We start from the raw sequence: 55,749 nt of genomic DNA, 5'->3' as shown, positions 1-55,749 counted from the left end.
CGGCAGCTCCTCCAACCAGCTGCGGACCGCGACCGTCCCGATCGTGTCCGACTCCAGCTGCAAGAGCTCCTACGGTTCGGACTTCGTCCAGACCGACATGGTTTGCGCCGGATACACCTCCGGCGGCACAGACACCTGCCAGGGCGACAGCGGCGGTCCCCTGCTCATCGGGGGCGTCCTGGCAGGGATCACTTCCTGGGGAGAGGGGTGCGCGGAGGCCGGTTACCCGGGTGTCTACACCCGGCTGACCACCTTCTCGAACCTGGTGACCACGCAGGTCAACTCGTAACCAGAAGACCTCCTGAGCATCCCTCAGGTGAGTGACCGGGGGGCGTTGCGGGCTACCACGAGCAGCCCGCAGCGCCCCCTATCCATGCCCGGGGGCCTGCGGTCACCTGTCGGCGGTGAGCGTCCCGGCGGCGCCCCAGCTGTCCGCGGGGACCTCGTGAATCCACACCTGCACGGTCTCGGCGGGGATCCGGTACGCGTCCACGAACGCGTCGGTGACCCGCCTGACGAGGTCCCGCTTGAGTTCGGTGTCGCGGGGTCCCTGCTGGATGGTGACGATCGGCATCGCTGAACTCCTCCGAGTGCGCTTCCTGTTCGGTGGGACCAGTCCACCGCCTGCCGCACGGCCGACCAAGGGGCAGTTCCCGACCGCAGCGATCAGCATCCGTGATCACCGCAGGTCACGAACGTCCCGGCGGCTTCCGAGGAGGCCGTCAGCGTTCGTCGTCGCCGCAGGCGAGCAGCAGCGTCTCCACGTGCGGTGACGGGGCCGTGGTGCGGACGGCGAGACCGGTGGGAAGGGCGAGGCCCGGGGCGCGGAACGGCACGAACGCCACCCGGGGGGTGCGCAGCACGCGCGCGTGGGACGCGTAGACGACCGTCCAGAGCGGGCGGACACCGATGCCCGCGAGGGTGTCCTGGAGGGAGCCGGCCGCAGGGCCGGGCAGCGGCTCGAAGCCGGCCTCGCGGCAGGCGCCGACGACCAGGTCCACCAGGGCCGGGTTGGTACGGCGCTCGGCGAGCGCGAGCGGCAGCCCGGCGAGGTCGTCGACGCCGATCTCCGGGCGTCCGGCGAGCGGGTGCGTGGCGGGGAGGGCGGCCACCAGGGGATCGGGCCACAGCGGATGGACCCGCGTGCCGGGCACCGGCTGCCCGGCCCTGACGAACGCCGCGTCCAGCCGGCCGTCCGCGACCCTCGCCAGCCGTTCGGCGGCCGGCAGCGCGTGCAGCTCGACGAGTACGTCGGGTGCCCGGCGCGCGAACGCGGCCAGCACCCGGTCCAGATGCTCGCCGAGCCCGGTACTGGTGCCGATCCTGAGCCCGGCCCGCGGGGCGGCCACGGCGGCCCGGGCCTTCTCGGCGGCCGCCAGTACCGCCCGTGCCTCGGGCAGCAGCCGCTCCCCCGCCGCCGTCAGCCGGACCCGGCGCGGCGAGCGGTCGAACAGCTCGGCGCCCAGTTCCCGTTCGAGGCGCTGTATCTGCATGCTCACCGCGGACTGCACGATGTGCAGCCGGTCGGCGGCTCTCCCGAAGTGCAGTTCCTCGGCGACGGCGACGAAGTAGGTGAGCTGCCGCAGTTCCATGCCCCCGACTCTAGAGGCACGTTCGTACGACCGGCCCGAACCGGATGTCGTACGACGTCCCGGGGTGCATGACGGCCAGCATCCGCTCCCCCTCCTCCGTGACCTCGGCCCGCTCGGCCCGGCTCAGCCGCCCGAAGGTCTCGATGACCAGGGCGGTGTCCTCCTCCAGCCGCCACACGCCCGCCAGTGAACCGTCGACGAGCAGGGTGCGGTGGGCCTGGTTGCCCCGCCAGGCCCGGCCCCGGTACTCGGGCGGGACGACGCGGGTGCGGTCGGCGTGGGACAGGAGGAGGTTGTCGAACTCGGGGAGGAACCGGGGCGGGGCGGGGGTCTCGGGGTCGGGGCGGGGCGCGTCGGGCAGGTCGAAGAGCTCGGTTCCGCTCTCGTCCCGGAACGTGCGCAGGCGGGGCCGGAGCCGTTCGAAGGCGGCGCGGAGCCGGGTCAGGCCGGCCCAGGTCTGCATGTCCCGTACGGAGGCGGGGCCGAAGGCGGCGAGGTAGCGCAGCACCGTGGCGTCCGGGGTGGGCGCGGGTTCGGCGGGACGGCCCAGCCAGTGCTCGGCGGTGGTGAGGGCGACCTGTCCGCTGCGGCCCCACAGCCCGCGCGGGGTGACCTGGACGAGCGGCAGTCTGCACCGGGCGGCGACGGCCAGGGACTGCGGATCGGCGTCCGGCCACTCGGCGCCCAGGGCCTGTCGCAGCTCGGCCATGGTGCGGGGTCCGGCCTCGACCAGTTCCCGGACGAGCACGGCGAGCCGGTCCAGGTCCACGCCGGCCAGCCCCTTCCGGAAGGCGGTCAGCTCGCGGTCCCGGGCGGGCTGGACGAGCGGGCGCAGGGTGAGGGCGTCGTCGGCGGTATGGGTGTGGATGGTCGAGCGCATGGTGACGATCCGGACCGTCTCGCGGCCGGCCATGGGCTGTGCGAGCTGTTCGGGGGTGAAGCCTTCGAGGCGGGCGGCGAGCGCGTAGTACGGCGGCTTGACGTTCTGCGCCTGGAGTCCGACGAGGTGCGCCACGGCCTCCTGCGCCGACCGGGGCGAGCGGCGCAGCAGGAGCTGACGGTCGAGGGTGGCCCGGTTGAGGGCGCGGGTGCCGAGGACCGGGGCGGACGGCGTCTTCGTCATACGGGCACGCTAACGCCGGACTAGGACAGATCCTGTCCGCTTCCGCACGGGATTCCTGCCTCTTCCCTCACGGGATTCCTGCCTCGCTCCCCTCCGCCGGACGCGTATGCCCCGTATATCCTGCACCGGGACCCAGGGACCACGCGTGATCCCCGGACCACGCGGACCTCGCTGGTCCCGAAGGTCCCGCTGGTTCCGTGGGTCCCGCAGGTTTCGGACTCCACCGACGCAGACTCACTCCACGGAGAGGCGGCCGTCATGTCGGAGCGACGCCCCAGCCCGGTCTCGAAGAACGCGAGGAACGGCGGGAACGGCCGGAGCACCAGGAGATCCGTCTGGCGGCGCGCGGGGCCGCCGGACCCTGACACCGCCGAGCTTCCGCACCCGGGGTCCGGGACGGCTGCGGCGCCCGGCGAGCAGCCGAGCATCGTGGAGGCGGCGCTGTACCGGGACGGTGTGCGCGTGTCGACGCCGGCGACCCTCGCGGAGACCTACCGCGAACTGCGCGACCAGCCTTCGGGCATGGCGTGGATCGGCCTGGCCCGCCCGACCTCCGACGAACTCCACTCGCTGGCAGCCGAGTTCGGCCTGCACCCGCTCGCGGTGGAGGACGCGATGGAGGCCCACCAGCGGCCGAAGCTGGAACGGTACGGCGACACCCTGTTCGTCGTCCTGCGGGCGGCCCGCTACCTGGACGCGCCCGAGGAGGTCGACTTCGCCGAGCTGCACGTCTTCGTCGGCCCCGACTTCGTGATCACGGTGCGGCACGGCGCGGCCCCCGACCTCTCGGCGGTCCGCCGCCGCATGGAGGACTCCCCCGACCTCCTCAAACTCGGCCCGGAAGCGGTCCTCTACGCCATACTCGACGCGGTGGTGGACGGTTACGCCCCGGTCGTCTCCGGGGTCCAGAACGACATCGACGAGATCGAGACCGAGGTCTTCCGCGGCGACCCCGAGGTCTCCCGCCGTATCTACGAACTCTCCCGCGAGACCGTCGAGTTCCAGCGCGCCACCCGTCCCCTGGTCGGCATGCTGCACGGCCTGATGGCGGGCTTCGCGAAGTACGAGACCGACGAGGAACTACAGCGCTACCTCCGTGACGTGGCCGACCACGTCACCCACATCAGCGAACGCGTGGACGGCTTCCGCCAGGCCCTCACAGAGATCCTGACGGTCAACGCGACCCTGGTCACCCAGGAACAGAACGCGGAAATGCGGGCCTTGGCGGAGGCAGGCTTCGAACAGAACGAGGAGATCAAGAAGATCTCCTCCTGGGCCGCCATCCTCTTCGCCCCGACGCTCGTCGGCACCATCTACGGCATGAACTTCAGGGAGATGCCGGAGTTGCACTGGGTACTGGGGTACCCCTTCGCCATCTTCCTGATGGCGGTCGTGTGCACCAGTCTGTACTTCATTTTCAAACGGAAAGACTGGCTCTGAGCAACTGACCACCATCACTCCGGCCGCCCCTCCCCGTGCGTCGGGCCCTGGAATATCAGGAGCGCGGGATAGACCTGCCGCTGACGGGGCAGCCCCCGCCGGGCGAGGTCCTGGCCACTCCCTGGCCCATGGGATGGCGCCGCCATCGACACCACCGGCCCGCCGGTGACGAAGGCCGTTGACCGAGTACAGGGCTCGGTGACCGAACAACGCGACGCACACCGCGCGGGCCGGCTGCCCCTAGCCATGGCTGGCCGGACAAGCCGGTCCTCCCCCTGGTCGTGGTCGCCGCGCCTCATCCACTTGACCTGTAGCACGCCAAGGAGGGGCGCAGCGGTGCCGCGCCCCTTCTCGCCTGCCTCAGGCATGAAGTGGGCGTAATAGTCCGGCATGAGGGCGAATGCCCCGACCGGAGTGTCGACCTTCCAGTTCGCGTTCATCAGCCCGTCGGCGAGGTAGCGGCGTTCCCGCACCTCTCCAATCCCTAGAGCCTCGGCCAGCTCGGTGAGCACGTTGCCTGCGATATCAGTCCGGTCGGCAGCGGTCACGTCAGTCGCCCCGGGACGACGATCGTGAGCGCTAGCCGCGACCCCGGCGTTGGGGAACCAAGACCCCTTTGCCGCCGGAGCCTCCCCGCATCGCGCCCGCAGGCAGCCTCATCCCGTCCAAGAGGCATCAACTCTCGACCAGCTCTTTGCCATGACGGTGACGAGAGCTACCGTTCTTATATGACCGATATATACCCAGAAGTCCGATTGGAGCTCAGTGGCCGCATCACGTTCCAGCAGGACATAAGTGTGGCCCAAGGAGCCCAGGTGATCAGCATCCTGCAGGGTCCACCGGAGCTGACACAAGCAGCTTCCAGCCCCGAGCGCCCTGCTCTCCTCCCGGCAGGGGCCCCAGAGGCGAAAGAGGCCCCCATCGAAGTCCCGGTGCGGGACGAGTCTCACCCACGGCAGTCCGTCGAGGGCCCCCGCCAAGCACTGGAGCTCTCGGGCGCGAGAACCAACCCGGAGAAGATGACCGCCTTCGCCTCGTACCTGCTGCAAGAGGAAGAGCACGACACCTTTACTCAGAGCGATGTACGCAGGCTCTTTCAGCGGGCGCGTGAGCGCATCCCGACACACTTCACCCGAGACTTCGACAGAGCCGTTCAGGTCGGCTGGATTCATGAGGGTGAGGCCAAGGGCGAGTTCTACCTGTCACAGGCGGCCCAGAACGTGATCGAGAATGGCTTCGACAGCCTTCGCGTCAGGCGTGGCAGCAAGGCGGCCAGTGCGGGTTCGGCATCACGAGGGGCTGCGGTGAGGAGAAAGTCGCGCGTTGTCCCCGTACCGGATGCCTTCGCCGACATCGACCACATACCCACAACGCTCGATGAGGTCATTCCCTACCATCGAGTCAAGCTGAAGCGGGACAAGCTCCTGTGGGCCGTCAAGCTGGCCAAGGTCCTCGGTGTCGAAGCTCTCCAGAACACGGAGGCCGCTTGGCTCACCGACAAGCTCGGAGATGCCATACCTACCCGGGACATGAATGGTCACTTCACCGGTCTGCGCCGGCAGGGATTCGCCAACCGCTCGATGGGCGACAACGCCATGCGGATCACGGAAACGGGCGAGGAGTACCTTGGCTCGCTTTCGGCGTAAGCGGACGGTGCGGCACAGCCGTCACGACGCGGATCGCGCACCCAAGGCACATGTCCTGTGAGCTGATGGTTCCGGACGTCTGAGGACCGCCCGGAACCACCCGGCAGTGCCAGGCCTCCCGAGCCAGGCCGCGTACCGGGGACAGCCACCGCCCCGTTTCGGCGTTCCGTTTCGGAACAGAAACGGCCCCGGCTCCTGACGGTGCTCAGCAAGCGCGCCGTCGTCACCGGCCAGGTGGCACGCAGTGCGTCGGTGGCCTCGGCTAACCTGGCCGGGATCCGGCGCTTCGCAGCCGCCGCAGTGACCAGAGGCAGGACCTTACGAATCTCTGGCGGCTGGCTACGCTGCGAAGCGCACGTCATCGCCCGGTGTTTGAACGCCTCTCGTCGGCACCGCGCGGCGTACCTGATCCGGCTCGCCTTCTGCACGGAGCCCGCTTCACGGACACGTCGGGTGGCGTCGACCCGCGGCCCACTGTTCCAGGCCGGCCTGGATCGGGGCTCAGGACCGTGCAGCCGTACGTCACGATCAGGACCCGCCGTCCGGGAATCGGCCGGTAGACCCACACCCCGCCGTCGAACAGCGGGCCGGCCTTCACCTCCCAGCCGGTCTCCTCCTGGATCTCGCGCTCCACCGCCGACTCCGGGGTAGAGAGTGATCGCCGCACAGCTTCGCGAGACCGGCCTCGTCACCCTCGACGGCCTCGCCTCCCGACAGACGCTCCTGGCCTTCACCTCCCGGCTGATGACGATCGCCCCGCACCCCCGCAGTGCCCCGGACGGCCTGGCCCTGGTCCACAACACCGGCAGCCAGGCCCACCGGGCCGGTTTCGCCGGCCTGGGCAGCGACGACCTGGAGCCCCACACCGACGGGCGGCGAGACGCTGCTCGCCGACGGACGCGAGGACGCACCCGCCTCATGACTCCGCGGCCGAGACCGGCCGCCTGATCACCAAACCAGCGATCAGGAGCCTCCCCGCCCCATGAACAGCACCACCCCGCACCACCACGAACTCAACCTCTACCGCCAATACTTCGAACTGGCCGCAGCGGGCACCAAGACCGTCGAAGTTCGGGTCAAATACCCCCGCCTCGCCGACCTCGCCGCTGGCGACACCATCCGCTTCCGGATCAAAGGCACCGACGAGATCTGCGAGGCCAGAGTCGAGCGGGTCGCCGAATACCCCGACTTCAACGCCCTCCTCGACGGTGAGGGCCCCGCCAACATCAATCCCACCGCCGCGCGCGACGAGCAACTCTCCAACATCCGCGCGATCTACCCACCCGAAACCCAGCGCTCGGCGCCCTCGCCATCCAGATCGGGCGCCTGAGCCGACGCCAAGAATGGCAGGTGCGCAGGTGCGCGGTCTTCAGCGTCACCAAGCGTGTGGACCGATTCTGGGGAACGTCACGATCGCCGCGGGCTGAAGGCGCGGGAGGCCAAGAGCGACCGACCAGTGCCCATCCCGCCTGTCCTGGTGACCATCCTCCGGGCGCACCTGGAGGCGTTCGGCACGGCCAAGGAGGGGCGCGTGTTCGGGAACGAGCGTGGGGCGTGGTGGGCTCATCCACCTATTGGCGGGTGTGGGAGGAAGCGCGCGAGTACGCGTTCCCACCTGAGCGCGTCGCCTCGCCCTTGGCTGGGCGCCCGTACGACCTGCGGCATGCCTGCATCACGCGATGGCTGAACGCTGGAGTACCGATCGCCGAGGTAGCCCGGCGAGTTGGCAACCCTCCGGAGGTCATTCACCGGCGGTATCACGGCTGCATTGACGGCCACGAAGAAGCGGCCAACGCGAAGATCGCGAAAGCCCTGGAAGAAGAGGGAGACGTGATGTAGGGGCACTTCACAGTCCGCCGGTGTTCCCTGGATCGGGCAGTGCTGGGAGCATGAACATGACTGTGCGTCCGATAGCTGAGGGGGAGCTGGTGGCCCAGTCCGAGATCTCTGTGGCCTGGATCGGCCTCGGTGGCATGGTCGTAGGCGCAGTCGCTACTGCTGTGGCAGCTCGAGCCACGTCATTCGGCGGCGTCAGGACGGCCGCCATCGACGCGCTAACGCCGCTGCAGACCGAGCTTCACGCCTTCGCCTTGCCGTATGTCACGGCAAGGGCCCAGCTGATGCCAGTCCTGGGGGGCCTGCTTCCTTCCGCCCCCTGGGTGAAGATTTCACGGGCGTTACCTAGCTATGCGCCGACCTGGGTTTCTATGGCGCCCAACTCCCTGGAGCTTTACGACAGGCCCGAATTGGTGCGGAGCACTGCCGCCAAGGTTGATGACCTAGTCCGTTCTGACCAGGCTCGCGGTGATTCGATACTCTCTTTGGATACTCGCCGCTTAGCGCGTGTTTTGCACAAGGAGCTGGGTGATGTGGTTGACGACTTCAGCGGTGCGTTGAAGCGTCTCGCGAGGCGGGGGCTAGGCGTCATGTAGGCGACGCGGGGAGCTGTGTCGTTGGGTGTATCGCAGATGGTGCACGAACGGTGAGAGGCAACGAGAGAGGGCGGGAGTCAGTGAGACCGACTCCCGCCCTCTTCTCTCGGCATCCGCCCTGGTCAGCGCTTGATCTCTGCTGTTCCCAGGCGAGTGCCCCCGGCAGGATTCGAACCTGCGCACACGGCTCACCAGTCCGTTCGGCCACGAAGTGGCCGGGCGGTGCATAGCAGCGAGCACCTTCCACGAGTACTTGCTGACGCCGTCGGCCTGTTGAGGGATACTGCGGAACGTTCTGAACTGGCGATCATGCGCTGAACTGGGGGAAAGCTGTGGCGGGCGGGAACGATCCTTACGCACGGGAACTCGCACGGCAGGCCAGAGAACGGGAGAAGGCTCAGAAGGCTGCCGAGGCGGAGGCCAGGAAGAAGGCCCGCGCGGAGAAATTGGCCTACGAGGCGGCCCGCGCACAGGAGGCTGTGGATCGGACGAGCGTGACCGAGGATGACGCCGAACGGCTTTCCCACCTGCTGCGCACGTCCGTTGTGGGTGGGCGCCCGCTGACGTTCGAGCGGTTGAAGCAGGAGTTCGTTCCGTCGCCGTTCCTGCCGCCGAAGGGGCGTACCAAGGCTGCGCCTCTGCCCCGTTGGGAGGAGTACGAGCCGGAGCCGCCACGGGGGCTGCTGGGTGCTCTCGGGTTCGGGCGGCGAGGGTACGACGCGGACGTCGAGGCAGCGCGCAAGAGGTTCGACAGGGCTCTGCGTGACCACGCACGTGACGAGAAGAAGCGCGTGGCGAAGTTACAGGAGGCACGGGCGCAGCATGAGGAGGGAAACCGGAAAGAGGCTGCCCGAGTCGAAGCGTGGAACGCCGCGCTGGAGGAGCGCCGCAGCGCCTACCGGGACCGGGATGTCGAAGCCGTCGAATGGTTCGTCGACCAAGTCCTTGCCGCCTCCGTCTATCCGCACGGTTTCCCGAAGACCCACCAAGTCTCGTTTCAAGCTGACACGGGCGACCTGCTGGTTGAGATCGACCTCCCGCTGGAAGACGTGGTCCCTGTGGCCCGTGCGTACCGATACGTGAAGAGCCGCGACGAGATCACTCCCGTGCCGAGGCCGGACAGAGAACGCAAGGAACTGTACGCGTCGGTCCTGGCTCAAACGGCCTTGCGTACCGTCCACGAACTCTTCGCGTCCGACACAGAAAAAGTGGTCCAGTCCGTCGCCCTGAACGGGCACGTCGCCACTGTCGATCGCGCCACGGGGCGGAACGTCCACCCGTGCTTGATCACGCTCCAGGCTGATCGGGCTGAATTCGGTGAGTTGGTTCTGACGCAGGTGGACCCGCGGGCCTGCCTGAAACGACTGCGGTCGCTGATCTCCCCCAACCCGTACGAACTGGAGCCAGTACGCCCGCTGGTCACGTTCGACCTGTCCAAGTTCCGGATCATGGACAGCCTTGACGTCGTGGCCGGTCTGGACAGCCGACCTGTCCTGATGGACCTGACACCCACGGAATTCGAGCACCTCATCCGGCAGTTGTTCGAAGCCATCGGCCTGGACAGCGTGAACACCCAGCCATCGAAGGACGAAGGCGTGGACGCGGTCGCGATGAACACGGATCCGGTCATGAAAGGGCTGTGCATCATCCAGGCCAAACGCACCAGGAACGTGGTCCCGTTCGAGACCGTCTCCGCTCTCGCCGGCGTCGTGGAACACAAGCGTGCGGCCAAGGGCATCCTGGTGACGACGTCCTGGTTCGGCCGGGCGAGCGAGGCTTTCGCCAACGAGCACGGGAGACTCGAACTCCTCGACGGCGCCGATCTGGTCCACCTCTTCAAGGAGCACATGAATCTTGACGTCATCCCCGGCCCGGTACCTCCGAAGCGGCGCCCGCGTTAGAAGTCGTGGATGCCGATGAAGGCATCGGTATGGCCCAGCCAGGGATATACGGCCCGTGGCAGTGGCTACCTGACCCCGAGCAATCGATGACCCGCATCGCAGTACGTATGGTCATACCCGTCTCTTCCGATCCCCGCACGGTGCCAGACTTGGCCGTGGGGAGAGGGGTATGCCATGGGGTTCGGGTTCCGAGTCGGAGTTCCCGGGATGAGTGTGCGGGTCTCGACACGTGGGGTGCGCACCTCCATCGGTCCGCGGGCGGCGAGGCTCAGCGTAGGGACCGGTGGAGCCAGAATGTCATCGGGGCTCGGACCCTTTTACGCGTCGAGTTCCTTGGGCGGAAACCGGCGGCGAACGACCACCCGACGGTCCTCGCGTCCCCGGACGGTCGTCCCCTCTGCTGCCCAACTGGACCGCGCTCGCCGTCAAGCAGAACGGGCGCAGCAGGATGCCGAGCGCGATGCGGCGATCGCACAACTCCGGTCGCTGCGGGAGCAGATGACCTGCCTGCACCTGCAGTCGTTCCCTGCGGCTCACCCGCCGGCGATCCCGGAGGCACCCCAACTGGGTCTGCCTTGGGCGCTCGCGGAGGCGCAGACTTTCCATCTGCGGGGAGTGAGCCGGCTGGCTCGAGCCGAACGGGCCGCGGCGAAACAGCGCGCGCAACAGGATGCACCCGCTTACCTTGCCGCGGAGTCGGCACGTCTGGCGGCGGTGGGCCGGCAACTGGCCGGCGAGGCGCAGCAGTGGTGGCAGGCCCTGGTCGCCAACGACGAGGCCACGGTCTGCGAAGCGGTGAACACGGCCTTCTCCGACAACCCCGCCGCAGGCTGCGCCGTCGGCGTGGACGGATCGGTGCTGTCGGTGGTGATGCGTCAGCAGGACCTCGACTCCATGCCCACCCAGACCCCGGGTCTGACACCCAGCGGACGCCCCACTCTCAAGAACCTCACCAAGCGCGACCGGCTGCTGTGGTGGCTCACCGCCATGGGCTCCAACGTCGTCGCCACCCTCAAAGAAGGTTTCGCCACCGCCCCCGGCATCACGGCCGTCGACCTCGCCGTTCTGACCCGCCTGCCCGACACCCAGCGCCTCGGATTCGTGGCCTACGGCCGCTGGACACGTCAGGCGATCGAGTCCACACCCTGGCGCACCGCCGAGGACGCCCTGCGCTTCCTCGACATCGGCCAGGACGTCGCCTGCTCGGTCACCACCACAGCGTCCGGCAACCTCTCCAGTGCGATCAAGCGACTGGACACCACACGCGTACCCGGCCTCCAAGATCTGCTGGACCACGCTCAGGACGAGCCCGACGCAGGCGAACCGTCGCTCGCCGACCTCGACATCACTCTCGGCGCCAACACCCACCGCGACGAGAGGAATCCGGCCGTCGATCCGTACCGGATCAAATCCTTCGCCGAATGGCGACAGGAGATCTCCGAGACATTCTCGACACCGCCCCCACCCCCGACAGCCCCGATCACGCTGATCCCCGGCCAGACCCTCGTGCTGCCCGAGGAAGCCTTCCACGGACTCCACATCGCCTTCGCATTCGCGGGAGCGGACGCCGACCTCACCCTCTTCCTCACCGGAGACGACGGCCGCGTCGCCGACGACGGGGACTTCGTCTTCTACAACCAGCCGTCCGCCGCCGACGGCGCCGCACGCCTGCTCGGCAAAGTGCCCGAGGGACCCCACACTGTCGAACGCGCCACCGTCCACCTGTCCGCCCTGCCCGAACAGGTCCAGCGCGTGGCCATCGCCGTCAACATGGACGTCGACACCGGACTGACCTGTGGTTCTCTCACTTCCGCAGCCCTGAACATGACGTGTACGACAGGCGCGTCCTGGGCCTTCCAGCCGCCCGCCGACCCGAACATCCGGGCCATGGTCGTCGCGGAGCTGTACCGCCACATCGTCGGCGGGCGACCCGTCTGGAAACTCCGCGCCACCGGCCAGGGCTGGGCGGACGGCCTTGACGGCCTGGCCCGCGCCTACGGAGTCGACGTGGAATGACAAGCTGAATCCGAGAGAGTTCTGCCGACACCTCGAACGCTTCCGCTACGCGGGCGAGTAGCAGCGGAGCGGGGAGCGCAGGCGGGCCACTGGTGCCAGCCCTAAGGGCCGCCTGGTCTTATCGACCGGCTCCTGATCAAGCTGGTGCACCTGCGGCTGGGGCTGCCGCACGCCGCTCCGGCACAGCTGTACGGCGTGGACCGCTGCACCGTCTCCGCATCGGTCCGAGGCATCCGCCCGCTGCTGGCGGCCCTCCGTAAGCCGGGCACCGAACGGGTGAGGGGCGCGGCACCGCTGCGCCCCTCCTGACCAGCTCACTGGGTCAAGGGCAGGCACTCGGTGAGCAGGGCGACGACATCGCGCCAGGCTCGCTGCGCGTGCCGGGGGTGGTGGCCGACGCCGGGGACCACGGGCTGGTCGACCGGTGGGTGGTGGAAGGCGTGCAAGGCCCCGCCGTAGACCACGAGGCGCCAGTCGACGCCCGCGGCCTGCATCTCGGCGGTGAACGCGTCCCGTTGGGCGGGCGGCATGATCGGGTCCTCCGAACCGACCCCGGCCCACACCGGGCAGCGAATGCGTGCCGCCTCGCCCGGCCGGCCCGTGGTCAGTGCGTTGACCGTCCCGATGGCCTGCAGGTCGACGCCGTCGCGCCCGAGTTCCAGCCCGATGGCACCCCCGGTGCCGTAGCCGACGGCTGCGATCCGGTCGGGGTCGGTGCGCGGTTCGGCGCGCAGCACGTCGAGCGCCGCGTGGCCGATGTCCCGCATCCGGTCGGGGTCGGCGAGCAGCGGCATGCAACGGGCCAGCATCTCCTCCGGGTCGGCCAAGTAGCGCCCGCCGTGGAGGTCGAAGGCCAGCGCCACGTAGCCCAGTTCGGCGAGCGCGTCGGCCCGGCGGCGCTCGACGTCGCTGAGCCCCGGGCCCTCCGGTCCGAGCAGCACCGCGGACCGGCGGCCGACACCGGCCGGGAGCGCGAGGTGCCCGGTCATCGTCAGGCCGTCGGCCGGGTACTGGACCGTGCGCGTGGTGATCGTCGTCATGAGACTGGACGGTAGTGATCGTCGAGCCTGGTCAGGCCGGTGTTCTGCCGCCGGCAGAGCAGCGCGGGTGCCGTACCCCGCCGAGGGCCCTTCACGGAGCCAGTCGGCCGGAGAGCCGGTGTCCGGACTCAGCAGCTGGTGAGCCACTTGTGGGACAGCACCTTGAGGCCGGGGCTGCCGCTGACGCCAGGGCCCTTCACGCCCTGGCCTATGCAGCCGAGGTATCCCGAGTAGCCCGCTCCGGAATAGAGGCCGACTCCCTCGTACGAGGAGGAAGTCCCGTGGTTGTAGACCGACTTGACGTTGCGGTCGTCGGCCCATGAACACGTCACGGACCCGCTGGTCCAGTCGCTGTCGGCATTGCTCCAACTACACCGGTTTCCGGTGTAGTTGATTTGGTCCCAGACGCACAGGCTGCCGGAAGGGCAGTCACTCGCGGCGGCTTCGGCCGAACTCGGTGCCAACAGTCCCAGAGCCGCCACCGTGGCGGCTACGACGGTCACGCTCAGAGTCCTGCGGACGGTGCGAGTTGTGACGTTCATTCATGGTCCTTTCCCGTAAGTGATCCTTCCGGCGGAGAACACGTCTCGGGCCGGCCCTTCGGCGGTTCGTGCACGGATTGTGGAATGCCGACCTTGTCGAAACCTTGTCCGGCCTGTACGCGCCTGCTGTGACTGCGTCGAGACCGGATCAACGTGCGACCCTCTCTGGGAAGAACCCTCGGCTTTGGACGGAGTGTGGTGTGGCTGCCATGAGCGGACTGACGAAACCCCAGGTCGGCGTTCCGGAGGGGGACGCTCCCACCGAGCTGACCATCCGGGACCTGGTCGTCGGGGACGGGGCTGAGGTGAAGCCGGGCATGGTGGTCAGGGTCCACTACGTCGGGGTGACCTTCGAGACCGGGAAGGAGTTCGATTCCTCCTGGGAACGGGGCCAGCCGTACAAGTTCGCCCTGGGCAGTGGCAAGGTCATCAAGGGCTGGGACCGCGGGGTGAGGGGGATGAGGGTCGGCGGTCGACGCGAGATCATCGTTCCCCCGCGTCTCGGCTACGGCAAACAGTCGCCCTCGCCGTTGATCCCGCCGGGCTCGACCCTGGTCTTCGTGGTCGACCTGCTGGACTCGTATTCCAGCACGAGCGGGTGGAGCAACACCTAGCGGCCCGTAGGTCGGTCGGGCCCGGGAGGGGGCGGGCTCGCGTACCGTGGCTTCGCATGACCGACTGCGGGACCGGGATCAGCGCGGAGCTGGTGCACGATCTTCTCCAGGACCAGCATCCGGACCTCGCGGGGCTTCCCGTGCGCGAGGTGGCGGGCGGCTGGGGCAACCAGATGTGGCGGCTCGGGGACGAGCTGGCCGTGCGCATGCCGCGCATGGAAGGTGCCCCGGATCTCCTGCGCAAGGAGTGCCGTTGGCTGCCGGTCCTGGCCCCGCGGCTGCCGCTCCCGGTGCCGACTCCGGTACGGATCGGTGAACCGTCCGCGCGCTTTCCGTGGCCCTGGAGCGTCATGACGTGGGTGCACGGCGAGCCGCTGGACCACACCTCGATCAGCCGGGGCGACCACGCGGCCGACACCCTGGCGGGCTTCCTGCGGGCGCTCCACGTGGCGGCGCCCGCCGAGGCACCGGCCAGTTCGGACCGCGGCGCTCACCCCAGGAAGTGCACCGACGGCTTCGAGTACTTCCTCCAGGCCATCGCCCCCCGCGGCCTGGCCGCCGACGTCCACGCCGTACGGGCCGTCTGGGACGACGCTGTCGCGGCCCCCGAGTGGGCGGGCCCGCCGGTGTGGCTGCACGGTGACCTCCATCCCGCGAATGTCGTCGTCTCGGACGGCACCCTCTCCGGCGTGATCGATTTCGACGCCATGTTCGCCGGCGATCCGGCGTGGGACCTCGCGGCGGCCTGGCTGCTGCTGCCCGCGGGAGCGGGCCCCCGGTTCTTCGAGGCGTACGCGCTCGCGGACGACGCGACGGTCCGGCGTGCCCGAGGGCTGGCTGCTATGAAGAGCCTCTTCCTCATCCTCATGGGCCAGAACGGCGACCGGGGTCTTCCCGGCGGCAAGCCGGCCTGGGGACCCGCGGGCCGGGCAGCGCTCGGTCGGCTCACGTCCGGCTTCGGCCGGTCCTCCTGAGCCCCGCACGGGAGAACCGGTCCTTCTGAGCCCCGCTCGGGAGAATTCGGGAATTACGGGCCGCGCCGCCCGCTCAAGGGAGTCGGGAAGAATCCGGGAGAATAAAAACGACTCCGACACCGGAACACCGGAACGCCCCGCGAGCTGTATAGTTCAGCCGTCAAATGCCGCCGTGGGCCAGCCAGTTCCGTAACTATGGCCATCGCGGGACGGCCTCGTACAACTCCCCCACGCCTTTCTCGGACAGGTGACCGGGATTCCTCCCGGCTCTCCCCCCCATACTCCTCACCGAAAGTCCCCCTCTTTCGTGGCCATCACCGTGCGCGAGGACCGGCCTGTCGGTCGGCATGCCGCCGTTCCGCCCGGCAGCCTCTTTCGGCGAATACACGCTCCGCGCGCCAGTGACGCGCTGGCGTTTTCCATGGCGACGTACGCCATGCCCCTGCTGGTCCTGGCGATCACCGGTTCTTCGTCCTTGACCGGCCTCGCGTTCGCGTTGGAGTGGACTCCGCGGATCGCGGCGTTCGTCGTCGCCGGCAAGGCGGTGGACCGCTGCGGTGCGGCGATCGTCCTCTTCATCGCCTCTCTCGCCCGGGCCACCGTGGTGGCGGTCGCGGCGGTCGCCCTTCTCATGCTGCCGCGGGGTACCGCCGAGACCGCGGTCGTCCTCGTGCTGGCCGCCGTCACCGGGACTCTCTCCCAGTTCAGTTTCGTCGCCAACGAGGCCGTCGGAGCCGTCGTCACCCGGCGGGACGAGGCCCGGTCGCACGGGATACAGGCGGTGCTCGTCGGCATCGACCAGAGCGCCACGGTCCTCGGACCGCTCCTCGCCGGTCTGCTCCTCCTGGCCGGGCCGGGCTGGATGCTCGGGTGCCTGGGCGCGGTGTCGTCGGTCGCCGCGGTGCTCGGCCTGCAGACTCCGCCGACGCCCCTGCGCGCCACCCGTGCCGACACCGCGGGGAAGGACGGCGCACTGCGCCTGGGCCTGCGCACGCTGCTGACGCTTCCCGCTCTGGGCCGGCTGGTGGCCGGGCTGGCCTGCTCCAATCTGGCCCTGGGTCTGCTCCAGTCCGCGAGCCCCGTGATCGTCGTGGACACCTTCGGGCGCTCCTCCGCCGACGTCGGCGCCCTGTGGTCGGCCGCCGCCGTGGCGACCCTGCTGGCGATCACGTGCTGCCGGTTCGCCCTGCGCCGCCTCGACCTCTGGGGGGTGGGCATGGTGTCGGCGACGCTCGCCTCCGCCGCGTGCCTCGCCGTCCCGCACGCTCCGTCGTACCTCTCCTACACCGTCCTGGTGGCGATCTTCATGGCGGGCGACGGTGGCCTCACCGTCGTGCTGCGTACGGTGCGGTCGCTGGTCATCCCCACCACCGCACTCGGTGCCACACTCTCGCTGACGATGCTTCTCCTGCTGCTGCCCTTCCCCATGGCGGGCGTCCTCGTGGCGCTCACCCCGCCGGCGCACCTCGGCAGCGTCATCCTGGCCTGCGCTCTCGTCCAGGCCATTGCCCTGGTCACCGTCTTCGTCAGGCTCCGCGACGAACCGGTGCTGCGCCTGGTCGCCGCCCGCAGGTGAAACCGGTGCGGCGGCCGGGGCACGTGGCTGTCCTTCCGGGCCGGCGGGGGTGCGCGGCCGTCACTCCAGGGCCGCGAAGGCGCTGGTGTCCAGGTGGGCGAGGAGGTCGGCGGGGTCCCGGTACACGGCGTGGGCGCCGGCTTCCGTCAGGTCCGCGCGCGGGATGCCGCCGGACAGGACGGCCAGCGGGGTCACCCCGTCCCGTACCGCCGCCCGCATGTCCCAGACGCTGTCGCCGACGAACAGGGCGCGTTCGCTCGGCACGCCGGCGAGTTCCCTGGCCTGCCGCACCGGGTCGGGAGCGGGTTTGCCTTCGGCGACGTCGTCGGCGCTGGTGACCGAGCGGATGACGTCGTCGGCGTCGATGGCGTTGCGCAGCGCGGCGAGTTCCGCGCCGCTCGCCGACGTCGCCAGGACGATCTCCCAGCCGCGCCCGGCCAGCGTGCGCAGCAGGTCGCCGGCCGCGTCCAGCGCCGGCAGCCGCTCGAAGTACGTGGCGTAGAGGGTGCGGTGGGCCTCGGAGAGCTGGTCGTCCCCGTCGGGGTCGCGGTCGTCGCCGAGCAGGTGGTCCAGCAGGTCGCCGCCGCTGAGACCCACGGCACGGTGGATGTCCCGCATGGGGACGTGGTGGCCGGCCTGCCGGAGCGCCTCCCACCACGTGACCACGTGCAGGTGGTTGGTGTCGACGAGCGTTCCGTCGATGTCGAAGATCGCGGCGCGTTCCGTGGTCATCGCGGGTGTCCTCGCCCTCTCACAGTTCGCGGAGCGCGGGCAGCAGCTTGTGCTCGGCCCATTCCAGGTACGGCTTCTGGTGGTCGCCGCCGATCTGGACGAGCGCGATCTCGGTGAACCCCGCGTCGACGTAGGGGCGTACGGCCTCGACGACCGCCTGCACGTCGTCGCCGCAGGGGATGGACCCGGCCACGTCCTCGGGCCGTACGAACTCGGTGGCGTGCGCGAACGCGGCGGGTCCGGGCAGTTCGGAGTTGACCGGCCAGCCGCTGCCGAACCAGCGGAACTGGTCGTGGGCGCGGGCGACGGCCGCGTCCCGGTCGGTGTCGTAACAGATGGGCAGCTGACCGACCTTGGGCTTGCCCGCGCCGCCGTGGTCTTCGAAGGCCGAGACCAGTTCCGGGCGGGGTTCCGTGGCGATCATCAGGTCGGCGAGATGGCCGGCGACTTCGCAGGAGCGGTCACCCGAGACGGCGATCCCGATGGGCGGAGGTGCGTCGGGCAGGTCCCACAACTTGGCGTTGGCCACGTCGAAGTGGACGCCGTGATAATTGACGTTCTCCCCCGCGAAGAGCGCGCGGATGATCTCCGCGGCCTCCTCCAGCTTCTCCAGCCGGACGTGCGCGGCGGGCCAGCCCTCCCCCGTCACGTGCTCGTTGAGGTTCTCCCCGGAGCCCAGGCCCAGCCGGAACCGGCCCTCGGACAGGATCTGCAGGGTGGCCGCCTTCTGGGCGACGACCGCCGGGTGGTAGCGGGTCGTGGGGCAGGTCACGTACGTCATCAGCGGGATGCGTTCGGTGGCCTGCGCGGCGGCGCCCAGCACGCTCCACGCGTAGGGGGCGTGGCCCTGGGAGTCCAGCCAGGGGAAGTAGTGGTCGGAGGTGACCGAGAAGTCGAAGCCGGCCCGCTCCGCGCCCACCACGTGGTCCACCAGCTCCCGGGGACCGGCCTGCTCGGTCATCATCGTGTATCCGATCTGCACCATGCCGCTCATCTCCTCGTGGTTCGCGTCGTGGTTCGCGCGTACGCGTAAGGTCTCCCGCTCCGTCACTCCTTCGTCCCGAGCCGCAGGTCGACCTCCTTCTCCTGGTCTCCCGAGGCGGTGCCCTGCTCCTGCACGGCGAACGCGGCGCTCAGGGCTTCGTGCAGCTGGTCGACGGCGCGGTATTCGCCCTGGAGGGTGGCGGAGACCGAACCCTCCAGGGTCGCCGGGCCGGGCGGGCTCCACTCCCCGGTCGGCTCGAACTCGGCGCTCCACACGGCCGCGTGCCCGCCCGGCTGCTCCTCGGGCGGGTCGTCGGCGGGACGGTCGGTGGGGAACACGTTCCGCAGCACGCCGAAGACGGTGGCGGCGTCCTCCTTGGACGCTCCGGTGAGGGACACGGTGGCCATCTGAACTCTCTCCTTGGGGGGTGTGGGTCGGGGCGGTCACCGTCGCCCGTCGGCGGACGGGCCGGTCACCGACCCGGTACGCGTACCCGTCCCGGGCACTTTCAGGCGGCCTGACCTCGCAGTCGTCCGTGTGCCTCCAGGAGGCCGGGGGCGGTGTGCCGTGTGCCGTCAGTTCCCGTCCTCGCCGGCCGGGGCCGCGGCGGCGCGTTGCGGCGCGACCGTGTACTTCGGGTCCTCGGCGGAGGCGACCCCGGCCGCGAAGACACCGAAGCGGGTGCAGGCCGAGCCCGCGAGGAGGGCCAGGCCCGCGACGGCGGCCGCCGGGCGGCTGCGGTGCCCGAGCAGCAGGCCGGTGGCGGCGCCTGCCGCGGTGAGCAGGCGGGCGGTGCGCAGCAGCGTTCCGGCGCGGCCCTGCCGGTAGGTCTCCGCGACCATGCCGAGGCGCCGCTCGGCCTTCCGGGTGGCGACCTCGTCGGCGGCGGCGGCGAGCACCGCCGCGCAGCGGGCGGGTGCCGTCTCGGACACCGGGCCGACGAGCAGGGCCATCCCGGAGGCGGCGGCCGTCGCGGAGGCGACGAACAGGTACGGCAGTTCGCGGTGCGCGCCGTGCCAGGCGGGGACGGCGGTGTCCGCGGCCAGCACGGCCGTGTACGAGGCGACGGCCGGCCCGAGCAGCGCCGCCGCGCCGGTCGCCGTGGCCCCGGCCCGGGGCAGCCGCCCGGTCACGGCGGTGACGGCGGCGGCGCCGGCGGCCGGTCCGTAACCGGCGAGGAGCCATGAGCCCACGCTCATGGGCGAGGTGGGCTTGAGCACGCGGAGCATGTTGGGGAACCGGCGCGGCACCCCGAGGTCGTGCACGAGAGCGGCGGCGGACAGCGAGACCGCCGCGAGGGAGGACACCTTCATCGCCGTGGCGGTCGCCGTACGTCCCGTGAGCTGGGCGCCCGCCGCCAGTACGGAACCCGCGCCGGCGAGGCCGCCGAGGAAGAAGTACCCGGCGATGTCCTGGGCGCTCCAGGACGGCGCCTTGATGATCGGACGTCCGTAGTAGGACTCGAACTCGGCTCGCGGAACCATGAGTTGCTCACCGCGACGGTTACGGCGCCGGCGGCCCGTGCGCTGTCCTGAGCGGTCGGTGGAGTGGCTCATCGGGTGGCCTTCCTGCGCAGCAGACCGGGCAGCGCGAACGAGACGGCGAAGGCGCCGGCCAGGGAGAGGGCGGCCGCGCCGGCGTGCTTCCACATCGTGGGGAGGTCGCGGGTGGTGACGACCGGGGCGGGGGGCAGCCCGTAGACCTCGGGTTCGTCGAGGAGCAGGAAGAACGCGCCGTCACCGCCGACGCCGTCGTCGGGGTCGTGGCCGTACAGCCGGGCGCCGTCCACACCCGCCGTGTGCAACTGGTCCACGCGCAGGGCGGCGCGTTCGCGCAGTTCGTCCAGCGGGCCGAACTGGATGGACTCGGTCGGGCACGCCTTGGCGCAGGCGGGCTCCTGGCCGGCGCCGAGCCGGTCGTAGCACATCGTGCACTTGAACGCCCGGCCGTCGTCGGGGCGTTGCTCGATGACCCCGTACGGGCAGGCGGGCACGCAGTAGCCGCAGCCGTTGCAGATGTCCTCCTGGACGACGACCGTGCCGAACTCGGTCCGGAACAGGGAGCCGGTGGGGCAGACGTCGAGGCAGGCCGCGTGGGTGCAGTGCTTGCACACGTCGGACGACATCAGCCAGCGCAGTTCCCCGTTCCCGTCCGGCGGGCCGGAGGCGTCCGGCGCGGCATCCGCCAGGGGGAGTTGGGTGCGTCCGTCCGGCGCCGGGACCTGTTGTTCGATGAAGGCGACGTGCCGCCAGGTGGAGGCGCCGAGGCCCTGCGTGTTGTCGTAGCTCATGCCGGTGAGGGAGAGGCCGTCCTCCGGGATGGCGTTCCACTCCTTGCACGCGACCTCGCAGGCCTTGCAGCCGATGCACACGGAGGTGTCGGTGAAGAAGCCGACGCGGGGCGGGGGTTCGGGATGTCCGGCGTCGCGGGCGGGATCGGGTTCCGGACCGCTGAGCAGGTGACGGCTGGTCATTTCACGGTCTCCGTCCCGGTGTCGGCGGTGATGCCCGCACGCCTGCGGTATTCGGCGACCAGCTTCGGCAGGTCGGCGCCGCGCGGCCGGCGGCCCGGGCGGATGTCGGCGGTCAGCGCCTTGTCCTCCTGGATGTGGGCGTTGGGGTCGAGGGCGATCGCGACGAGTTCGTTGGCCGCGTCGCCGGTGGCCACGCCGTTGGGTCCCCAGTGGAACGGCAGTCCGATCTGGTGGACGGTCCGGCCGTGGACGGTGAGGGGCACGATCCGCGCGGTGACCATGACGCGGGCCTCGACGGCGTTGCGGGCCGTGACGATGGTGGCCCACCCCAGGTGCTCGAGTCCGCGTTCGGCGGCCAGCTGGGGAGAGACCTCGCAGAAGAACTCCGGCTGGAGTTCGGCGAGATAGGGCGACCAGCGGCTCATGCCGCCCGCGGTGAAGTGCTCGGTGAGCCGGTGCGTGGTGATCACGTACGGGAAGACGTCGGCGCCCTTCTCGTCGCCGCTCGGGTGGTAGCGGTTGCCCTCCCGGGGCAGCAGGTGGCGTACCGGCGAGCGGGGTACCGAGGGGTGGAGGACGTTGGTGAAGGGCGAGTCCTGCGGTTCGTAGTGGGTCGGGAGCGGGCCGTCCTCCAGCCCGGCCGGTGCGTACAGCCAGCCCTTGCCGTCGGCCTGCATGATGAACGGGTCGTCGCCGCGCAGCGCGTCGGGGCCGGTCGCGTCCTTGTCGGGGACGAAGTCGGGGGCACGGTCGGGCACGAAGTCCGGGACGTCGTGCCCGGTCCACTTCCCCTCGTCCCCGTCCCACCACACGTACGCCTTGCGTTCGCTCCACGGGGTGCCGTCCGGGGCGGCCGACGCCCGGTTGTAGAGGATGCGGCGGTTGGCGGGCCACGCCCAGGCCCATTCGGCGGCCACCCAGTCCTGTTCGCTTCCGGGCCTGCGGCGGGCGGCCTGGTTGACGCCGTCCGCGTACACCCCGCAGTAGATCCAGCAGCCGCACCGCGTCGAGCCGTCGTCCTTGAGTTCGGTGTACGCCGAGAGGGGAGCTCCGTCCGGGCCGTGGCCGTTGATCTCGGCGAGCACGGCGGCGGCGTCCGGTTCGGCCAGCGGCCCCTCGACGGGGTAGTCCCAGGTCAGGTCCTGTACGGGCCGGTCCATGGGGTCGGTCGAGGCGGCCAGCCGCTCCTTGATGCGGCGGCCCAGGTGGTACATGAACCACAGGTCGCTGCGGGCGTCGCCCGAGGGCTCGACGGCCGCCTCGTGCCACTGGAGCCAGCGGTTGGTGTTGGTGAAGGAGCCGTTCTTCTCGGTGTGCGCGGCGGCCGGGAAGAAGAACACCTCGGTGCCGATCTCCTCGGTGCGCAGTTCCCCGGTCTCGATCTCCGGGCCGTCCTGCCACCAGGTCGCCGACTCGATGAGGGAGAAGTCGCGGACGACGAGCCATTCCAGGTTGGCCATGCCGAGCCGTTGGAGCCGGGTGTTGGCGGAGCCCACCGCGGGGTTCTCGCCCATCAGGAAGTAGCCCTTGCACACCCCGTCCAGCTGGGCCATCACCGTGTCGTAGGTGGAGTGCGAGCCGGTGAGGCGCGGCAGGTGGTCGAAGCAGTAGTCGTTGGCGGCGGTGGCCGCGTCTCCGTAGTACGACTTGAGGAGGCTCACGAAGTAGGCCCGCATGTTCCCCCAGAAGCCCTTCTCGGTGCGGGTGGCCGCGATGAACGCGTCCAGGTCCTCGTGCGCGTGGGCGTGCGGCATCGGGAGGTAGCCGGGCAGCAGGTTGAACAGGGTCGGGATGTCGCTCGAGCCCTGGATGGAGGCGTGGCCGCGCAGTGCCTGGATGCCGCCGCCCGGCCGGCCGATGTTGCCGAGCAGCAGCTGGAGCACGCTCGCGGCGCGGATGTACTGCGCGCCGACCGAGTGCTGGGTCCAGCCGACCGCGTACACGAACGCGCTCGTGCGCTCGCGGCCCGAGTTGGCGGTCAGGGCGTCGCACACCTCGCGGAACGTCGCGCGGGGCACTCCGCAGACCTCCTCGACCAGCTCCGGTGTGTAGCGGGCGTAGTGGCGCCTGAGGATCTGGTAGACGCAGCGCGGGTGCCGCAGCGTCTCGTCGCGGGGCGCCTGGCTGGCGGTCTGCGCGCCGCCCGAGCCGTGCGCCTCGGAGCCGCCGGAGCCCCGCACGCGCTCCTCGTACTGCTCGTCGACCTCACCGGTGGGCTGCTGGACTTCGAAGCCCTCGTACTGCCAGCTCGACGGGTCGTAGTGGTGCTTCTCCTGGTTCAGTCCGGAGAAGACGCCGTCGAGGTCCTCGGTGTCGCGGAAGTCCTCGCTGACCAGGGTGGCGGCGTTGGTGTAGGCGAGGACGTACTCGCGGAAGTCCTTCTCCTCGGTCAGGACGTGGTTGATGATCGCGCCGAGGAACGCGATGTCACTGCCGGCCCGGATCGGTACGTGCAGGTCGGCGAGGGCGCTGGTGCGGGTGAACCGCGGGTCGACGTGGATGATCCGGGCGCCGCGGGCCTTCGCCTCCATCACCCACTGGAAGCCGACGGGGTGGGCCTCGGCGAAGTTGGAGCCCTGGATGACGATGCAGTCGGAGTGCTGGAGGTCCTGCATGAAAGTGGTGGCACCGCCCCGCCCGAAGGAGGTGCCGAGCCCGGCGACCGTGGAGCTGTGACAGACCCGCGCCTGGTTCTCCACCTGGATGACGCCGAGGCCGGTCAGCAGCTTCTTGATGAGGTAGTTCTCCTCGTTGTCGAGGGTCGCGCCGCCGAGACTGGCGATGCCCAGGGTGCGTGCGGTGCGCAGTCCCTCGGACTCCCACTCCCAGGTCCTGCGCCGGGTCTCGATCACCCGGTCGGCCACCATGTCCATGGCGGTCTCCAGATCCAGGGGTTCCCAGTCGGTGGCGTACGGCCGCCGGTACAGCACCTGGTGGCGGCGGGCCGATCCGGTGGTGAGCTGGAGGGTGGCCGAACCCTTGGGGCACAGGCGACCCCGGCTGACGGGCGAGTCGGGATCGCCCTCGATCTGGACGACCTCGTCGTCCTTGACGTAGACCTGCTGTCCGCAGCCCACCGCGCAGTACGGGCACACGGACGGCACCACGCGGTCGGCGGTCTCCGTGCGCGGCCGCAGCCGTTCGGTGCGCGCCGACATGGCGGCCCGGCCGCGGCCGAGCGGGTCCGATGCGGTGAGCTGGCGGAAGGCGGGCCAGTCGCTGATCCACGTACGCACACCCATGGTGTGTCCTTTCGGCGGCCGGAATCGCCCGGCGGCGGCGGTGGGCGTCACTTCCAGCCTGACCCACCGGGGCGGGTACGGCGCGCGGGGCGCCGGCCGGGCGGCGGCTCCTCGTCCCCGGGAACTTTCGGACAGTGGTCGCTCACGTGCTTTCCCTCTCGCGGCAGGGCGGTGCGCGGCCCCGGGTACCCACCGGCACCGCCCCTACGCAGGGCAGCCACGGGCGTTGGGCCCGGTGCCGGCACCGCCCCTGACGACGGGTTCCGGAGTCGTCCCGCCCCAGAGGTGTCACGTCACCGTGGCGGGAACCCGGCTGCCATGGACGCTGAGACAGGGGTACGGCCATGACAGACGCCGACAGTGGAATCCGCAGGTCGTACTGGCTGGAGACGGCGCCGCCGCCCGGGGAGCCCGCCCCGCCGCCGTCCGGTGACCTCTCGGTGGAGGTCGCCGTGGTCGGGGGCGGCATCGCCGGGCTCAGCGCCGCCTGGGAGCTGGTCAGGCAGGGACATGAGGTGGCGGTGCTGGAGGCGGACCGGCTGGCCGCCGGGGTGACCGGGCACACCACGGCCAAGCTGACCGCTCTGCACACCCTGGTCTACGACCATCTGCGCCGGACCCGCGGCCCCGAGGGCGCGCGGCTGTACGCGCTGTCGCAGAGCGAGGCGATCCGGCATGCCGCCGGGATCGTGGCGGAGCTGGGCATCGACTGCGACTGGGAGGAGGCGGCGGCCTGCACGTACGCGCGTGACCCCGGGCGGGTGGCCGAGCTGCGCGCGGAGGCACGGGCGGCGCGGGAGGCCGGGCTGCCCGCCGAGTTCGTGACCGCCACCGAGCTGCCCTTCGAGGTGGCCGGGGCGGTCCGGGTGAGCGGCCAGGCCCAGTTCCATCCGCGCAAGTACCTGCTGGCACTGGCGGACGACCTGCGCCGGCGCGGTGGCGCGGTGTACGAGGGGACCCGGGTCGTGGGTCTCACCGAGGGCGAGCCCTGTGTGCTGGAGACGGACGCCGGGGTGTCGGTGCGGGCCGGGAAGGTCGTGGTCGCCACCCACTACCCCGTCTTCGACCGGGCCCTGCTGTTCACCCGGCTCTCCCCGCGGCGCGAGCTGGTCGTGGCCGGGACCATCGAGGAGGACCGCGCCCCGCGCGACATGTACATCACGCCGGAGCAGGGCACCCGGTCCGTCCGCAGCGCGCCCCTCGGGGACGGCCGACGCCTGCTGATCGTCACCGGTGAGCACTTCACGCTCGGCACCGCCGACGTCGAGAAGCGTTTCGCCCGGCTCTCCGAGTGGGCCGGCGAGCACTTCCCCGGGCTGACGCCCACCCACCGCTGGGCCACCCAGGACAACGACTCCACCGACTCGGTGCCGCTGGTCGGCCCGCTGCACCCGGGCAGCCACCACGTCCACGTGGCCACCGGTTTCGGCGGCTGGGGTCTGAGCGGCGGCATCATGGCGGGCCGGCTGATCAGCGACCTCGTCGGCGGACGCGAGGTCGAGTGGGCCGGTCTGTACGACCCGCGGCGGCTGGGTCCCGTGGCCCGTGAGGGGGTGTCGTTCCTGAAGCACCAGGCCCAGGTCGCCCGGCACTTCGTCGGCGACCGGCTGCCGGCCCTGACCGGGCCACGGCCGGAGGACATCGCACCCGGTGACGGCGCGGTGGTACGGCTCGGCGGGCACCGGTGCGCCGTGCACCGCGACGAGGGCGGCCAGCTGCACGCCGTCTCCGCCACCTGCACCCACCTGGGCTGTCTGGTGGCGTTCAACCGGACCGAACAGGCCTGGGAGTGCCCGTGCCACGGTTCCCGTTTCGCCCCGGACGGCCGGATCCTCCAGGGCCCCGCCGTCCGCCCGCTGGAGCAGCGGGACCTGTGAGACCGCGTACTCCCGCCGCGCTCAGGGCCGCCGCGCGGTGGGGGGCTGCCGGTGGCTACCGGGAGGCGAGTGGCTATTCGGGAGCGGGGTGGCTGCCGGTAGCGGAGGGGCTGTCGGGGAGGATGGCGAAGATCTGGTCGAGGCCGACCATGCGCAGCACGCGGAGCGTACGGGCGGGGACGGCGGCCAGTGCGATGTCGGCCCGGGCGGCGTGGGCGTGGTTGCGCGCGGCGATCAGGGCGGTGATGCCGCTGGAGTCGCAGAACTCCATCGCGGCCAGGTCCAGGACGAGCTGCTGGCCGGGCCGGAGGGTGAGGTCGGCGACCAGGTCGCGCAGGCGGGCGGCGGTGGTGTGGTCGAGTTCGCCGCCGACCCCCACGACGGGCCCGGCCGTGGCGGAGGTGACGGTGATGTTCAGTGGGCTCATTCCGTGTTCTTCGGCGTGGACGCGGCGGTGGGGACGCCTAGGGCGAGCAGGGCGGTGTCGTCGTCGAGCCCGTCGCCGAAGTCGTCCAGCAGGCCGGTCAGGGCCTGGATGACGTCGTGCGCGGGTCGGCCGGCGTGAGCGGCGGCGAAGGCGCGCAGCGCCTCGTCGCCGTACAGGGCGGTGCGGTCCTCACCGGTCCGGGCCTCGGTGACGCCGTCGCTGTACAGCAGGAGGGTGTCGCCGGGCCGCAGGATGGTGGTGGCCGTGGAGAAGTGGGCGGCGGGCAGGATGCCGACGAGGAGGCCGCCGGGGGTGGGCAGGAACTCGGCGGTGCCGTCCGCCCGCAGGACCAGGGCCGGGGGGTGGCCGCCGGAGGCGAGGGTGACGGTGGCGTGTCCCGTCGTGGGATCGGGCTCGGCGACGCCGAACACGGTGGTGCAGTAGCGCGGGTCGCCGCCCGTGTATCGCTCGTGGAGCACCTTGTTGAGGGTGGCCAGGGCGGAGACGGGGTCGGAGTCGTGCAGGGCCGCGGCGCGCAGGGTGTAGCGGGTCAGCGAGGTGACGGCGGCGGCCTCCGGGCCCTTGCCGCACACGTCGCCGAGGAAGAAGGCGAAGCGTTTGCCGTCGACGGGGAAGAGGTCGTAGAAGTCGCCGCCGAGCCGGTCCGGGGAGGCGGTGCGGTAGTGGGCGGCCGCCTCCATGCCGGGCACCTGGGGCAGCGAGTCGGGCAGCAGGGACCGCTGGAGGACGGCGAGCGCGTCCTGCAACCGGGCCCGGTCGGCCTCGGCCTGTTGCCGCGCCTCCTCGGCGGCCCGCCGGGCGCGCAGCAGCTCCTCCTCGTAGGCGCGGCGGTCCCGGGCGTCGAAGACGGTGGTACGGATCAGCAGCGGCTCGCCGCCCCTGCCGTGCTTGACCGCGGACGAGACCAGCACCGGCATGCGCGCGCCGCCGGGCTGCCGCATCTCCAGCGCGATGCCGCCTATCTCGCCCCGCATCCGCAGCAGCGGCGCGAAGTGCGTCTCGTGGTACAGCCTGCCGCCCACGGTCAGCAGGTCGGTGAACCGCATCCGGCCCACCACCGCCTCCTCCTCCAGGCCGAGCCAGCCCAGCAGCGTGGAGTTGATCTTGGCTATGGTGCCGTCCATCAGCGTGGACAGGTAACCGCACGGCGCGTTCTCGTAGAGTTCCTCGGCGCTGTCCTCCAGCAGGGCGGCGAACGCCGCGTTCGCCGCCTGGTTGCCCGCGTCCTGCGGGTCGGGCAGCTGGTCCGTCCGGCACATCATCGCAGGCCCGCCAGGAAGGCGGTGATCGCCTCGTTGGTGGCCTCGGGTGCGGACAGGTGCGGGCAGTGTCCGGTCGCGTCGAGGGTGACCAGCGTCGATCCCGGGACGGCCCGGTGGACGAAGGCGCCGACCTCGCGGGGGGCGATGGCGTCCTGGGTGCACTCCAGGACCAGCGTCGGCACGCTCACCGTCTTGAGGTCGTCCCTGGAGTCCGACAGGAACGTGGTCCGGGCGAAGACCCGCGCCATGTCCGGGTGGGTGGCGCAGAAGCTGCCGGTCAGTTCAGCCCCCAGTTCGGGCCGCTCCGCGTTGCCCATGATCACCGGCGCCATCGCGGCCGACCAGCCCAGGTAGTTCGCCTCCAGCGAGGCCAGCAGTTCGTCGATGTCCTCGGCGCTGAACCCGCCCCGGTAGCCGTCGTCGTCGATGTACCGCGGCGACGGGGTGATCATCACCAGGGCGCCGATGCGGTCCGGGGCCAGGTCCGCGGCCAGCACCCCGATCATCGCGCTGACCGAGTGCCCCACGAACACCGCGTCGCGCAGGTCGAGCGCCGCACAGACCTCGACCACGTCCTGGGCGTAGCCGTCCAGGGAGCCGTACCGGTCCTCCGAGAACGCGGACAGGTCCGAGCGGCCGGACCCCACGTAGTCGAAGAGCACCACCCGGTGGTTCCCGGCCAGGGCCGGCACCGTCAGCCGCCACATGTTCTGATCGCAGCCGAATCCGTGCGCCAGCACCACCGGCCGCCCCTGCGGGTCACCGACGACGGTGATGTTGTTCCTGCGATCGACATCCATGCCCTCAGCCTCTCAGACACCACCCACCACTCCCGCACGCCCGCGGGGACCGGCCGCCGTGACGGCCGGTCCCCGCGAAGGGGCCCACACGGATTCAGCTCACCATCGGTGCCCGAGAACCATGATCATCGACTCCTCCCCCTGCGAGTGCCCCACTCCCGCCCCGCCATTCACACCCGACCACCTCGCTTTCGTACCGGGACCAGCAGCGGCGGAACCGGGCCGGATGTGCCGCGTATGTGGTTCGTTCGTAGGGGCATCCGATAGGGCATGGTCACTGGATCGGTATCGGTACGCGGACACGGACAGGCCCGCCGGGCGGCGAACAGCAAGGCGCTCGCGGTGGCGGCACGGGCGGGCTTCGTCGCCCGCGGGGTCATCTACGCGCTGATCGGCGCTCTCTCCCTGCGGATCGCCTTCTCCGGCGGGGGCACGCAGGCCGACCGGGGCGGCGCGGTCGCCGAGATCGCCCAGAAGCCCTTCGGTACGGCGCTGCTGTGGATGCTCGGCGTCGCGCTGGCGGGGATGGCCCTGTGGCGGCTGTCCGAGGCCGCCTTCGGGCAGGCCGGCCCCGACGGCGGGAAGCCCGGCAAGAGGGCGATGGCCGCGGGCCGCTTCCTCTTCTACACGTTCGTCTCGTACTCCGTGCTCTCCTACGCGGCCGGTGACAAGGGCAGCGGCAGCGGCAGTTCCGACAGGAACTCCCAGGACGTCACGGCGAAGGCGCTGGACTGGCCCGGCGGGCAGTGGATCGTCGGTGTCGCGGGGGCCGCGGTGACCGCCGCCGGCCTGTGGATCGCCGTACGGGCCGTCCTGCGCAAGTTCGAGAAGCATCTCAGGATGTACGAGATGTCACGGAAGGCACGTCAGTTCGTGGCCTTCTTCGGCATGTTCGGCGGTACGGCACGAGGCATCGTCTTCGCCACCGCGGGCGGCTTCGCCATCGCGGCGGCCGTGCGGCACGAGCCCGGCAAGGCCAAGGGCATGGACGACACCCTGCGCACGTTCGCCGGCACTCCGGCGGGCCCCTGGCTGCTCGTGCTGATCGCGGTCGGGCTGGTGGCCTTCGGCGTCTTCTCCTGGGCCAACGCCCGCTGGCGCAAGGTCTGACCCACGGTCGCCGCCGGTCAGCCTGCCGTGCCCGCCGGACCACGCTGACCGCGGGCCGCGCCCGCCCGCGGTCAGCGTGGTCCGGCGCTGGTGGGCGGGCCCGCCCAGCTCTGGTTGTAGCGCTGGGCCGCCCGGTCGTTGAGGGCGCTGCCCGCCCGGCGCAGGGCGCGTGCCCAGGCGGGGGCGGCGGGGGCCGTCAGATCGTGGCCCTGGCGCAGCGGCGCCCCCTGCGAGGTCCCCTCGGCCCCGCCGTCGAGCGGCGTGGGCAGGGCGCGGGCGACCAGCCCGTTCACCCGCGTCACCAGGCGGGGCGCGACCGCGTGGGCGAGGGAGGCGGTCCGGGCGGCCGGAGTGAGCACCAGCCGGGTACGCCTGCGTTCCACCGCCCGTACGACCTTCTCCGCCGCCCGCTCCGCGTCCATCGACAGCAGCGGCATTCCCGCCAGCGCCGAGAACCAGGCGAACTCGGCCTCCGGCCGGCCCCCGAACTCCGCCTGGAGGTGCGAGCCGGTCCGCATCAGCCCGGGGTGGACCGTGGTCACGCTCACCGCGCTCCCGGCCGTCTCCTCCTGAAGGCCCTCCCCGAGCGCCCGTACCGCGGCCTTGGCGCAGGAGTACGGCACCAGATGCGGCACCGCGAGCAGTCCGCCGACCGAACCCACCAGGCCCAGACGGCCGCCCGCCGGGCTGCGCCGCAGGTACGGCAGAGCCGCGAGCGCGGTGTGGAGGGTGCCGTCGAAGATGGTCGCCATGGCGTCCTTGAACGCCTCCGTCCCCGCCGTCTCGGCGGGCGCCACCTGGATCACCCCGGCGTTGGCGATCACCAGGTCGAGCCCGCCCGCCTGCTCCGCCGTCTGCCGGACCGCGGCCGTCACCGCCGTCTCGTCCCGTACGTCGCACACCACCGGGCGCACGGAGCGGCCCGTGCGGTCCAGCATCCAGGCCACGGCCCGGTCGAGTTCACCGGCGTCCCGCGCCAGCACGGTCACCCGGTAACCGCGCCGGACGAGCCGGGCCGCCATCAGCAGCCCCAGACCCCGGGAGCCGCCGGTCACCAGCGCCGAGAGCCCGCCGGGCCGGGATCGGTCCGTCGCCGCCATGTCGTCACCTCACTGGTCGTCGGGTCGTTCGTGAGCCGGGGTGGAACGCAGGGCTCAGGGCTGCATGAGGATCTTCACCGAGCCGTCCTGCTTCTGCTGGAACATGGAGTAGGCCCGCTCGGCCTCCGCCAGGGGCAGCCGGTGGGTGGCGAAGTCGTCGACACCGAGCGGGTCCCCGTCGGTGAGGAGCGGCATGATCGCGTCGGTCCAGCGCCGGACGTTGGCCTGCCCCATCCGCAGCTGGATCTGCTTGTCGAACAGGGTGAGCATCGGCATCGGGTCGGCCATCCCCCCGTACACACCGCTCAGCGAGATCGTGCCGCCCCGGCGTACCAGGTCGATGGCCATGTGGAGGGCGGCCAGCCGGTCGACGGCGAAGCGTTCGGCGAGCGGCCCGCTGATCCTGCGCGGAAGCAGCCCGGTGACGGTCTGGGCGAGCTTGGCCGCCGCGCCGCCGTGGGCCTCGGTGCCGACGGCGTCGATCACGGCGTCCGGTCCCCGGCCGCCGGTCTCGTCCCTGATCGCCTGGACCAGTTCCTTCTCGTCGTCGTAGACCCGCAGGTCGTACACCTCCGTACCGCGCTGGGCGGCACGCGCGAGGCGTTCCGGCACGAGGTCGACGCCGAACACCCGCTCCACGCCCTGCGCCCGGGCGATACGGCAGCTCATGTCGCCGATGGGGCCGAGCCCGAGGACGGCGAGCGTGCCGCCGGGCGGCACCGCGGCGTACGCCACGGCCTGCCAGGCGGTGGGGAGCACGTCGGAGAGGTAGACGAAACGGTCGTCCGCGGGGCCGTCGGGCACCTTGATCGGCCCGAACTGCGCCTGCGGTACGCGCAGGTACTCGGCCTGGGCGCCGGGCACCGCACCGTACAGGCGGGTGTACCCGAACAGGGCCGCGCCCATCCCCTCGCCGGTCACCTGCGTGGTCTCGCACTGGGTGTGCAGTCCCGCCGAGCACATGAAGCAGTGGCCGCAGGAGATCTGGAACGGCACCACGACGCGGTCACCGGGACGCAGGTTCGTCACCTCGGAGCCGACTTCCTCGACCACGCCCATCGGTTCGTGACCGAGGATGTCCCCCGGGGTCATGAAGGGCGTGAGCACCTCGTACAGATGGAGGTCCGAGCCGCAGAGTCCGGTCGAGGTGATGCGGATGACGGCGTCGGTGGGCTCCTCGATCCGCGGATCGGGTACGTCCTCCACCTGGACGTGCCGTCGGCCCTGCCAGGTCACTGCTTTCATGACTCGCGCTCCCTCTCTAGGCTGCGCGCCGGTCGCGTCACCGGACGCGTGGACGGGCGCACGCCGGGTACCCCGGGAAGTCACCGTTCAATTCACCCCCGGGGAGAACCGGGAAGAGCGAGAAGAGCGGGGCGAGAAAACTACCTGTCCTTCAACCTGTCCGCCGGTTCACAGAGGTGACCAGTGATGGCGTCCCGGAAAGCCATGAGCGTGCCGCATCCGGCGGAACGCACCCACGACGGCCGGGGATGGTTCGAGAAACTGGCGGAAACGGCCTCGAACTTCACGAGTTCCGCGCCTTTCTACGGGTTCTGCCTGCTGTTGGTGGCCCTCTTCGTCGTCGCCCACATCATGGGGCTGCCCCTGAACTGGCAGCTCCTCGTCGGTGACGTCATGACCTCGGTCAACCTGCTGCTGCTGGCCCTGCTGAAGAACTCCGAGCGCCGGGCCGAGCACGCGATCCAGCGCAAACTCGACAGCATCGCGGCGGCCCTGCTCGACCAGCAGCAGGGCCGGGAGCAGCGGGGCCGGGAGCGCGAGGGCGGGCGGAGCGAGGCCGGGGCGGAGCAGATCAGGGACGACCTGCGGGACGCGATCCGGATGGAGGAGGAGCTCTGACGCGTCCGGCGCACCGCCACCCGAACGGGGGAAACCGGCGTCGGCCGCATCCGGTACCGGCCGGCTGGGTGAAAAGCATCCGAGTACCGAATCGGAAGCGGAAGTGAGCCCCATGCAGACCTCGGTCGTCCTGTTCACCTGCGATCTGCGCCTGTCGGACCATCCGCCGCTGCGCGCGGCGCTCCACGGCGGGGGCCGGGTGGTACCGCTGTTCGTGCGCGACCGCTCCGTGGACGGGGCGGGTTTCGCCGCGCCCAACCGGCTCGCCTTCCTCGCCGACTGCCTGAACGACCTGGACGCGCGGCTGCGGGAGCGGGGCGGCCGGCTGGTGCTGCGCGAGGGCGACACGGTCACGGAGGTGTGCCGGGTCGCCGCCGAGGCGGACGCCGACGAGGTGCACATGGCCGGTGACGTGAGCGCCTTCGCACAGAGCCGGGAACAGCGGCTGCGCCGGGCGCTGGAGGCCGACGGGCGGCGCCTGTACGTGCACGACACGGTGAGCACCGCCGTCGCGCCGGGCGCCGTGACGCCGGCCTCCTCCGACCACTTCGCGGTGTTCACGCCGTACTACCGGCGCTGGTCCGCCGAGGCGCTGCGGGAGGCGCTGGGCACACCGCGCACGATCACCGTGCCGGAGGAGGTGGGCTCCGCCGCGCTGCCGAAACGCGCCGACGTGAGCGGGGTGTCACCGGGGCTGTGCGCGGGCGGCGAGACGGAGGGACGGCGGGGACTCGGCGCGTGGCTGCGCTCCGGCGTGGACACCTACGAGGAAGGCCACGACGACCTGGCGGGCGATGCCACCTCCCGGCTCTCCCCCCATCTGCACTTCGGCACGCTGTCGCCGGTCGAGGTGGTCCGGCGCACACGCAAGGCGGGCGGCGCCGGCGCGGAGGCGTTCGTACGGCAGATCGCCTGGCGGGACTTCCACCGCCAGGTGCTGGCCGCGCGCCCCGACGCCGCCGTCCGCGACTACCGCACCCGGCGGGACCGGTGGCGCGGCGCCAACGGCGCGCGGGCGGACGCCGAGGCCTGGCGGGAGGGCCGGACCGGCTACCCGGTGGTCGACGCGGCGATGCGGCAACTGCGCCACGAGGGGTGGATGCACAACCGGGGCCGGCTGCTGGCCGCGAGTTTCCTCACCAAGACGCTGTACGTCGACTGGCGGGTGGGCGCTCGGCACTTCCTGGACCTGCTGGTCGACGGCGACCTGGCGAACAACCAGCTCAACTGGCAGTGGATGGCGGGCACGGGCACCGACACCCGTCCCAACCGGGTGCTCAACCCCGTCCTCCAGGGCAAGCGGTACGACCCGGACGGGGCGTACGTGCGGCGCTGGGTTCCGGAGCTGGCGGACGTGAAGGCACCCTACGTGCACGAGCCGTGGAAACTCCCGGAGGAGGAGCGCGCGGGCACCGGCTATCCGGCGCCGGTGGTGTCGCTGGCGGAGGGACTGGAGCGCTTCAGACGGGCCCGGGAGCACTCCTGACCCCGCGCGGGCGCGGCGCCTCACCCACGTTCCGCGGCCGGGACGGCCCCCTCGCGTCACCCACGGTCCGCGGGCCGGGACGACCCCCTCGGCTCACCCACGGTCCGCGGGCCAGGACGGCCCCCTCGGCTCACCCACGGTCCGCCGGCCAGGACGGCCCCCTCGGGCCACCCACGGTCCGCCGGCCAGGACGGCCCCCCTCGGCTCACCCACGGTCCGCCGGCCAGGACGGACCCCCTCGGGCCACCCACGGTCCGCCGGCCGGGACCGCCCCCTCGGCTCACCCACGGTCCGTCGGCCAGGACGGTCCCTGGTCACCTTTCGCCGCACAGCGTGCGCAGTGCCTCCACCGCCTGGGGCAGTCCGGCGGGCCTGAGCACGCCGGCGGGCTGGGACCTGCTCCAGCCGGGGCCGCCCAGCAGCACCGCCGGACCGCGCCGCGCCCCCTTCATCCCCCAGCGCTGCGCCGCCACGTGCCGGGCCAGGTCCGGGGCCGCCCGGCTGCTCATCTGCGCCCAGAGCACGACCGCGGCCGGGCCGAGCCTGCGTACCGCCGCGTCCAGCGCCTCGACCGGCACCGCCGCTCCCAGCATGCGCACCGGCACCCCCTCCCGGCCGAGCGCCGCGTGCAGCGCCTCCAGGGGCAGCGTGTGCTGTTCGCCGGGCGCGCAGGCCAGCAGGACGCAGCCGGCCGCCGCGGACGCCACCGGGACGGCGGGCCGGGCGCTGCGGCGCAGCACGGTGGAGACGTGCCAGGCGAGCAGGTGCTCCACCTCCACGTACTGGTCCTCGGATGACATCCAGCGTCGACCCACGGCGTGCAGGGTCGGCACCATCACCTCCTGCCAGGCGACCACCACGCCATAGCGCTCGACGACCGCGGTGAGCTGTTCGTCGAGAGCCGGGGCGTCCAGCCGTACGGCGGCGCGGGCCAGCCCGCGGCACTCCAGACGCACGTCGCCGAGGGGCAGGGCGCCCGCGGCCCGCGACCGGCCCTCGGCCGCCGGGGGCGGTGGTGTGCGGTCGGCCTCCGCGGCGGGCGGCGGGCCGGTGGCGGCCGTGCGGGCGGCGCGGGCCGCGTCGGCCGGCGGGATGCCGGTCGCCGTCAGCCTGCACATCTCCTCGACCGTCGCCACGTCGGCCGCCGTCCAGCGGCGGTGCCCGCCCGCGGTCCGGGCGGTCGGGCCGATGCCGTAGCGCCGGTCCCAGGAGCGCAGGGTCATGGGCGACACGCCGAGGCGGCGGGCCAGCACACCGGTGGCCAGACCGGTGCCGTCCGGTACGGCGGGTGGTCCGGCTGGTGGTCCGGGCGGGGGCTGCCCGGCGGAGTTGACGGCGGTCATCTGTTCCTCTTCCCGCGGGCGGCGCCCGAGCCGTCCGTCGGGCGGCTCACCCCGTGGCCTCGGTGTCCAGGCTCCGGCCCAGGCGCAGCAGGCCGCGCCGGGCGTGACTCTTGACCGTACCCAGCGGCCAGCCGGTGACGTGGGCGATCTGCGTCTGCGTCAGGTCACCGTAGAACGTCAGGCACAGCACCCGCCGCTGGGCCTCGGGAAGACGGCGCAGTTCCCGGGTGACGTCCACCCGGTTCAGGACCGCGTCGTGCGCGGTCGACGGGTCCGGTGAGCGGACCGACTCGCGCGCGGCCGCCGCGGCGACGTCGGTGCGCCGGGTGCGGGCGGACAGCGCGTCGGCGATCTTGCGCCGGGCGATGCCCACCAGCCAGGCGGGCAACGGGCCACGGCCCGGACGGTAGCCGTGGCGGCCGTGCCAGGCCGCGAGGAACACCGTCTGGGTGACGTCCTCGGCCTCCGCGCCGTCGCCCAGCGACTGCCGCGCCAGGGACAGGACGAGCGGAGCCCAGCGGCGGTAGACCGCCTCCAGGCCGCCCTCGTCCCCGGCCACGAAACGCAGGGCCAGATCGGCCTCCGGAGCCGTCGTGGGCACGGTCGGGGTCTCGGTCGTGGCGAGTGCGGTCATGCGGCTGCTCCCCGGATTGCTCCTCGTGCGGGATTGCTCCCTGCCTCACCACCACCGTCCGTCCCGCGCCGCGGCTACGGCAACTCGCATCGAGTCTGCATCGAGTCTGTCCGCACCGAGTCCGTCCGCACCGAGTCCGTCCGCATCGAATCGTCGGCTCCGGGCCGGGTGGGCCACCACACGCGGTCCCCGGCGTCCCGTACGAGCGCCGGCACCAGCAGGGACCGCACCACCAGGGTGTCCAGCAGCACGCCGAACGCGACGATGAAGGCGATCTGCACCAGGAAGGCCAGCGGGATGACGCCGAGCGCGGCGAAGGTGGCGGCCAGCACCACCCCGGCGGAGGTGATGACCCCGCCGGTGGTGACGAGCCCGCGCCGTACCCCCTCGCGGGTGCCGTGCCGCAGGGTCTCCTCCCGGACCCGGGACATCAGGAAGATGTTGTAGTCGACGCCGAGTGCCACCAGGAAGACGAACCCGTACAGCGGCACGGACGGATCGGTGCCGCTGAAACCGAACAGGTCACGGAAGACCAGCGCGGCCACACCGAGGGTCGCGGTGAAGTTGAGGCCGACGGTCAGCACCAGCAGGACGGGTACGGCGAAGGAGCGCAGCAGCAGCACGAGGATGGTCAGGATGACGGCGAGCACCACCGGGACGATGACCGTGCGGTCGCGTTCGGCGGCGCGCAGCGTGTCGTACTGCTGCGCGGTGTAGCCACCCACGAGCGCGTCCGCGCCGGGCAGCGCGTGCAGCGCGGTGCGCAGCCGGGCCACGGTGTCGCGGGCGGCCTGCGTGTCGGGCGCCGCCTTCGCGGTCGCCTCGAACCTGACCCGGCCGTCCGCCGGCCGCGGTTCGGCCGCCGGACGGCCCTGGGCCCCGGTCGCGGTGACCGCGGCGACGCCCGGGGTGGCGCGCACGGTGCGCGCCACCCGGCCGGCGGCGGCCGCGTCGGCCACGACCACCACGGGGGTGCCCGCGCCGGCCGGGAAGTGCCGGGCCAGGGCCTGCTGGGCGGCGACGGACGGCACGTGCCGTACGAAGGTCTCGTCGAGCGGCACGCCACGCGAGTCCAGGGTGAGGGCGCCCGCCGAGCAGACGAGCAGACCGGTCAGGGCGAGCGCCCACACCCGGCGCGGCGCCCGGTCGACCAGCTGGGCGACGCGCTGCCACAGGCCGGTCGCGCCGGACCCGTTTCCGGGCCTGGCCGGCCAGTAGGCGCGGCGGCCGAGGAGGGCCAGGACGGCCGGCAGGAAGGTGAGCGCGCTCAGGGCGGCGCAGGCGATCCCGACGGCGCCGACCGGCCCGAGCGCCCGGTTGTTGGTGAGGTCGCTCAGCAGCAGGGCGATCAGCCCGAGGGCGACGGTGCCGGCGCTGGCCAGGACGGCCGGGGCCGAGCGCCGCAGGGCGGCGCGGGCGGCGTCGTACCGGTCGCGGCCCGCGGCCAGTTCCTCCCGGCAGCGGGCGGCGACCAGCAGCGCGTAGTCCGTCGCGGCGCCGATGACGAGGATCGAGAGGATGCCCTGCACCTGGCCGTCGACGCGCACCAGGCCGTGCTCGGCCAGGGCGTGGACGACGGCGCACGCCACCCCCAGGGAGAACACCGCGCCGACGATGACGACGAGCGGCAGCAGCAAGGAGCGGTAGACGAGCAGCAGGATGACCAGCACGACGGCCAGGGCGACCGCGAGCAGCACCCCGTCGATGCCCGAGAAGGCGTCCGCGAGGTCGGCCTGGGTGGCGGCGGGACCGGCGAGCCACACCCGGGTGCCGGGGACCACGGCCGCCGCCCGTACCCGTTCCAGCGTGGGTGCGAGCCGGTCGCCCAGGTCCGGCCGCAGCGGTACGACGGCCTGGAGGGCGGCGCGGTCCTTCGAGAGGAGTGCGGGTGAGGGGGTTCCGGCCGTGCCGGGAGCGCCGGCGAGCGCCGCCGCCGCCGCGGTGGCCGCCCGCTGTTTCCCGCTGACGGCCGCTCCGCCGTCGGCGGTCCACACCACGACGACCGGCAGGGTCTCGCGCTGCCGGAAGGCGGCCTGCTCGCGCAGGACCCGGGTGGACTCGGCGCTCCGCGGCAGGAAGGCGGCCTGGTCGTTGGTGGCGACCTCGCCCAGCCGTCCGGCGAAGGGACCCAGCAGGGCCCCCAGCACCAGCCAGACGGCGACCAGGGCGAACGGGACGAGCCCGCGGGTCCGGGGATGCGGCGGCGTCAAGGTGACTCCTAGGGGCGCGCGAAAGGGGGAACACGTCGGGAGAGAAAGCTCGACGGTAAACAATCTCAATGGTTGAGTAATGTCAATCGGTGAACTGTCTCACCGCTGCTTCCCCCCGCGCCGGGGGTTCGGATGCAGGGGAGCCGGCGGCCTCAGCGGCCGGCGGACTCCCCGGGCACCTCGGCGAGGACGTCGTTCAACTCCGTCAGGAACCGCAGGGCCACGGCCAGTTCACGTTCGTCGAAGTCCGCGCCGGCCCTGCGGACGGCGTCGGCGAGCGGCCGGAAGTGGGTCCGGGCGGCGGCGCGGGCGTCGGCGACGTACTGGAGGTGCACCACCCTGCGGTCGGTGTCCTCACGTACCCGGCGGACGTGCCCGGCGCGCTCCAGCCGGTCGACGCAGGCGGTCACCGCGCCCGAGGTGAGGCCGAGCAGCGTACGCAGCCGGGTGGGTGTCATGGGCTCGGGGGCGTCGAGGATGGCGGCCAGCGCCTGTACGTCGGTGGCGTGCAGGTTGTGCCGGGCCGCGTACTGCTGGATGACCCGGCCGACCTCACCGTGCATGCGGCGCAACTGCACCGCGAAGGCCGACAGGTCACCCGGGAAGGCGGGGAGGTCACCGGCGGAGACGCCGGCCGGACCGGCCGCTCCGGCGCGAGGTTCACCAGAGGTGGCGCCGGGACCGGCGGCCGCCGGGCGCGAGGCACCGAAGGTGGTGTCGGGACCGGTGGGCGCCGGGTGTGGGGCCTCGCCCGCCGGGGCCGCTCCCGCGGCGGCCCCCGCGCGCCGCCGCGCCGGACGTCCTCCGCTCGTCTCCGTGCTCACCGGCGCATCGTACCGGGGTACTCGCCGATCACGTCCCGGCTGCATCCGCGGGTGGTGCGGCGGGCGAAGACCCTGGTACGAGGAGGATCCATGGAGACGACGGCGGACCGCCCCCTGTGCCTGGTGACCGGGGCGAGCGGCTACATCGGCGGACGGCTCGTGCCCGAACTGCTGGCCGCGGGCTACCGGGTCCGCTGCCTGGCCCGCTCCCCGGGGAAACTGCGCGACCACCCCTGGGCCGGGGACGTGGAGGTGGTCCAGGGGGACGTCACGGACCCTGCCTCGGTCGGCTCGGCCATGCGCGGGGTCGCCGTGGCCTACTACCTGGTGCACGCGCTCGGCACCGGCCGCGGCTTCGAGGACACCGACCGCCAGGGCGCCCAGGTCTTCGGCACCCGGGCCGCCCGCGCCGGGGTGCGCCGCATCGTCTACCTCGGCGGGCTGACCCCGGCCGGGGTGCCCGAGCGGGAGCTGTCGCCCCATCTGCGCTCCCGGGCCGAGGTCGGGCGCGTTCTGCTGGCGAGCGGGGTGCCCACGACGGTGCTGCGGGCCGCCGTGATCATCGGGTCCGGCTCGGCCTCCTTCGAGATGCTGCGCTATCTGACCGAACGGCTGCCGGTGATGATCACGCCGAGCTGGGTACGCACCCGCATCCAGCCGACAGCGGTCCGGGACGTGCTGCGCCTGCTGGTGGGCAGCGCCCGGATGCCCGCGGACGTGAACCGGGCCTTCGACATCGGCGGCCCCGACGTGCTGACCTACCGGGACATGATGCTGCGGTACGCGGCGGTCGCCGGACTCCCCCGGCGCGTGATCCTGCCGGTGCCGGTGCTCACCCCCCGCCTGTCCGGCCTCTGGGTCGGCCTGGTCACCCCGGTCCCCGCGGGCATCGCCCGGCCGCTGGCGGAGTCGCTGCGGCACGAGGTGGTGTGCCGGGAGGACGACATCACCCGCTACGTCCCCGACCCGCCCGGCCACCCCATCGGTTTCGACGACGCGGTACGGCTGGCGCTCAAACGGGTGCAGGACGCCGAGGTCGCCACCCGCTGGTCCTCCGCCTCGGTACCGGGCGCTCCCAGCGACCCGCTGCCCACCGACCCCGCCTGGGCGGGCGGAAGCCTCTACACCGACCTGCGGGAACGGCCGGTGGACGCCCCGCCCGAGGCGCTGTGGCGGGTCATCGAGGGCGTCGGCGGGGAGAACGGCTGGTACTCCTTCCCGCTGGCCTGGTCGGTGCGGGGCATCGCCGACCGGCTCGTGGGAGGGGTGGGGCTGCGCCGGGGACGCCGGGACGCGCACCGGCTGCGGGTGGGCGACTCGGTGGACTTCTGGCGGGTAGAGGAGATCGAGCCGGGCCGGCTGCTGCGGCTGCGCGCGGAGATGCGGCTGCCCGGACTGGCCTGGCTGGAGATGTGCGCCGGCACCGACGGCACCGGCCGCACCCGCTACCGCCAGCGCGCCCTGTTCCATCCGCACGGGCTGCTCGGCCACGCCTACTGGTGGAGCATCTCCCCCTTCCACGCCGTCGTCTTCGGCGGCATGGCCCGCAACATCGCCCGCACCGCCGAGCGGGCGGACGGCGACGGCACGGGCGACGGCACACCCGCCACGGACCGCACCGCACCGCCCGCACTCCGGCCGGCCCGCTGAGGTGCGCCCCCGCCGTGCCGTCCGGGCCTGGTCCCCGGGGCCCCGGAGTAAGGCGGTGCCGACCGGGCATTCGCCTATCCGGGCCGCTCCGGCGGTCCGGGACGTTCTTTCTTCATGGCCCAGTGGGGGGATTCGGCGTGATACTCGACGAGGTACCGGCAGCTCCCGTTCCCGGCGTCACGCCTGACACGGCGGCACGCAAGCAGCGCCTGCGCCGCCGGCTGGAACGGCTGATCGGCGTGGCCGCCACCGAGGGCAACCACCTGGTGCCCCTGCGCAACGGGGACGAGATCTTCCCCGCGATGCTCGGGGCGATCCGTTCGGCCCGGCACACCGTCGACATGATGACGTTCGTGTACTGGCGCGGTCAGATCGCCCATGACTTCGCCGCCGCGCTGGCCGACCGTGCCCGCGCGGGGGTGCGGGTGCGCCTGCTGCTCGACGGCTTCGGCGCCAAGCGGATCGAGCGGCGGCTGCTGGACCTCATGAGTGCCGCGGGCGTGCAGGTGGCCTGGTTCCGCAAGCCCGTGCTGCTGTCGCCGTTCAAGCAGAACCACCGCTGTCACCGCAAGGCCCTCGTGGTCGACGAGCAGACGGCGTTCACCGGTGGCGTCGGCATCGCGGAGGAGTGGTGCGGGGATGCCCGCGACGCCGGGGAGTGGCGGGACACCCATGTCCAGGTGCGCGGTCCGGCCGTCGACGGCATCGCGGCGGCGTTCGCGCAGAACTGGGCGGAGTGTCACGACGAACTCTTCGACGACCGCGACCGGTTCACGGAGCACCCGCAGGCGGGCTCGGCGGTGGTGCAGGTCGTCCGTGGCTCGGCGAGCATCGGCTGGCAGGACATGCAGACCCTCATCCGGGTCATGCTCACCTCCGCCGAGGAGCGTTTCCGGCTGGCCACCGCCTACTTCGCCCCCGACACCTACTTCATCGACCTGCTGTGCGAGACCGCGCGCCGCGGTGTGCGGGTCGAGATCCTGCTGCCCGGCCCCCACACCGACCAGCGCGCCTGCCAGCTCGCCGGTCAGCACCACTACGCGCGGCTGCTGCGGGCCGGTGTGCACATCCGCCAGTACCAGCCGACCATGATGCACGCCAAGATCATCACCGTGGACTCGGTGGCCGCCCTCATCGGGTCCACCAACTTCAACCGCCGGTCCATGGACCACGACGAAGAGGTCATGCTCACCGTCCTGGACGAGGAGTTCACCGCGTCGCTCGACCGTGACTACGAGGCGGACCTGAGACACAGCGTGGACATCGACCTCACCCGATGGAGCCGGCGGGCCCTGCTGCAACGCGCCAAGGAGGCCGCGGTCGTGCCGATCCGGCGCTTCCTGTGAGCCGGCCGCGCCGAGCCGGGCGGCCGGCCCGAGCACCGGAAATGAGAGCATCCGCCTCATGGACAGAGCAGCAGGCCGGACGGCACGTTGGTGGGCGGCGCTGCGCCGGACGCCGGCGAGTGTCTGGAACGACGACATCACGGACTGGGCCGCGGCCCTGACGTACTACGCGGTCCTGGCCCTGTTCCCGGTCCTGCTGGTCGTCCTCTCGATCCTCGGCCTGACCATGCCGACGGCCAAGCCGCAGGTCATCGACCGTATGGCGCAGGCCGCTCCGCTGGCCTCCCGCGCCCTGCTGCGCAGCACCCTGCGGCAGATGGCCGGACAGTCGTCGGCCGCCTGGACCATGATCTTCCTCGGTGGGGCGGGCGCCCTGTGGTCGGGGTCGAGCTACCTGAGCGTCTTCCGCCGGGCGTTGCACGCCATGCACCGGGTCAGTTCGCACCGGCCGGTCTGGCGCACCGCCCCGCGCATCATCGCGACGGCCCTCGTCCTGGTCACCCTGCTGCTCACGTCCACCATCGCGCTGGCCCTCACCGGCAGTCTGGCCCGGCGTCTGGGCCGGGTACTGGATCTGGGCACCGGACCGCAGGCGGCCTGGGACACGCTGCGCTGGCCGGTGGTGGCCGCGGTCGCGATCGTCCTGGTGCTCGTCCTGTTCCGCTCCGGTCCCGCGTCCTCCCGTCCCGTCAGGAAGATGGCGCCGGGCGGCACGCTGGCGGTTGCACTGGTGCTGGTCGTCTCGCTCGGCTTCACCCTCTACACCGCGCACGTAGGCACCTATCACCGCCTGTACGGCTCGCTGGCGGGCGTCGTCGTCTTCCTGATCTGGCTGTGGCTGTCCAACCTGGCCCTGCTGATCGGCGCCCAGTTCAACGCCGAGCTGGCGAAATGCGCCCAGGAGACAGCGGCCGGCCGGCCGGTGCCCCCGGCGGACGGACCGTAGCCTGCGACGATTTCGTGCAGGACGGCATGCGCGCCGCTTGTGCCCCGGCTCCTCGGGTACAGCGGTTGAGTACGGGTTGTCCCCGCAGCAGCCGACCTTGCCGAAAGTGATGCGTTCGTGACTCTTCCCGGCGGCCCCGACGGCCGCGCCGAGGGCTCGGGAGACGATCCGAGTGTGGGTGCGCACGAGATCGCCGGTGCCGTGGAGCATCTCGTGAGCCTGTGGTCCGTGGCCGCTCAGGAGGCACCCGTACGGTTGTCGCTCCACCAGCTGCGGGCGCTCTGGGCCCTGGAGACGGCGCCGGAGACCAACCTCACCGGTCTCGCGGACCGGCTCGACATAGGGCTGCCCACCGCCAGCCGTCTCTGTGACCGGCTGGAGGCCGCGGGGATGCTGGAGCGGACACCGCACCCGCGCAACCGTCGGGAACTCCAGTTGACGCTCACGCCGCACGGGCGCCGCGTCCTGGACGACGTGGCCCGGCGCCGGAACCTGGCCCTGACCGAGGTGCTGGCGGCCATGGCACCCGCGGAACGGTCGGCCCTCGTCCGCGGTATGAGGGCCTTCACCAGCGCGGCGGCCGACGTGCCTCCGGGGCGGCGGCGCGCGCCGTAGGGCCGGCGTGTCCGGAGGCGTCAGAGGCCTTCCGGTGACGGTGACACGGACGCGTCCTCCCCGACCCCGACGGCCCCGCCGGCCGTCACTTCGTCGCCGGACGGCGGGACGCGGCACAGCAGCAGGCAGACGTCGTCGTCGCGTTCGGAGCCGGGCAGCAGGGGCTTCAGCAGTGACTCGGCGCACCCGTCGAGGTCCGCCAGCTCGGCTTCGCCCAGTGCCGCCAGGGTCTCGCCGAGGGTCTCGATGCCCGGGTCGATGCCGTGCGCCCGCCGCTCCACCAGACCGTCGGTGTACAGGACGAGGGTGGAGCCGGGCGGCAGTTCGGCCGTGTGGTCCTCGTACTCGAAGGGAAGGGGCACGCCCAGCATGACGCCGGGCCTGGCGTCCAGGACGCGCACGGTGCCGTCGGGGGTGCGGGTCAGGGCCGGCGGATGACCGGCGGCGGCCCATACGACGTGCGGGTCGCCGGGCCGGAAGCGGGCGATCACCGCGGTCGCGTACAGGTTCGGCTGCTGGTGGCGGAGCATGCGGTGCAGGCGGGTGAGGATCCGGGCGGGGCTGTCGTCCTCGACGGCGTAGGCACGCAGGGCGGTGCGCAGCTGGCCCATGATGACGGCGGCGCGCAGCCCGTGTCCGGTGACGTCTCCCACGACGGTCAGCAGGCTGCCGTCCGGCTGCGGGAAGGCGTCGTACCAGTCGCCGCCGATGTTGAGGCCACGGGTGGCGGGCAGGTAGCGGGCTGCCAGTCGCAGGCCCTCCACGGGGGGCAGGGCGGTGAGCTGGGCGCGCTGGAGGGCTTCGGCGGTGTCCCGGTGCTGTTCGTAGCGGCGGGCGTTGTCCAGGGCGATGGCGATGCGGCGGGCCAGTTCGACCAGCATCACGCTGGTGTCCTCGTCGAAGTGGTCGCCGGGCGCGCTCAGGGTCAGCACGCCCAGGGTGTGGCGCACGGTGAGGGGGATGCACAGCAGCGGCCGGTCCGGGGAGAGCGCGGACGGCGGCAGGTCGTCGACGCCCGGGAGGTCGCCGGGGTGCGGTCCGGCGTGCTGCGGCCGGCCGAGCCGGGCGGCCGTGACCGCTGCGGCGGAGTGCGCGCTGTTCGGCTCCGCCGGTTCGTCGAAGAGCCAGACGTCGACGTCGCTCGCGTACTCGGGGACGAGCAGGCCGGGCAGGCACCGCAGGATGTCCTCCTGGTCGAGCGAGGCGGTGACGGCGGCGCTGGCGTCGGCGAGGAAGGTCAGCAGGCGCCGCGCCTTCTCCGCCTCGCCCCGGGCGGCCCGTTCGGCGTCGAGCAGCTCGCGCTGGGTCTGAGCGGCGGCGTCGAGTTCGGCGTGCAGGGCCATCACGCCCTGGTTGGTCTGGTGCAGTTCCTCGCGGTGCAGCCGCAGCTGCCGTTCGGTCTCGTCCAGCCGGCGCAGTATCGCGGCCGTCTCCTCGTCCGCGGCCAGGACCGCTTCCGCGGGGGTCTCCTCCGGTTCCGCCGGCGGCCGGAGCGGTCCGCGCCGCGCCGTGGCGGGCGCCGGGCGGCCCGGACAGGTCAGGGTCAGCCGCCAGGGCGGCGTCCGGCCGGGCTCGGACGGCATGGGCTCTCCGACGGCCCGGACGAGCACGGTTCCGTCGGACGCGGACGGTTTCACGGTGAGGGTGAGTTCCGTACCGCACCGGCCGAGGCCCTCGCCCAGGCGCGCGGTGAGCGCGGTGAGGAACCTGGCCCGTTCGACCTCGGGCGCGCCCAGGTCGGCCGTGACGCGCGCGGCGAAGGTCCGGGCGCGCACGGCCTCGGCGGCTGAGGTGATCTTCCGTACGTCCGTTGGGATCACGGGTCACCGCCGGGGTGGTCGAGGGCCAGGACGGCCACACAGGTGTCGTCGCGTACGGGGCTCGCGGCACTGCTGGCGTCCCGGAGGACGGTCGCCGCGATCACCGCCGGGTCGCGCGTGAGGAGGCCGGGGTCGGCGGGCGGCACCCAGCGGCTGGGCAGTCCGTCGCTGTGCAGGACGAGCAGGCTGCCGGGTGCGCAGGACCGGCGGGAGACGGGCACGTTCGCCGGGAACTGGGCGCCGACTATGCCGGGGTGCGAGATCAGGTGCTCCCAGGAGCCGGCGGTGTGCAGGCGGGCGCCGATGTTGCCGACACCGGCGAAGGCGAGTTCCCCGCTGTTCGTGTCCAGTTGGGCCACGGCGACCGCCGCCCCGCGGGTGGGCCGCAGGGCCGGGTGCAGGTGCCGCAGGATCTCCGCGGGCGTCAGATGCCCGACGCGGTGCAGTTCGTCGACCGCGGCGCCGGACGCCTGGGCGGCCTTGGGTCCGTGGCCGAGGCCGTCGGCGAGCAGCAGGGTCAGCCGGGAGTCCGAGCGGACGCAGCTGTAGGCGTCCCCGGAGTGTTCGGCCCGGGCGAGCGGGATGTTGATCCCTCCGACCTGGCAGGCGGGCGCGGTCTCCCGCCTGCCGGTGATCTGGTCGACGCGGGCCACCGAGACGGTGCCCCGGCTGCTGCTGTACAGGTCGAAGGCGCTGGAGATGCGCCGGCAGGTGCCCAGCCCCGCGCCGAGCGACGCGTCGCTGGTGGTGTAGCCGTCACGCAGCGCGGCGGTGACGTCGGGGATGCCGGGGCCGTGGTCGAGGGTGGTGATCTGCACCGCGGGACCGCGGCCGGCCGGTCCCGGGCACTCGACGAGGTGGACCACGAGACGGCCGCCACCGGCGTGCTTGAGCAGGTTGGTCGCCAGCTCGGTGGCGACCAGGGCGGCGACCGCCGTGCGGTGTTCGTCGAGGCGGGCCCGGGCGCCGGCCGCCTCGGCCGCCACCCGGGCGTCCCGTACCCGGGTGGAGTCGTGCACCGGGATCTCCCAGACGCGCGTCATCCGGCCCCCGGACGGCCGGCCGACGCGCGGCTGACCCACGCGACGAGGGTGACGACCGTGCCCTGACCGGGTTCGGTCTCGATGTCGAGTTCGTCCACCAGCCGCCTGGCCCCGCTGAGGCCCAGCCCGAGACCGCCGCCCGTGGTGTAGCCGTCGGTCATGGCCAGTTCGACGTCGCGGATACCGGGTCCGGTGTCGATGAAGACCAGCTGGAGTCCGTTCGCCGAGCCGTTGCGCAGGGGGGTGATCCGCGCCTGCCCGCCGCCGCCGTGGACGAGGGTGTTCCGGGCCAGCTCGCTGGCCGCGGTGACGATCTTCGTCTGCTGCACCAGTCCGAACCCGAGTTCGGCGGCGAACTGCCGTACCTGGTGTCGGACCCACGCGAGATCCGCGTCCGAGCCGATCGGCAGGCTCGTCGCGGTGGCGGGGTCGGAGGCAGGAGTCATGTGCCCCCCTCTGATCTGTCCGGGGCGGCGCCGGAGGGCTCCTGGGCGAAGAGTTCGAGCGCGCGTGCGGCGTCGAGCACGGTCTCCAGGCCGGGCAGGGTGAGGCCCAGCTCGACCAGGGTGATCGCCACGGCGGGCCGCATCCCGCACAGCACGGTACGCGCGGCCATCAGGCGGGCGCTGGCGGCGATCTCGGCGATGACCCGGCCGAGGAACGAGTCGACGATGTCGACGCCGGAGACGTCGATGACCAGTCCGTCGGCCGCGCTGTGCGCGATCCGCTCGGTGATGTCCTGCTGAAGCTGCTCGGCCATGCCGTCGTGCAGGTCCCCCTGGAGGGTGACCAGCAGTATGTTCCCCAGCGCCAGGACCGGCACCGCCGCCGGGGTGCCGGGAACGGGAAGGGGCACGGTCATCGCGGGCTCGCACCCGCCGCACGCTGCGAGACCTCGATGCCCTGCCGGCCGAGCGCGTAGGCCAGCGCGTCGGCCAGCGAGCTGCGCGTGAGTACGGAACTCAGGTCGATGCCGAGGTGCACGATGGTCTGCGCGATCGCCGGGCGGATGCCGGAGACGATGCACTCGGCTCCCATCAGCCGGGCCGCGGCGACCGTCTTCATCAGGTGCTGGGCGACCAGCGAGTCGACGGTGGGGACGCCCGTGATGTCGAGGATCGCGTAACGGGCCCGCTGCTCCACGATGGCCTGGAGCAGCGACTCCATGACCACCTGGCTGCGGGCGCTGTCCAGGGTGCCTATCAGGGGCACCGCGATGACGCCCTCCCACAGGCTGATCACGGGGGTGGCCACTTCGAGCAGCTGGAGCTGCTGGCGCGCGATCAGTTCCTCGCCGGCGCTGACCGTCGTCTCCATGATCACCAGACGCAGCGTTCCCATCAGGACGGTCAGTGCCAGCAGGACCTCACGGGCCTCGTCGTCGGGCCGGCCCTCCGTGTCCTCGCGCAGCAGCTCGACGGCCGCCGTGCGCAGGCCGGCGGCCTCGTCCGCGATCTGGGCGGGGGTGAACCCCCGGCTCGCGCGGGAGGCGGCCATCCGCCCCAGCTGCTCACGGACCTCGCCGAAGCCCGGCGATCCCACGCTCTCCAGCCGGCCGGTGTGAGCCACCTCGGACAGGGCGTCCACGACGGCCTTGCAGGCCTCCACGGCCTCGTCCCTGGAGACCGTGAAGACGGTTCGGAAAAGCGGCCCGTCGGCCCATCGCTGGGCGAGCTGTTCGCGACGGCGCTCCAGGAAGTCCGCCAGCCCGTGCGCCGCCGAATCGGCCTCTGCCTGCTCCGGCACCTGCATCGTCTTCCTCTCGAGAACGGGCTGCTGCGCCACGACCGACGCAACCCCCGCCAATTATTGTCACATGACAAGCATCTACCCGGACGGGCTGTGGAAACGACACAGCATCACCACATTCCCGACCCGGCGGCAGTGGCTCAGCGGCCGTGCCAGTCCAGGCAGACCACCAGGGCGTCGTCCTTCGGAGCCGACTGGCCGCGATGACCGGTCAGTTCCCGCAGGACGGCCCGCGGAACCTCAGCCGCGGGCAGCAGACGCGTGGACAGGATGGCCCTGGCCAGGGCGGCGTCCCCGTACGCCTCGCCCCGGGGCGAGGCGACCGCGTACACGCCGTCGCTGACGAAGACGAGCCGGTCGCCGGGCTCCACGGAGAAGTCCTGGGCCACGTAGTCGGTCTCCTCGAACATGCCCAGCGGGAGCTGCGCCTCGAAGGTGACGCGCTCGACCACGCCGTCACGCAGCCGCAGCAGTTGCGGGGAGCCGGCGTCCACCACCTTCACCCGGCCGGTGACGAGGTCGAAGTCGAACATGAGCACCGAGAGGTAGCAGCGCCCCTGGTAGTGGGCGTACACCGCCTGGTCGGCCAGGGCGGCCTGGTCGGCGATGGCGATCCCGGCCCGCCGGGCGTTCCGCAGCGCGTTGATGGCCAGGTTCGTCAGCAGGGAGGCCTCGATGCCCTCCCCCATGCCGTTGGTGACGTAGAGCATGAGGTGGTCCGCACCTGCGGACCAGTCGAAGTTGTCGCCGTAGATCGCGTACGCCGGTTCCAGCTGCGCGCCGAGTTCGTACTCGGGCCGGGCGCAGGAGCGGCCCGGGAGGAGCTGCCACTGCATCTCGGCGGCCAGCGTCAGCCGGTCCTTGCGCCGGGCCCGCAGGTACACGTCCGTGTCCCGTTCGGCCACGACGACCTCGTGACCGAGCACCTCGGCGATGTCCGCGAGCTCGTCCAGGCAGCCCGACAGGCCTTCCTTGCCGGCCAGGGTGACCGAGAGCACGCCCAGCCGGTCTCCGCGCACCGTGACCGGCAGATGCACGCGCACGGCCCCTGCCCGGACGTCCTCCACGAACGGTTCCTGGGCGCCGAAGGCACGGCCGGCGGGGCTGTTGTGCACCGACACCGGATCCGCCGTGTGGGGCAGCACCGACACCGGCTGCAGGACGGTGAGGCCGTAGTCGGCCATGAACAAGTCGACGGCCTGTGCCGCGTACTCCTCGGTGAGCACGCGACGCACGGCGTCGAGCAACTCGTGCGGGGCCGCTGTGCGCAGGGCGCGCTCAGCAGTCACAAATCTGTCCACGATCGTAAGTACACCCATCCCTCAACCGACACCCACGGGCCCCGCCGGACGACGGGACCGTCCCGGGCGAGTCCCCCCGGGCCGCGAACCAGTTCTTGTCACCAACGGCACCTTGTACGCTGGCAGGCGTCCCAGGTGCCTGCGAGAGTGTGACGGTGACCGACTTCCGCCCCCGCCCCGAGCCCGTCGAGGTCGCACGTGTGACCTTGACCGCCATGGAGTTGCTGGAAGTCCTGTGGGGCCGGGCCTCGACCGCGCCGGCCTCGCCGTCCCAGCTGCGCGTCCTGCTGATGCTCGAACACCAGGACGGCATCAACCTGCGCACGCTCGCCGACTCCCTCGCCTCCACGCCGCCGTCCACCAGCAGGCTCTGCGACCGGCTGGGGGCAGCCGGCTTCGTCGAGCGGGTGGTCAGCCCCACCGACCGGCGCGAGGTACGGCTGCATCTGAGCAGCCGCGGCCGCGCCTTCCTCGAGGACCTGCGGGCGCGCCGGGAGCGGGAGCTGAAGGCGGTGCTCGAGCTGATGCCCGCGGCCAAGCGGACCGCGCTGCTCGAAGGGCTGGAGGCGTTCTGCGAGACGGCGGCGCTGCAGATACTCGACAACGCGTCGCACGCCGGGGAGCAGACGGCCTGAGGACAGTGCCGTGCCATCGCTCACCCCGGCACTCCGGGGCTCGGACGGCCGGCGCACGGAGCGGTCTCCGCCCACCGGAACATTGCAGATCCTTCCCCGCGCAGTACGACTCCGCTACTTTGTTGCCTTCTGAGCATTGTTGTCAAATGGCAACTGTTCGCTCGGCCCTTCCAGTGTTTCGGGTACCCACGGTGCCCCCGGAGTTGCATGTGGGCTACGCCTCAGCCGGCCACGGACCCGGGGGCCGCTCAGGCCTGGGGTGTTCCGGGGCCGGGGTCGTTCGGGTGCTCGGTCAGGGGCGTCGTCGTGGTGGTGAGCCAGGGGGCCTGGGGCAGCGAGTCCAGGTCGGTCCGCAGTTCGGTGGCGTTCTGGGCCCGCCACAGGCCGAGTGCCCGGTCGGCGGAGGTGCGCCACAGCCGCACCAGGTGTCCCGCGGCGGCCAGTTCCTTGGCGCGGGCCGCCTCCGCCGCGGCCGTCTCCGCCAGGCGCTGGGAGGCGGCGCCCGCGGGGGCGAAGGCGACGAGGAACTCCTGGGCGGCGACCGGTGCCGCCGGGGCCGGGCCGGGGTCGTTCGGGTGCGGGGTGAGGGGCGTGACCTCGTCGCTGCGCCAGACGCGCAACGGCATCGCCGAGAGGATCTCCTCCAGGCTGACCTCGTCCGGCGCGGCGAACAGACCGAGGGTGCGCCACTCGCCGGGCCGCAGCGGCGGCCGCCACAGCCTCAGCAGCCGGCCCCGCTCGGCGAGCCCGCGGGAGTTGGCGGCCTCACGGGCGCGGACGTCGTCGACCGTCTCCGGGGAGGTTCCCTCCGGGACGTGCGTGGTCATGGTGACGAGGTATTCCATGGCGGACCGTCCCTTGTCGCGCGTTGCCCGGGCTCCACCGTCCCGCAGACCGGAGCCGGGCGCATCCCGCCGGCGGATCCGGCCCAGACGCGCGGGCCGGACACCGTCGGCTCAGCGGCCCTCCGTTCGTCGCCGTGCGACAGTACGGCCGCACGGGCCGCCTCGGCGGTGACACGGGCGGCGCGGACCTCCGGCTGTCCACGGCCGACCTCGCCCAACTCGACGCCCTCCCGGCCCCCGGCGGCCGCTCGTCACTGACCCGGGCCCGGCCAGGAAGGATCCGCAGGGCGCGGCGACCGGCGGGGCCCTCGGCTCCTGCCGCCTCCGTCCTGCTCGCCCGGCCTTTCTCCTGAGGGACGCGCGGCGAAAGGCCGGTGGCGCCGCGGGCGGTCGGAGGGCGGCTCCGGGGTGTGTCTTACGGAGTCGTGACGTGCGGGTGCGGGCGCGTGGTGCCGGGGCGCTGGGCGCCTAGCGTGGCCTCATGCGTGTACTGGTCACCGGCGGTGCCGGGTTCATCGGGTCCCATGTGGTCGAGGCGCTGACGGCGCGGGGGCACGAGGCGGTCGTGTTCGACGTGCGGGACGATCCCGGCGCGGACGTGCGCAGTCCGGCGGCGGTCGGGCGGGCCCTGGCCGGCGTGGACGCCGTCTGTCACCAGGCCGCGATGGTCGGGCTCGGGGCCGGCTTCTCGGACGCGGCGGAGTACGTCTCCCGCAACGACCTCGGTACGGCGGTGCTGCTCGCCGGGATGGCCGAGGCGGGGGTACGGCATCTGGTGCTCGCGGGGTCGATGGTCGTGTACGGGGAGGGCCGGTACGAGTGTCCGCGGCACGGCGTCGTACGGCCCGGCCCCCGTGCCGTCGCCGACCTGGACGCCGGCCGGTTCGAGCCCGGCTGCCCCGTCTGCGGCGTCGAGTTGGTACCCGGACTGGTGGGCGAGGACGCCCCGGTCGATCCGCGCAACGTGTACGCCACGACCAAACTGACCCAGGAACACCTGGCCGCCGCCTGGGCCCGGTCGACCGGCGGCTCGGCGGTGTCGTTGCGCTACCACAACGTGTACGGCCCCCGGATGCCGCGTGACACCCCCTACGCGGGCGTGGCCTCCTTCTTCCGGTCGGCGCTCGCCCGGGGCGAGGCGCCCCGGGTCTTCGAGGACGGCCGGCAGCGCAGGGACTTCGTGCACGTCCGGGACGTGGCCGCCGCCAACGCGACGGCGCTGGAGGCGCGGCCGGCACCGGGCGCGCTGACCGCGTACAACACGGGCAGCGGCGAGCCGCACACCGTCGGGGAGATGGCCCGCGCACTGGCCGGCGCCCATGGCGGGCCGACGCCGGTGATCACCGGGGAGTACCGGCTCGGCGACGTACGGCACATCACGGCCGACTCGGCGCGGCTGCGGGCCGAGCTCGGCTGGAAGCCCGAGGTCGGGTTCGCGGACGGCATGGCGGAGTTCGCGCGGGCCGGCCTGCGGGACGCGTAGGCCCCGGACGGACCGGTGGTGCTGCCCGCGATCAGGAAGCGGTGGTGGGCAGCACCACCTCGAAACGGCAGCCGCCGGGAATGTTGTGCACGGTGGCCCGGCCCTGGTGGGCTTCCACGATCCCCCGGACGATGGCGAGGCCGAGGCCCGCGCCCGCCGGGGGTGTCCGGGCGTGCGTGCCGCGCCAGCCGGTGTCGAAGACCCGGGGCAGGTCCTCCTCGGGGATGCCGCCGCAGCCGTCGGTGACGGACAGGACGACACCGTCGGGGCCGCGTTCGGCGGCGACCGCGACCGTGCCGTCCGGGGGCGTCCGGCGGATCGCGTTCACCAGCAGGTTGCCCAGCACGCGGCTCATCTCCTTGCCGTCCACCTCGACCGGCACCGGCTCCACCCGGTTGCCGACCAGCCGTACGCCGTGCTCGCGCGCGAGCGGGTCGGCGCCCGCGAGGGCGTCGCCGACCAGGTCGTACAGGGACATCCGGCTCGGGCTCAGCGCGAGCGTCCCGGCGTGGATGCGGGAGAGTTCGAAGAGGTCACCGACCATGTCGTTGAGGCGTTCGACCTCGGTGCGGATCTGCTTGAGATAGCGGCCGGGATCGGCGGCCACGCCGTCCTCCAGCGCCTCCGACATGGCACGCAGACCGGCCAGCGGGGTGCGCAGGTCGTGCGAGATCCACGCGACCAGCTCCCGGCGCGAGGTCTCCAGCGCACGTTCCCGTTCCCGGGACTCGGCGAGTCTCGCGCTGGTGGCCGCCAGTTCGCGGCTCACCTCGGCCAGTTCGGCGGTGGCCGGGACCGCGGGTGCGGCGAAGTCGCCCCGCTCGCCGAACGACCGGGCCGCGAGGGCGAGTTCACGGCTGCGGGCGACGACCCAGCGGCCCAGCACCAGCGCGGTCGCGAGCGACACCGCGGCCGCCATGGCGACGACGGTGGTCACCACGGACAGGTCGTGCGAGGAGAGGAACATCGCCCAGGCGACGGCCAGGGTGCCGGCGAGCATCGCGACCACGCCGACGGCCGCGACCACCGTGAGGGACGCGGTGAGCGAGCGGCGGCGCAGCAGCCGCAGGGCCGCCGCGCCGAGCAGCCCGGTGACGGCGGCGCCGGCGAAGGCGTACAGGGCGATCAGGAGGGTGTCGCGCATCTCAGACCGCCCCGTCCGGACCGCTCGGTTCGAACCGGTAGCCGACGCCCCACACCGTCTGGATCAGGCGCGGCCGGGCCGGGTCGTCCTCGACCTTGGCGCGCAGCCGGCGGACATGGACCGTGACGGTGGACAGGTCACCGAAGTCCCAGCCCCACACCGCCTGCATCAGGCCCTCCCGGCTGTACGCCCGCCCCGGATGCCGGAGGAAGAACGCGAGAAGGTCGAACTCGCGCAAGGTGAGAGCGAGTTCGGCGCCGTTCTTGGTGGCGCGGCGGGCACCGGTGTCGAGGGTGAGCCCGGCGGTGGACAGGGCGGCCGCGGCGGGCGCCGGGCGGCTGCGGCGCAGCACCGACTCCACCCGCAGCACCAGTTCGCGGGGGCTGAAGGGCTTGGTGACGTAGTCGTCGGCGCCGACCTCCAGGCCCATGATGCGGTCGTCCTCGTCGCCGCGTGCGGTCAGCATGATGACGGGGACGGGGGCCCGGTCGCGCAGCCGCCGGCAGACCTCCAGGCCGTCCATGCCGGGCAGCATCAGGTCGAGCACCACGAGGTCGGGCCAGTGGGCGGCGGCCCGGGTCAGGGCGCTGGGGCCGTCGTCGGCCCGGTCGACGAGGTGGCCGGCGCGGTCGAGATATCCGGCCACCACCTCGGCGACGGTGGGATCGTCGTCCACGACCAGGATCCGGGCGGCACCGGCGGTGGCCCGGTCCTCGGTGAGCTCGTACGGCTGCTGCATGCCTCCACCCTCGCACCGGCCCGGCGCCGGTGTCGTGCGCGAGGACGGCGGCGGGCGCGACGTCCCCGATTCGTAAGGAGTCCGGGCGGCGGGACGCACGCCGCGACGTCCGTGTTTCGTAAGGAGGACAGGACCGGTATGTCCGGTTCGCGTTCGTAGGGTGACACCGTGACCACCTCACCGAACTCATCGTCGACGGCCGTGGACGTCGTACTCCCCTGTCTGAACGAGGCCGGGGCGCTGCCCTGGGTGCTCGGCCGGATCCCGGCGGGCTGGCGCGCCCTCGTGGTGGACAACGGCTCCACCGACGGCTCGGCGGACGTCGCCCGGGCGCTCGGTGCGACCGTCGTCCGGGAGGCGCGGCGCGGCTTCGGCGCGGCGTGCCATGCGGGGCTGACCGCGGCGGCCGCCGACATCGTGTGCTTCTGCGACTGCGACGCGTCCCTGGATCCCGGGCTCCTCGTGCCGTTCGTGCGGGAAGTCGCCGACGGGGAGGCGGACTTGGTGCTGGGCCGGCGGCGGCCGCAGGGGCGCGGTGCCTGGCCCGCGCATGCCCGCGCCGGGAATCTCGCGCTCGCGCGGATGCTCCGGCGCCGGACCGGGCTGCGGCTGCACGACCTGGGGCCGCTGCGGGCGGCGCGGCGCGAGCGGTTGCTCTCGCTGGACCTCGACGACCGGCGCAGCGGCTACCCGTTGCAGATGGTGGTGCGGGCGGCCGACGCGGGGTGGCGGATCGCCGAGCACGACGTGCCGTACCTGCCGCGTACCGGCGCGTCCAAGGTGACCGGGACCTGGCGTGGCACGTGGCAGGCGGTGCGGGACATGAGCCGGGTGCTGAAGGAGCCGCCTCGGGTGCGGGTGGGTGGGGGCTGAGCGCGCGGTTCCCGTGCTCCTGAAGGGGCGGCGGCCGACGTCGGTCGCACAGCCGCCGGCAGGCGCCCCGCCCCCACCCGAACCCGCACCCGCGCCCCACCCCCACCGCACCAGCACTGCTGAAGGAGCCGCCTCGGGTGCGGGTGGGTGGGGGCTGAGCGCGCGGTTCCCGTGCTCCTGAAGGGGCGGCGGCCGACGTCGGTCGCACAGCCGCCGGCAGGCGCCCCGCCCCCACCCGAACCCGCACCCGCGCCCCACCCCCACCGCACCAGCAC

At 72.4% G+C, this 55,749-nt stretch carries 51 protein-coding genes, 1 tRNA gene and 3 pseudogenes (1 of these 55 only partly in view); 24 read left to right on the top strand and 31 right to left on the bottom strand.

Translation table 11 applies throughout. The features are described 5' to 3' along the window. Positions 1-289, top strand: partial view of a S1 family peptidase gene (locus MB828_RS41655; protein ID WP_046726840.1) — the 3' end only. 503 nt of this gene lie to the left of the window's left edge; the window shows 289 of its 792 coding nt (coding positions 504-792); its start codon lies off the left edge, out of view; its stop codon occupies positions 287-289. 102 nt (positions 290-391) lie between these two features. On the opposite strand, the gene dmpI is transcribed toward MB828_RS41655, so the two are convergent. From dmpI to MB828_RS41640, 3 genes are read right to left on the bottom strand one after another with little or no spacing between them, the layout of a single operon-like run. Beyond that, positions 392-673 carry a 4-oxalocrotonate tautomerase DmpI gene (dmpI, locus tag MB828_RS41650; protein ID WP_301652704.1) on the bottom strand — a complete coding sequence of 94 codons (282 nt, stop codon included), beginning with the start codon at positions 671-673 and terminating at the stop codon, positions 392-394. A 49-nt stretch (positions 674-722) separates the two neighbouring features. Further along, entirely contained in the window at positions 723-1,592 is an 870-nt protein-coding gene (locus MB828_RS41645) for a LysR family transcriptional regulator (RefSeq protein WP_301652703.1), read from the bottom strand. A 10-nt stretch (positions 1,593-1,602) separates the two neighbouring features. Next, positions 1,603-2,715 (bottom strand): winged helix DNA-binding domain-containing protein, encoded by a 1,113-nt coding sequence (locus MB828_RS41640; protein WP_301652702.1) that lies wholly within the window; start codon positions 2,713-2,715, stop codon positions 1,603-1,605. A gap of 258 nt (positions 2,716-2,973) precedes the next feature. On the opposite strand from MB828_RS41640, the gene MB828_RS41635 reads away from it, so the two are divergent. After that, positions 2,974-4,155, top strand: coding sequence for a magnesium and cobalt transport protein CorA (locus MB828_RS41635; RefSeq protein ID WP_133026386.1), 1,182 nt, complete (start codon positions 2,974-2,976; stop codon positions 4,153-4,155). Positions 4,156-4,169: 14 nt separating this feature from the next. Here the strand turns inward: MB828_RS41635 and MB828_RS41630 are convergent, their stop codons facing one another. Then, on the bottom strand, positions 4,170-4,703 hold the full coding sequence (locus MB828_RS41630) for a hypothetical protein (RefSeq protein WP_301652701.1): 534 nt from the start codon (positions 4,701-4,703) through the stop codon (positions 4,170-4,172). A gap of 180 nt (positions 4,704-4,883) precedes the next feature. Between MB828_RS41630 and MB828_RS41625 the strand changes: the two genes are divergently transcribed. From MB828_RS41625 to MB828_RS41610, 4 genes and pseudogenes are all read left to right on the top strand, one after another. Continuing rightward, positions 4,884-5,801, top strand: a complete 918-nt coding sequence (locus MB828_RS41625; RefSeq protein ID WP_301652700.1) for a hypothetical protein — start codon at positions 4,884-4,886, stop codon at positions 5,799-5,801. Positions 5,802-6,455: 654 nt separating this feature from the next. After that, a complete protein-coding gene (locus tag MB828_RS41620; protein ID WP_301652699.1) occupies positions 6,456-6,749 on the top strand; it encodes a hypothetical protein in 294 nt (97 codons plus the stop codon). 34 nt (positions 6,750-6,783) lie between these two features. Continuing rightward, a pseudogene (locus MB828_RS41615) lies at positions 6,784-7,130 on the top strand (ASCH domain-containing protein); the annotation flags it as partial. A gap of 58 nt (positions 7,131-7,188) precedes the next feature. Continuing rightward, positions 7,189-7,640, top strand: a pseudogene (locus MB828_RS41610) (tyrosine-type recombinase/integrase); the annotation flags it as partial. A 747-nt stretch (positions 7,641-8,387) separates the two neighbouring features. On the opposite strand, the gene MB828_RS41605 reads toward MB828_RS41610, so the two are convergent. After that, a tRNA-Ser gene (locus MB828_RS41605) sits at positions 8,388-8,449 on the bottom strand. A 116-nt stretch (positions 8,450-8,565) separates the two neighbouring features. On the opposite strand from MB828_RS41605, the gene MB828_RS41600 reads away from it, so the two are divergent. The 3 genes from MB828_RS41600 (at position 8,566) to MB828_RS41590 (ending at position 12,459) form a co-directional block, all read left to right on the top strand. After that, complete coding sequence (locus tag MB828_RS41600) at positions 8,566-10,134, top strand: restriction endonuclease (RefSeq protein ID WP_301652698.1); 1,569 nt, start codon at positions 8,566-8,568, stop codon at positions 10,132-10,134. Between the two features lie 615 nt (positions 10,135-10,749). Beyond that, complete coding sequence (locus tag MB828_RS41595) at positions 10,750-12,150, top strand: TerD family protein (protein ID WP_301652697.1); 1,401 nt, start codon at positions 10,750-10,752, stop codon at positions 12,148-12,150. A gap of 120 nt (positions 12,151-12,270) precedes the next feature. Next, on the top strand, positions 12,271-12,459 hold the full coding sequence (locus MB828_RS41590) for a transposase family protein (RefSeq protein WP_343236246.1): 189 nt from the start codon (positions 12,271-12,273) through the stop codon (positions 12,457-12,459). 5 nt (positions 12,460-12,464) lie between these two features. Here MB828_RS41590 and MB828_RS41585 read toward each other — a convergent pair whose 3' ends face one another. Together MB828_RS41585 and MB828_RS41580 are read right to left on the bottom strand one after the other, a co-directional pair. Next, positions 12,465-13,190 (bottom strand): dienelactone hydrolase family protein, encoded by a 726-nt coding sequence (locus tag MB828_RS41585; protein WP_301652696.1) that lies wholly within the window; start codon positions 13,188-13,190, stop codon positions 12,465-12,467. A 128-nt stretch (positions 13,191-13,318) separates the two neighbouring features. Next, positions 13,319-13,732, bottom strand: a complete 414-nt coding sequence (locus MB828_RS41580; RefSeq protein ID WP_301652695.1) for a peptidase inhibitor family I36 protein — start codon at positions 13,730-13,732, stop codon at positions 13,319-13,321. Positions 13,733-13,941: 209 nt separating this feature from the next. Between MB828_RS41580 and MB828_RS41575 the strand changes: the two genes are divergently transcribed. The 3 genes from MB828_RS41575 to MB828_RS41565 all read left to right on the top strand — a co-directional run bounded on the left by MB828_RS41575 (position 13,942) and on the right by MB828_RS41565 (position 16,896). Beyond that, positions 13,942-14,346: an FKBP-type peptidyl-prolyl cis-trans isomerase gene (locus tag MB828_RS41575; RefSeq protein ID WP_301652694.1), complete on the top strand. Its 405-nt coding sequence runs from the start codon at positions 13,942-13,944 to the stop codon at positions 14,344-14,346. A gap of 56 nt (positions 14,347-14,402) precedes the next feature. Continuing rightward, positions 14,403-15,320 (top strand): aminoglycoside phosphotransferase family protein, encoded by a 918-nt coding sequence (locus tag MB828_RS41570; RefSeq protein ID WP_301652693.1) that lies wholly within the window; start codon positions 14,403-14,405, stop codon positions 15,318-15,320. 307 nt (positions 15,321-15,627) lie between these two features. Continuing rightward, positions 15,628-16,896, top strand: coding sequence for an MFS transporter (locus MB828_RS41565; RefSeq protein ID WP_133026391.1), 1,269 nt, complete (start codon positions 15,628-15,630; stop codon positions 16,894-16,896). Positions 16,897-16,956: 60 nt separating this feature from the next. Here MB828_RS41565 and MB828_RS41560 read toward each other — a convergent pair whose 3' ends face one another. The 6 genes from MB828_RS41560 to fdh all read right to left on the bottom strand — a co-directional run bounded on the left by MB828_RS41560 (position 16,957) and on the right by fdh (position 24,328). Next, positions 16,957-17,628 (bottom strand): HAD family hydrolase, encoded by a 672-nt coding sequence (locus MB828_RS41560; RefSeq protein WP_301652692.1) that lies wholly within the window; start codon positions 17,626-17,628, stop codon positions 16,957-16,959. A gap of 19 nt (positions 17,629-17,647) precedes the next feature. Further along, positions 17,648-18,613 carry an LLM class F420-dependent oxidoreductase gene (locus MB828_RS41555; RefSeq protein WP_301652691.1) on the bottom strand — a complete coding sequence of 322 codons (966 nt, stop codon included), beginning with the start codon at positions 18,611-18,613 and terminating at the stop codon, positions 17,648-17,650. Between the two features lie 62 nt (positions 18,614-18,675). Further along, on the bottom strand, positions 18,676-19,020 hold the full coding sequence (locus MB828_RS41550; RefSeq protein WP_301652690.1) for a hypothetical protein: 345 nt from the start codon (positions 19,018-19,020) through the stop codon (positions 18,676-18,678). A 168-nt stretch (positions 19,021-19,188) separates the two neighbouring features. Next, positions 19,189-20,097, bottom strand: coding sequence for an NrfD/PsrC family molybdoenzyme membrane anchor subunit (gene nrfD / locus MB828_RS41545; RefSeq protein ID WP_430381507.1), 909 nt, complete (start codon positions 20,095-20,097; stop codon positions 19,189-19,191). A gap of 68 nt (positions 20,098-20,165) precedes the next feature. After that, positions 20,166-21,086: a 4Fe-4S dicluster domain-containing protein gene (locus MB828_RS41540; RefSeq protein WP_301652688.1), complete on the bottom strand. Its 921-nt coding sequence runs from the start codon at positions 21,084-21,086 to the stop codon at positions 20,166-20,168. After that, entirely contained in the window at positions 21,083-24,328 is a 3,246-nt protein-coding gene (gene fdh / locus MB828_RS41535; RefSeq protein ID WP_301652687.1) for a formate dehydrogenase, read from the bottom strand. Before fdh ends, MB828_RS41540 begins: the two co-directional genes overlap by 4 nt. Positions 24,329-24,672: 344 nt before the next feature. On the opposite strand from fdh, the gene MB828_RS41530 reads away from it, so the two are divergent. Then, positions 24,673-26,205 carry an FAD-dependent oxidoreductase gene (locus MB828_RS41530; protein ID WP_301652686.1) on the top strand — a complete coding sequence of 511 codons (1,533 nt, stop codon included), beginning with the start codon at positions 24,673-24,675 and terminating at the stop codon, positions 26,203-26,205. 73 nt (positions 26,206-26,278) lie between these two features. On the opposite strand, the gene MB828_RS41525 is transcribed toward MB828_RS41530, so the two are convergent. The 3 genes from MB828_RS41525 to MB828_RS41515 are packed head-to-tail and all read right to left on the bottom strand — an operon-like array spanning position 26,279 to position 28,715. Continuing rightward, positions 26,279-26,632, bottom strand: coding sequence for an STAS domain-containing protein (locus MB828_RS41525; RefSeq protein WP_301652685.1), 354 nt, complete (start codon positions 26,630-26,632; stop codon positions 26,279-26,281). After that, the gene (locus MB828_RS41520; protein WP_301652756.1) at positions 26,629-27,912 is read right to left on the bottom strand and encodes a PP2C family protein-serine/threonine phosphatase; all 1,284 of its coding nucleotides are present in this window, start codon (positions 27,910-27,912) and stop codon (positions 26,629-26,631) included. Before MB828_RS41520 ends, MB828_RS41525 begins: the two co-directional genes overlap by 4 nt. After that, the gene (locus MB828_RS41515; RefSeq protein WP_301652684.1) at positions 27,912-28,715 is read right to left on the bottom strand and encodes an alpha/beta fold hydrolase; all 804 of its coding nucleotides are present in this window, start codon (positions 28,713-28,715) and stop codon (positions 27,912-27,914) included. The genes MB828_RS41520 and MB828_RS41515 overlap by 1 nt, the downstream gene beginning before the upstream one ends. Positions 28,716-28,985: 270 nt before the next feature. On the opposite strand from MB828_RS41515, the gene MB828_RS41510 reads away from it, so the two are divergent. Continuing rightward, positions 28,986-29,825 carry a DUF1206 domain-containing protein gene (locus MB828_RS41510; RefSeq protein WP_301652683.1) on the top strand — a complete coding sequence of 280 codons (840 nt, stop codon included), beginning with the start codon at positions 28,986-28,988 and terminating at the stop codon, positions 29,823-29,825. A gap of 71 nt (positions 29,826-29,896) precedes the next feature. Here the strand turns inward: MB828_RS41510 and MB828_RS41505 are convergent, their stop codons facing one another. Both MB828_RS41505 and MB828_RS41500 read right to left on the bottom strand, forming a co-directional pair. Continuing rightward, entirely contained in the window at positions 29,897-30,925 is a 1,029-nt protein-coding gene (locus tag MB828_RS41505) for an SDR family NAD(P)-dependent oxidoreductase (RefSeq protein ID WP_301652682.1), read from the bottom strand. Between the two features lie 54 nt (positions 30,926-30,979). After that, positions 30,980-32,170, bottom strand: a complete 1,191-nt coding sequence (locus tag MB828_RS41500) for a zinc-dependent alcohol dehydrogenase (protein WP_133026401.1) — start codon at positions 32,168-32,170, stop codon at positions 30,980-30,982. 186 nt (positions 32,171-32,356) lie between these two features. Here MB828_RS41500 and MB828_RS41495 point away from each other — a divergent pair, with 186 nt between their 5' ends. Together MB828_RS41495 and MB828_RS41490 are read left to right on the top strand one after the other, a co-directional pair. Beyond that, complete coding sequence (locus MB828_RS41495) at positions 32,357-32,788, top strand: low affinity iron permease family protein (protein WP_430381504.1); 432 nt, start codon at positions 32,357-32,359, stop codon at positions 32,786-32,788. A gap of 112 nt (positions 32,789-32,900) precedes the next feature. Further along, on the top strand, positions 32,901-34,274 hold the full coding sequence (locus MB828_RS41490; RefSeq protein WP_301652681.1) for a cryptochrome/photolyase family protein: 1,374 nt from the start codon (positions 32,901-32,903) through the stop codon (positions 34,272-34,274). 314 nt (positions 34,275-34,588) lie between these two features. On the opposite strand, the gene MB828_RS41485 is transcribed toward MB828_RS41490, so the two are convergent. The 4 genes and pseudogenes from MB828_RS41485 to MB828_RS41470 form a co-directional block, all read right to left on the bottom strand. After that, positions 34,589-35,617, bottom strand: coding sequence for a cobalamin B12-binding domain-containing protein (locus MB828_RS41485; protein ID WP_301652680.1), 1,029 nt, complete (start codon positions 35,615-35,617; stop codon positions 34,589-34,591). 46 nt (positions 35,618-35,663) lie between these two features. Further along, the gene (locus tag MB828_RS41480; RefSeq protein ID WP_133026403.1) at positions 35,664-36,251 is read right to left on the bottom strand and encodes an RNA polymerase sigma factor; all 588 of its coding nucleotides are present in this window, start codon (positions 36,249-36,251) and stop codon (positions 35,664-35,666) included. Between the two features lie 74 nt (positions 36,252-36,325). Then, the gene (locus tag MB828_RS41475) at positions 36,326-38,461 is read right to left on the bottom strand and encodes an MMPL family transporter (protein ID WP_301652679.1); all 2,136 of its coding nucleotides are present in this window, start codon (positions 38,459-38,461) and stop codon (positions 36,326-36,328) included. Positions 38,462-38,613: 152 nt separating this feature from the next. Beyond that, a pseudogene (locus MB828_RS41470) lies at positions 38,614-39,057 on the bottom strand (MarR family winged helix-turn-helix transcriptional regulator); the annotation flags it as partial. A 318-nt stretch (positions 39,058-39,375) separates the two neighbouring features. Between MB828_RS41470 and MB828_RS41465 the strand changes: the two are divergent. The 4 genes from MB828_RS41465 (at position 39,376) to MB828_RS41450 (ending at position 43,842) form a co-directional block, all read left to right on the top strand. Next, positions 39,376-40,935 carry an SDR family oxidoreductase gene (locus MB828_RS41465; RefSeq protein ID WP_301652678.1) on the top strand — a complete coding sequence of 520 codons (1,560 nt, stop codon included), beginning with the start codon at positions 39,376-39,378 and terminating at the stop codon, positions 40,933-40,935. Between the two features lie 137 nt (positions 40,936-41,072). Continuing rightward, on the top strand, positions 41,073-42,281 hold the full coding sequence (locus tag MB828_RS41460; RefSeq protein WP_301652677.1) for a phospholipase D-like domain-containing protein: 1,209 nt from the start codon (positions 41,073-41,075) through the stop codon (positions 42,279-42,281). Positions 42,282-42,339: 58 nt separating this feature from the next. Beyond that, entirely contained in the window at positions 42,340-43,227 is an 888-nt protein-coding gene (locus MB828_RS41455; RefSeq protein WP_301652676.1) for a YihY/virulence factor BrkB family protein, read from the top strand. A gap of 117 nt (positions 43,228-43,344) precedes the next feature. After that, on the top strand, positions 43,345-43,842 hold the full coding sequence (locus MB828_RS41450; protein WP_301652675.1) for a MarR family winged helix-turn-helix transcriptional regulator: 498 nt from the start codon (positions 43,345-43,347) through the stop codon (positions 43,840-43,842). 20 nt (positions 43,843-43,862) lie between these two features. Here the strand turns inward: MB828_RS41450 and MB828_RS41445 are convergent, their stop codons facing one another. From MB828_RS41445 to MB828_RS41420, 6 genes are all read right to left on the bottom strand, one after another. After that, positions 43,863-45,662 (bottom strand): PP2C family protein-serine/threonine phosphatase, encoded by a 1,800-nt coding sequence (locus tag MB828_RS41445; RefSeq protein WP_301652674.1) that lies wholly within the window; start codon positions 45,660-45,662, stop codon positions 43,863-43,865. Then, positions 45,659-46,705: a SpoIIE family protein phosphatase gene (locus MB828_RS41440; RefSeq protein WP_301652754.1), complete on the bottom strand. Its 1,047-nt coding sequence runs from the start codon at positions 46,703-46,705 to the stop codon at positions 45,659-45,661. Before MB828_RS41440 ends, MB828_RS41445 begins: the two co-directional genes overlap by 4 nt. After that, entirely contained in the window at positions 46,702-47,151 is a 450-nt protein-coding gene (locus tag MB828_RS41435) for an ATP-binding protein (protein WP_301652673.1), read from the bottom strand. Before MB828_RS41435 ends, MB828_RS41440 begins: the two co-directional genes overlap by 4 nt. Beyond that, on the bottom strand, positions 47,148-47,567 hold the full coding sequence (locus MB828_RS41430; protein WP_301652672.1) for an STAS domain-containing protein: 420 nt from the start codon (positions 47,565-47,567) through the stop codon (positions 47,148-47,150). The genes MB828_RS41435 and MB828_RS41430 overlap by 4 nt, the downstream gene beginning before the upstream one ends. Beyond that, on the bottom strand, positions 47,564-48,457 hold the full coding sequence (locus tag MB828_RS41425) for an STAS domain-containing protein (protein ID WP_301652671.1): 894 nt from the start codon (positions 48,455-48,457) through the stop codon (positions 47,564-47,566). The genes MB828_RS41430 and MB828_RS41425 overlap by 4 nt, the downstream gene beginning before the upstream one ends. 137 nt (positions 48,458-48,594) lie before the next feature. Further along, entirely contained in the window at positions 48,595-49,755 is a 1,161-nt protein-coding gene (locus MB828_RS41420) for a PP2C family protein-serine/threonine phosphatase (protein ID WP_430381503.1), read from the bottom strand. Positions 49,756-49,955: 200 nt separating this feature from the next. Between MB828_RS41420 and MB828_RS41415 the strand changes: the two genes are divergently transcribed. Then, the gene (locus MB828_RS41415) at positions 49,956-50,390 is read left to right on the top strand and encodes a MarR family winged helix-turn-helix transcriptional regulator (protein ID WP_301652753.1); all 435 of its coding nucleotides are present in this window, start codon (positions 49,956-49,958) and stop codon (positions 50,388-50,390) included. A gap of 248 nt (positions 50,391-50,638) precedes the next feature. Here the strand turns inward: MB828_RS41415 and MB828_RS46795 are convergent, their stop codons facing one another. Next, positions 50,639-51,235 (bottom strand): muconolactone Delta-isomerase family protein, encoded by a 597-nt coding sequence (locus tag MB828_RS46795; protein ID WP_343236245.1) that lies wholly within the window; start codon positions 51,233-51,235, stop codon positions 50,639-50,641. A gap of 134 nt (positions 51,236-51,369) precedes the next feature. On the opposite strand from MB828_RS46795, the gene MB828_RS41400 reads away from it, so the two are divergent. Further along, positions 51,370-51,588: a hypothetical protein gene (locus MB828_RS41400; RefSeq protein ID WP_301652669.1), complete on the top strand. Its 219-nt coding sequence runs from the start codon at positions 51,370-51,372 to the stop codon at positions 51,586-51,588. Positions 51,589-51,716: 128 nt separating this feature from the next. Next, positions 51,717-52,718, top strand: a complete 1,002-nt coding sequence (locus MB828_RS41395) for an NAD-dependent epimerase/dehydratase family protein (protein ID WP_301652668.1) — start codon at positions 51,717-51,719, stop codon at positions 52,716-52,718. Between the two features lie 31 nt (positions 52,719-52,749). Here MB828_RS41395 and MB828_RS41390 read toward each other — a convergent pair whose 3' ends face one another. Beyond that, entirely contained in the window at positions 52,750-53,862 is a 1,113-nt protein-coding gene (locus tag MB828_RS41390; RefSeq protein ID WP_301652667.1) for a sensor histidine kinase, read from the bottom strand. Position 53,863: 1 nt separating this feature from the next. Continuing rightward, a complete protein-coding gene (locus MB828_RS41385) occupies positions 53,864-54,601 on the bottom strand; it encodes a response regulator transcription factor (RefSeq protein ID WP_301652666.1) in 738 nt (245 codons plus the stop codon). 168 nt (positions 54,602-54,769) lie between these two features. Here MB828_RS41385 and MB828_RS41380 point away from each other — a divergent pair, with 168 nt between their 5' ends. Then, positions 54,770-55,474 carry a glycosyltransferase family 2 protein gene (locus MB828_RS41380; RefSeq protein WP_301652665.1) on the top strand — a complete coding sequence of 235 codons (705 nt, stop codon included), beginning with the start codon at positions 54,770-54,772 and terminating at the stop codon, positions 55,472-55,474. The last annotated feature ends 275 nt before the right edge of the window (positions 55,475-55,749 follow it).

Source organism: Streptomyces arenae (genome assembly GCF_022343545.1).
Lineage (GTDB): Bacteria > Actinomycetota > Actinomycetes > Streptomycetales > Streptomycetaceae > Streptomyces > Streptomyces humi.
Note: the sequence above shows the minus strand (reverse complement) of the source record. Positions and strands in the feature narration are given on the sequence as shown.

Excerpts from the sequence above, each read along its gene's own strand:
- fdh (WP_301652687.1), bottom strand. The coding sequence starts at position 24,328 with ATGGGTGTGCGTACGTGGATCAGCGACTGGCCCGCCTTCCGCCAGCTC.
- MB828_RS41390 (WP_301652667.1), bottom strand. The coding sequence starts at position 53,862 with ATGCGCGACACCCTCCTGATCGCCCTGTACGCCTTCGCCGGCGCCGCC.
- MB828_RS41530 (WP_301652686.1), top strand. The coding sequence starts at position 24,673 with ATGACAGACGCCGACAGTGGAATCCGCAGGTCGTACTGGCTGGAGACG.
- MB828_RS41430 (WP_301652672.1), bottom strand. The coding sequence starts at position 47,567 with ATGACCGTGCCCCTTCCCGTTCCCGGCACCCCGGCGGCGGTGCCGGTC.
- MB828_RS41570 (WP_301652693.1), top strand. The coding sequence starts at position 14,403 with ATGACCGACTGCGGGACCGGGATCAGCGCGGAGCTGGTGCACGATCTT.
- MB828_RS41585 (WP_301652696.1), bottom strand. The coding sequence starts at position 13,190 with ATGACGACGATCACCACGCGCACGGTCCAGTACCCGGCCGACGGCCTG.
- MB828_RS41540 (WP_301652688.1), bottom strand. The coding sequence starts at position 21,086 with ATGACCAGCCGTCACCTGCTCAGCGGTCCGGAACCCGATCCCGCCCGC.
- MB828_RS41510 (WP_301652683.1), top strand. The coding sequence starts at position 28,986 with ATGGTCACTGGATCGGTATCGGTACGCGGACACGGACAGGCCCGCCGG.
- MB828_RS41575 (WP_301652694.1), top strand. The coding sequence starts at position 13,942 with ATGAGCGGACTGACGAAACCCCAGGTCGGCGTTCCGGAGGGGGACGCT.
- MB828_RS41385 (WP_301652666.1), bottom strand. The coding sequence starts at position 54,601 with ATGCAGCAGCCGTACGAGCTCACCGAGGACCGGGCCACCGCCGGTGCC.
- MB828_RS41635 (WP_133026386.1), top strand. The coding sequence starts at position 2,974 with ATGTCGGAGCGACGCCCCAGCCCGGTCTCGAAGAACGCGAGGAACGGC.
- MB828_RS41480 (WP_133026403.1), bottom strand. The coding sequence starts at position 36,251 with ATGACCGCACTCGCCACGACCGAGACCCCGACCGTGCCCACGACGGCT.
- MB828_RS41465 (WP_301652678.1), top strand. The coding sequence starts at position 39,376 with ATGGAGACGACGGCGGACCGCCCCCTGTGCCTGGTGACCGGGGCGAGC.
- MB828_RS41485 (WP_301652680.1), bottom strand. The coding sequence starts at position 35,617 with ATGACCGCCGTCAACTCCGCCGGGCAGCCCCCGCCCGGACCACCAGCC.
- MB828_RS46795 (WP_343236245.1), bottom strand. The coding sequence starts at position 51,235 with ATGGAATACCTCGTCACCATGACCACGCACGTCCCGGAGGGAACCTCC.
- MB828_RS41625 (WP_301652700.1), top strand. The coding sequence starts at position 4,884 with ATGACCGATATATACCCAGAAGTCCGATTGGAGCTCAGTGGCCGCATC.
- dmpI (WP_301652704.1), bottom strand. The coding sequence starts at position 673 with ATGCTGATCGCTGCGGTCGGGAACTGCCCCTTGGTCGGCCGTGCGGCA.
- MB828_RS41515 (WP_301652684.1), bottom strand. The coding sequence starts at position 28,715 with ATGGATGTCGATCGCAGGAACAACATCACCGTCGTCGGTGACCCGCAG.
- MB828_RS41550 (WP_301652690.1), bottom strand. The coding sequence starts at position 19,020 with ATGGCCACCGTGTCCCTCACCGGAGCGTCCAAGGAGGACGCCGCCACC.
- nrfD (WP_430381507.1), bottom strand. The coding sequence starts at position 20,097 with ATGGTTCCGCGAGCCGAGTTCGAGTCCTACTACGGACGTCCGATCATC.
- MB828_RS41640 (WP_301652702.1), bottom strand. The coding sequence starts at position 2,715 with ATGACGAAGACGCCGTCCGCCCCGGTCCTCGGCACCCGCGCCCTCAAC.
- MB828_RS41500 (WP_133026401.1), bottom strand. The coding sequence starts at position 32,170 with ATGAAAGCAGTGACCTGGCAGGGCCGACGGCACGTCCAGGTGGAGGAC.
- MB828_RS41555 (WP_301652691.1), bottom strand. The coding sequence starts at position 18,613 with ATGGTGCAGATCGGATACACGATGATGACCGAGCAGGCCGGTCCCCGG.
- MB828_RS41435 (WP_301652673.1), bottom strand. The coding sequence starts at position 47,151 with ATGACTCCTGCCTCCGACCCCGCCACCGCGACGAGCCTGCCGATCGGC.
- MB828_RS41440 (WP_301652754.1), bottom strand. The coding sequence starts at position 46,705 with ATGACGCGCGTCTGGGAGATCCCGGTGCACGACTCCACCCGGGTACGG.
- MB828_RS41425 (WP_301652671.1), bottom strand. The coding sequence starts at position 48,457 with ATGCAGGTGCCGGAGCAGGCAGAGGCCGATTCGGCGGCGCACGGGCTG.
- MB828_RS41395 (WP_301652668.1), top strand. The coding sequence starts at position 51,717 with ATGCGTGTACTGGTCACCGGCGGTGCCGGGTTCATCGGGTCCCATGTG.
- MB828_RS41455 (WP_301652676.1), top strand. The coding sequence starts at position 42,340 with ATGGACAGAGCAGCAGGCCGGACGGCACGTTGGTGGGCGGCGCTGCGC.
- MB828_RS41490 (WP_301652681.1), top strand. The coding sequence starts at position 32,901 with ATGCAGACCTCGGTCGTCCTGTTCACCTGCGATCTGCGCCTGTCGGAC.
- MB828_RS41525 (WP_301652685.1), bottom strand. The coding sequence starts at position 26,632 with ATGAGCCCACTGAACATCACCGTCACCTCCGCCACGGCCGGGCCCGTC.
- MB828_RS41645 (WP_301652703.1), bottom strand. The coding sequence starts at position 1,592 with ATGGAACTGCGGCAGCTCACCTACTTCGTCGCCGTCGCCGAGGAACTG.
- MB828_RS41520 (WP_301652756.1), bottom strand. The coding sequence starts at position 27,912 with ATGTGCCGGACGGACCAGCTGCCCGACCCGCAGGACGCGGGCAACCAG.
- MB828_RS41560 (WP_301652692.1), bottom strand. The coding sequence starts at position 17,628 with ATGACCACGGAACGCGCCGCGATCTTCGACATCGACGGAACGCTCGTC.
- MB828_RS41580 (WP_301652695.1), bottom strand. The coding sequence starts at position 13,732 with ATGAACGTCACAACTCGCACCGTCCGCAGGACTCTGAGCGTGACCGTC.
- MB828_RS41505 (WP_301652682.1), bottom strand. The coding sequence starts at position 30,925 with ATGGCGGCGACGGACCGATCCCGGCCCGGCGGGCTCTCGGCGCTGGTG.
- MB828_RS41495 (WP_430381504.1), top strand. The coding sequence starts at position 32,357 with ATGGCGTCCCGGAAAGCCATGAGCGTGCCGCATCCGGCGGAACGCACC.